The sequence below is a fragment of the Ectobacillus sp. OTK genome, assembly GCF_059698935.1.
This window is the reverse complement of the sequence record NZ_AP048547.1, coordinates 5,198,186-5,255,856: the sequence shown is the minus strand read 5'-3', so window position 1 is coordinate 5,255,856 and position 57,671 is coordinate 5,198,186. Positions and strand designations below refer to the sequence as shown.

51 protein-coding genes (2 of these 51 running past the window's edge) are annotated in these 57,671 nt (G+C 38.2%); 42 read left to right on the top strand and 9 right to left on the bottom strand.

Annotation, left to right across the window (positions count from 1 at the left end; all coding sequences use genetic code 11):
• Positions 1-504: the 5' portion of an SIR2 family NAD-dependent protein deacylase gene (locus AC6HZ4_RS26015; RefSeq protein WP_497492781.1), read on the bottom strand. Its footprint begins 216 nt before the window's first position; only the first 504 of its 720 coding nucleotides appear in the window; its start codon is at positions 502-504; its stop codon lies beyond the left edge, outside the window.
• 335 nt (positions 505-839) lie between these two features.
• Here AC6HZ4_RS26015 and spoIIQ point away from each other — a divergent pair, with 335 nt between their 5' ends.
• Positions 840-1,754, top strand: coding sequence for a stage II sporulation protein SpoIIQ (gene spoIIQ / locus AC6HZ4_RS26010; RefSeq protein WP_497492780.1), 915 nt, complete (start codon positions 840-842; stop codon positions 1,752-1,754).
• Between the two features lie 94 nt (positions 1,755-1,848).
• On the opposite strand, the gene AC6HZ4_RS26005 is transcribed toward spoIIQ, so the two are convergent.
• Positions 1,849-2,451, bottom strand: coding sequence for a CBO0543 family protein (locus AC6HZ4_RS26005; protein WP_497492779.1), 603 nt, complete (start codon positions 2,449-2,451; stop codon positions 1,849-1,851).
• A gap of 175 nt (positions 2,452-2,626) precedes the next feature.
• Here AC6HZ4_RS26005 and AC6HZ4_RS26000 point away from each other — a divergent pair, with 175 nt between their 5' ends.
• From AC6HZ4_RS26000 to AC6HZ4_RS25935, 14 genes are all read left to right on the top strand, one after another.
• A complete protein-coding gene (locus AC6HZ4_RS26000; RefSeq protein ID WP_497492778.1) occupies positions 2,627-2,785 on the top strand; it encodes a hypothetical protein in 159 nt (52 codons plus the stop codon).
• 217 nt (positions 2,786-3,002) lie between these two features.
• The gene (locus tag AC6HZ4_RS25995) at positions 3,003-3,482 is read left to right on the top strand and encodes a hypothetical protein (protein WP_497492777.1); all 480 of its coding nucleotides are present in this window, start codon (positions 3,003-3,005) and stop codon (positions 3,480-3,482) included.
• A 515-nt stretch (positions 3,483-3,997) separates the two neighbouring features.
• Positions 3,998-4,270, top strand: coding sequence for a sporulation transcriptional regulator SpoIIID (gene spoIIID, locus AC6HZ4_RS25990; RefSeq protein WP_129727545.1), 273 nt, complete (start codon positions 3,998-4,000; stop codon positions 4,268-4,270).
• Positions 4,271-4,432: 162 nt separating this feature from the next.
• On the top strand, positions 4,433-5,434 hold the full coding sequence (locus AC6HZ4_RS25985; RefSeq protein ID WP_497492776.1) for a rod shape-determining protein: 1,002 nt from the start codon (positions 4,433-4,435) through the stop codon (positions 5,432-5,434).
• A gap of 458 nt (positions 5,435-5,892) precedes the next feature.
• Positions 5,893-6,699 (top strand): ABC transporter permease, encoded by an 807-nt coding sequence (locus AC6HZ4_RS25980; RefSeq protein ID WP_497492775.1) that lies wholly within the window; start codon positions 5,893-5,895, stop codon positions 6,697-6,699.
• A 13-nt stretch (positions 6,700-6,712) separates the two neighbouring features.
• Positions 6,713-8,305: a teichoic acids export ABC transporter ATP-binding subunit TagH gene (gene tagH, locus AC6HZ4_RS25975; protein ID WP_497492774.1), complete on the top strand. Its 1,593-nt coding sequence runs from the start codon at positions 6,713-6,715 to the stop codon at positions 8,303-8,305.
• An 859-nt stretch (positions 8,306-9,164) separates the two neighbouring features.
• Positions 9,165-10,193: a capsular polysaccharide export protein, LipB/KpsS family gene (locus AC6HZ4_RS25970; RefSeq protein WP_497492773.1), complete on the top strand. Its 1,029-nt coding sequence runs from the start codon at positions 9,165-9,167 to the stop codon at positions 10,191-10,193.
• A 57-nt stretch (positions 10,194-10,250) separates the two neighbouring features.
• Positions 10,251-10,982 (top strand): 3-deoxy-manno-octulosonate cytidylyltransferase, encoded by a 732-nt coding sequence (gene kdsB / locus AC6HZ4_RS25965; protein ID WP_497492772.1) that lies wholly within the window; start codon positions 10,251-10,253, stop codon positions 10,980-10,982.
• 1 nt (position 10,983) lies between these two features.
• Positions 10,984-11,820 carry a 3-deoxy-8-phosphooctulonate synthase gene (gene kdsA / locus AC6HZ4_RS25960; RefSeq protein ID WP_497492771.1) on the top strand — a complete coding sequence of 279 codons (837 nt, stop codon included), beginning with the start codon at positions 10,984-10,986 and terminating at the stop codon, positions 11,818-11,820.
• A gap of 54 nt (positions 11,821-11,874) precedes the next feature.
• Entirely contained in the window at positions 11,875-12,858 is a 984-nt protein-coding gene (locus AC6HZ4_RS25955; protein ID WP_497492770.1) for a KpsF/GutQ family sugar-phosphate isomerase, read from the top strand.
• Positions 12,859-12,862: 4 nt separating this feature from the next.
• Positions 12,863-13,387 (top strand): KdsC family phosphatase, encoded by a 525-nt coding sequence (locus AC6HZ4_RS25950; protein WP_497492769.1) that lies wholly within the window; start codon positions 12,863-12,865, stop codon positions 13,385-13,387.
• Positions 13,388-13,405: 18 nt separating this feature from the next.
• Positions 13,406-13,828, top strand: a complete 423-nt coding sequence (locus AC6HZ4_RS25945; protein WP_497492768.1) for an HIT family protein — start codon at positions 13,406-13,408, stop codon at positions 13,826-13,828.
• Between the two features lie 180 nt (positions 13,829-14,008).
• Positions 14,009-16,411 carry a capsular polysaccharide export protein, LipB/KpsS family gene (locus AC6HZ4_RS25940; protein WP_497492767.1) on the top strand — a complete coding sequence of 801 codons (2,403 nt, stop codon included), beginning with the start codon at positions 14,009-14,011 and terminating at the stop codon, positions 16,409-16,411.
• 208 nt (positions 16,412-16,619) lie between these two features.
• Complete coding sequence (locus AC6HZ4_RS25935) at positions 16,620-17,648, top strand: capsular polysaccharide export protein, LipB/KpsS family (RefSeq protein WP_497492766.1); 1,029 nt, start codon at positions 16,620-16,622, stop codon at positions 17,646-17,648.
• Between the two features lie 56 nt (positions 17,649-17,704).
• On the opposite strand, the gene AC6HZ4_RS25930 is transcribed toward AC6HZ4_RS25935, so the two are convergent.
• Positions 17,705-20,452 (bottom strand): FG-GAP-like repeat-containing protein, encoded by a 2,748-nt coding sequence (locus tag AC6HZ4_RS25930; protein ID WP_497492765.1) that lies wholly within the window; start codon positions 20,450-20,452, stop codon positions 17,705-17,707.
• A 631-nt stretch (positions 20,453-21,083) separates the two neighbouring features.
• On the opposite strand from AC6HZ4_RS25930, the gene AC6HZ4_RS25925 reads away from it, so the two are divergent.
• The 20 genes from AC6HZ4_RS25925 (at position 21,084) to AC6HZ4_RS25830 (ending at position 41,969) form a co-directional block, all read left to right on the top strand.
• Positions 21,084-21,926 carry a CatB-related O-acetyltransferase gene (locus tag AC6HZ4_RS25925; RefSeq protein WP_497492764.1) on the top strand — a complete coding sequence of 281 codons (843 nt, stop codon included), beginning with the start codon at positions 21,084-21,086 and terminating at the stop codon, positions 21,924-21,926.
• 171 nt (positions 21,927-22,097) lie between these two features.
• Entirely contained in the window at positions 22,098-23,207 is a 1,110-nt protein-coding gene (locus tag AC6HZ4_RS25920) for an SGNH/GDSL hydrolase family protein (RefSeq protein WP_497492763.1), read from the top strand.
• A 395-nt stretch (positions 23,208-23,602) separates the two neighbouring features.
• Positions 23,603-24,028, top strand: a complete 426-nt coding sequence (fabZ, locus tag AC6HZ4_RS25915) for a 3-hydroxyacyl-ACP dehydratase FabZ (RefSeq protein WP_497495840.1) — start codon at positions 23,603-23,605, stop codon at positions 24,026-24,028.
• A 470-nt stretch (positions 24,029-24,498) separates the two neighbouring features.
• On the top strand, positions 24,499-25,233 hold the full coding sequence (locus tag AC6HZ4_RS25910) for a YveK family protein (RefSeq protein ID WP_497492762.1): 735 nt from the start codon (positions 24,499-24,501) through the stop codon (positions 25,231-25,233).
• Positions 25,223-25,924: a CpsD/CapB family tyrosine-protein kinase gene (locus AC6HZ4_RS25905; protein ID WP_497492761.1), complete on the top strand. Its 702-nt coding sequence runs from the start codon at positions 25,223-25,225 to the stop codon at positions 25,922-25,924. The genes AC6HZ4_RS25910 and AC6HZ4_RS25905 overlap by 11 nt, the downstream gene beginning before the upstream one ends.
• A 27-nt stretch (positions 25,925-25,951) precedes the next feature.
• Positions 25,952-26,719, top strand: coding sequence for a tyrosine-protein phosphatase (locus AC6HZ4_RS25900; RefSeq protein WP_497492760.1), 768 nt, complete (start codon positions 25,952-25,954; stop codon positions 26,717-26,719).
• A gap of 112 nt (positions 26,720-26,831) precedes the next feature.
• Positions 26,832-28,250: an IS66 family transposase gene (gene tnpC, locus AC6HZ4_RS25895; RefSeq protein ID WP_497492759.1), complete on the top strand. Its 1,419-nt coding sequence runs from the start codon at positions 26,832-26,834 to the stop codon at positions 28,248-28,250.
• Positions 28,251-28,728: 478 nt separating this feature from the next.
• A complete protein-coding gene (gene galU, locus AC6HZ4_RS25890) occupies positions 28,729-29,610 on the top strand; it encodes a UTP--glucose-1-phosphate uridylyltransferase GalU (RefSeq protein ID WP_497492758.1) in 882 nt (293 codons plus the stop codon).
• 14 nt (positions 29,611-29,624) lie between these two features.
• Positions 29,625-30,314, top strand: a complete 690-nt coding sequence (locus AC6HZ4_RS25885; RefSeq protein WP_497492757.1) for a sugar transferase — start codon at positions 29,625-29,627, stop codon at positions 30,312-30,314.
• 19 nt (positions 30,315-30,333) lie between these two features.
• On the top strand, positions 30,334-31,278 hold the full coding sequence (gene fcl, locus AC6HZ4_RS25880; RefSeq protein WP_497492756.1) for a GDP-L-fucose synthase: 945 nt from the start codon (positions 30,334-30,336) through the stop codon (positions 31,276-31,278).
• Positions 31,279-31,304: 26 nt separating this feature from the next.
• Positions 31,305-32,384: a GDP-mannose 4,6-dehydratase gene (gene gmd, locus AC6HZ4_RS25875; RefSeq protein WP_497492755.1), complete on the top strand. Its 1,080-nt coding sequence runs from the start codon at positions 31,305-31,307 to the stop codon at positions 32,382-32,384.
• Between the two features lie 413 nt (positions 32,385-32,797).
• A complete protein-coding gene (locus tag AC6HZ4_RS25870; RefSeq protein ID WP_497492754.1) occupies positions 32,798-34,063 on the top strand; it encodes a glycosyltransferase family 4 protein in 1,266 nt (421 codons plus the stop codon).
• A gap of 230 nt (positions 34,064-34,293) precedes the next feature.
• Entirely contained in the window at positions 34,294-34,764 is a 471-nt protein-coding gene (gene pssD, locus AC6HZ4_RS25865; RefSeq protein WP_497492753.1) for a PssD/Cps14F family polysaccharide biosynthesis glycosyltransferase, read from the top strand.
• Complete coding sequence (pssE, locus tag AC6HZ4_RS25860; RefSeq protein WP_497492752.1) at positions 34,761-35,249, top strand: PssE/Cps14G family polysaccharide biosynthesis glycosyltransferase; 489 nt, start codon at positions 34,761-34,763, stop codon at positions 35,247-35,249. Before pssD ends, pssE begins: the two co-directional genes overlap by 4 nt.
• Before the next feature lie 16 nt (positions 35,250-35,265).
• Entirely contained in the window at positions 35,266-36,132 is an 867-nt protein-coding gene (locus tag AC6HZ4_RS25855) for a glycosyltransferase family 2 protein (protein ID WP_497492751.1), read from the top strand.
• A gap of 16 nt (positions 36,133-36,148) precedes the next feature.
• Positions 36,149-36,730: a serine acetyltransferase gene (locus AC6HZ4_RS25850; RefSeq protein ID WP_497492750.1), complete on the top strand. Its 582-nt coding sequence runs from the start codon at positions 36,149-36,151 to the stop codon at positions 36,728-36,730.
• Between the two features lie 17 nt (positions 36,731-36,747).
• Positions 36,748-37,755, top strand: a complete 1,008-nt coding sequence (locus tag AC6HZ4_RS25845; RefSeq protein WP_497492749.1) for a glycosyltransferase family 2 protein — start codon at positions 36,748-36,750, stop codon at positions 37,753-37,755.
• Positions 37,756-37,999: 244 nt separating this feature from the next.
• Positions 38,000-39,229, top strand: coding sequence for a hypothetical protein (locus AC6HZ4_RS25840; protein WP_497492748.1), 1,230 nt, complete (start codon positions 38,000-38,002; stop codon positions 39,227-39,229).
• Positions 39,230-39,673: 444 nt separating this feature from the next.
• A complete protein-coding gene (locus AC6HZ4_RS25835) occupies positions 39,674-41,164 on the top strand; it encodes a lipopolysaccharide biosynthesis protein (RefSeq protein ID WP_497492747.1) in 1,491 nt (496 codons plus the stop codon).
• A complete protein-coding gene (locus tag AC6HZ4_RS25830; RefSeq protein ID WP_497492746.1) occupies positions 41,103-41,969 on the top strand; it encodes a glycosyltransferase family A protein in 867 nt (288 codons plus the stop codon). Before AC6HZ4_RS25835 ends, AC6HZ4_RS25830 begins: the two co-directional genes overlap by 62 nt.
• 164 nt (positions 41,970-42,133) lie before the next feature.
• Here AC6HZ4_RS25830 and AC6HZ4_RS25825 read toward each other — a convergent pair whose 3' ends face one another.
• Positions 42,134-42,439, bottom strand: a complete 306-nt coding sequence (locus AC6HZ4_RS25825; RefSeq protein WP_497492745.1) for a hypothetical protein — start codon at positions 42,437-42,439, stop codon at positions 42,134-42,136.
• A 234-nt stretch (positions 42,440-42,673) separates the two neighbouring features.
• Between AC6HZ4_RS25825 and AC6HZ4_RS25820 the strand changes: the two genes are divergently transcribed.
• The 6 genes from AC6HZ4_RS25820 (at position 42,674) to AC6HZ4_RS25795 (ending at position 51,497) form a co-directional block, all read left to right on the top strand.
• Positions 42,674-43,993: a UDP-glucose dehydrogenase family protein gene (locus AC6HZ4_RS25820; protein ID WP_497492744.1), complete on the top strand. Its 1,320-nt coding sequence runs from the start codon at positions 42,674-42,676 to the stop codon at positions 43,991-43,993.
• A 197-nt stretch (positions 43,994-44,190) separates the two neighbouring features.
• The gene (locus tag AC6HZ4_RS25815; RefSeq protein WP_497492743.1) at positions 44,191-45,576 is read left to right on the top strand and encodes a sugar phosphate nucleotidyltransferase; all 1,386 of its coding nucleotides are present in this window, start codon (positions 44,191-44,193) and stop codon (positions 45,574-45,576) included.
• 19 nt (positions 45,577-45,595) lie between these two features.
• Positions 45,596-46,657 (top strand): glycosyltransferase, encoded by a 1,062-nt coding sequence (locus AC6HZ4_RS25810; RefSeq protein WP_497492741.1) that lies wholly within the window; start codon positions 45,596-45,598, stop codon positions 46,655-46,657.
• A gap of 34 nt (positions 46,658-46,691) precedes the next feature.
• On the top strand, positions 46,692-47,687 hold the full coding sequence (gene manA / locus AC6HZ4_RS25805) for a mannose-6-phosphate isomerase, class I (RefSeq protein WP_497492740.1): 996 nt from the start codon (positions 46,692-46,694) through the stop codon (positions 47,685-47,687).
• Positions 47,688-48,516: 829 nt separating this feature from the next.
• Positions 48,517-50,511: a DUF4962 domain-containing protein gene (locus tag AC6HZ4_RS25800; RefSeq protein WP_497492739.1), complete on the top strand. Its 1,995-nt coding sequence runs from the start codon at positions 48,517-48,519 to the stop codon at positions 50,509-50,511.
• Between the two features lie 497 nt (positions 50,512-51,008).
• Complete coding sequence (locus AC6HZ4_RS25795; protein ID WP_497492738.1) at positions 51,009-51,497, top strand: acyltransferase; 489 nt, start codon at positions 51,009-51,011, stop codon at positions 51,495-51,497.
• A 374-nt stretch (positions 51,498-51,871) separates the two neighbouring features.
• Here AC6HZ4_RS25795 and AC6HZ4_RS25790 read toward each other — a convergent pair whose 3' ends face one another.
• From AC6HZ4_RS25790 to AC6HZ4_RS25770, 5 genes are all read right to left on the bottom strand, one after another.
• Positions 51,872-52,318, bottom strand: a complete 447-nt coding sequence (locus tag AC6HZ4_RS25790; protein WP_497492737.1) for a hypothetical protein — start codon at positions 52,316-52,318, stop codon at positions 51,872-51,874.
• Complete coding sequence (locus AC6HZ4_RS25785; RefSeq protein ID WP_497492736.1) at positions 52,300-52,446, bottom strand: hypothetical protein; 147 nt, start codon at positions 52,444-52,446, stop codon at positions 52,300-52,302. Before AC6HZ4_RS25785 ends, AC6HZ4_RS25790 begins: the two co-directional genes overlap by 19 nt.
• An 829-nt stretch (positions 52,447-53,275) precedes the next feature.
• On the bottom strand, positions 53,276-54,040 hold the full coding sequence (gene istB, locus AC6HZ4_RS25780) for an IS21-like element helper ATPase IstB (protein WP_497492735.1): 765 nt from the start codon (positions 54,038-54,040) through the stop codon (positions 53,276-53,278).
• Positions 54,037-55,284 carry an IS21 family transposase gene (istA, locus tag AC6HZ4_RS25775; RefSeq protein WP_497492734.1) on the bottom strand — a complete coding sequence of 416 codons (1,248 nt, stop codon included), beginning with the start codon at positions 55,282-55,284 and terminating at the stop codon, positions 54,037-54,039. Before istA ends, istB begins: the two co-directional genes overlap by 4 nt.
• A gap of 303 nt (positions 55,285-55,587) precedes the next feature.
• The gene (locus AC6HZ4_RS25770; RefSeq protein ID WP_497492733.1) at positions 55,588-56,568 is read right to left on the bottom strand and encodes an LCP family protein; all 981 of its coding nucleotides are present in this window, start codon (positions 56,566-56,568) and stop codon (positions 55,588-55,590) included.
• A gap of 530 nt (positions 56,569-57,098) precedes the next feature.
• On the opposite strand from AC6HZ4_RS25770, the gene AC6HZ4_RS25765 reads away from it, so the two are divergent.
• Positions 57,099-57,671 carry the 5' portion of a TIM barrel protein gene (locus tag AC6HZ4_RS25765; protein WP_497492732.1) on the top strand. Its footprint extends 207 nt past the window's final position, so 573 of the gene's 780 nt are visible here — the first part of the coding sequence; the start codon lies at positions 57,099-57,101; the stop codon falls past the right edge of the window.

The window sequence follows — 57,671 nt, the reverse complement described above, 5'->3', positions numbered from 1 at the left end:
CCATACGTCCTGAGGCAGCATTTCCCCAAATAGGACGATATCCGGCCGAAGCCTTCCGCCGCATGATGAGCATGGCTTCTTCTCTAAGAATGCCTCAAGCGTCGATGGTGTCCCGCAATGATGGCAGTAAATATGATCCAGGCTGCCATGCAGCTGGGCAACATTCTTGCTTCCCGCCCTTTGGTGTAAATTCTCTACATTTTGCGTTGCGAGAAACTTTAATGTACCTGCTGCCTCCCAGCGTGCCAATACCTTATGCCCTTCATTTGGCGAAATGCTCTGGAGCTGCTGTGCAATACGCTGCCCATAAAAGCTATGAAAGGCGTCGTAATCGTTATCGATTGTATCAACATGCGAGACGGTAAACGGATCGTACTTTTTCCATAAGCCTTCAGATGAACGAAAATCGGGAATGCCGCTCTCTGTGCTCATGCCTGCCCCGGTTAACACAACCATGTGCTTTGCGCCTTGCATTAGCGCCGCTAGTTGCTCTGCCTGATTCAACGAACAGGCCCCCTTTCAAATCTAATCAAAATCACTGCTAGTATTCATTAGTCTGTCTGGTTTCTGTGACATGTCCAACGGGTCTTGTCTAACTCTATTGTAACAGAATTCCTCTTTAAGAAAAAAAGAGAGAAGTTATACAAAAACAAAGGATTTTCGCGCTATTTTACGGATAAATTCACTTAAAATCTACACTCCGCAGCAGCTTTCATCTATTTCCTCGGAAATTCTACAGCTTTTCATGCATATTTATCTGAAAAAGTCGAAAAATACTTAGTTAGGCGTGTATAGTTTGTTGGAAAATTGTTCAAAATGATTGCTGAGGTGATGATAGAATGAGAGATGGAGAAAAGAAACAATCTTCTCGAAAGGTAGTGCGCTTATTTCAAAAGCGCTGGGTATTTCCAACCCTTTATATCGCTTGTGCAGCAATTATTTTGACGGCAGCCCTTTGGTATCAAGCATCGAAGGATCCGAAGCAGCTTAGCCAAAAGCCATCTGCCCCATACAGCCAGCAGGACAATCCGACTATCTCGGTAGCGAATCCGTCGGAAATCGTGAAAATGCCGGCAGCTGATGCAGATCAGGTTGTAGTGAAAACGAAATTCTATGACGACAAAGCAAATGCAAAAGAACAGGAAGAAGCACTCGTATTCTATAACAACACATACTCTGCTAACACAGGTATTGACCTTGCAGCGAAGGACGGTTCAGCATTTGATGTAACAGCTGCGGTAAGCGGTACAGTAACAAAAGCAGAGAAGGATGCATTGCTCGGCTATGTTGTCACAGTTGAAAGCGGAAATGGTATTACAACATTCTACCAAAGCTTGTCTAAGCTGGAGGTAGAGCAAGGCGATACAGTATCGCAAGGCGATGTGCTTGGTCAAGCAGGTATGAACGAATTGAACAAAGAAGCGGGCAACCACGTTCACTTCGAAATTCGCAAGGACAATGTTGCGGTAAATCCGGAAAGCTACTTTGAAAAATCAGTTGCTGATATTAAAGTTGAGCAAGTGAGCACAGAGGCGAAGGAAAACAGCAATCAGCCTGCTGAAGAAAAGCAGCCTGCTAAGGACGAAAAGAAGCAAACTGAAGAGGATAGCACATCCTCTGATAGCAGCAAGAAGCAAACAACTGAAGAGGATAGCACATCCTCTGACAGCAGCGAGAAGAAAACAACTGAAGAAGGTACATCTTCTCAAAGCGACACATCTTCTTCTGAAGCTGGAGAAAGTACAACACCATAAAAAATATCCCCTGAGGGCTGACCTCAGGGGATATTTTTTGGCTCTGTTTCTTGCTGCAATATGACCAATTATATCTCATTTTACTGCGGCATTATTACTTTTTTGAATCAGTTCCTTCCAGCTTCATGAAATACTTGAGAATAGACCAGCAAATTAAACCTAGTATCCAGTAAATGGGAAAAGAATAAAAATGCTTCCATGTTATTGCCTTATATACATGTAGCCACTCCATAAATACTTCTGCTACAAAAGCCAGAAATGCTGACAGCAGACCCGTAAAGAAAAAGAACCTTTTAAAATCACTTCCCCATCTTTGATACACGAGCATAAAAGGAATGATGACAACACCAATATCGTAAGGATATAATTGCGGGTACAAATAAGGGGTAAGACGAACAGGATATGTCCATACCAAAGCATTGCTTCCTATCGAGTCAAGAATAGTCGCAGCAATACCATAGAACAAACCGAATGATGTTATTTCTATTATTCGCTTTTTATTAACCAGCTTCCACCAAATAAGCGGCGGCAAAAAACTTAGGATGACTAAGAACCACCATTTTGGAGTTAAGTAATTGTGAGCACGCCAATAGGCTTGAAGCGTTTCATAAAATTTTCTCTCTACTTCTAGCACTTCGTTTAAGGAAATGGAGCTTAGAACATATAGATTTAAAAAATCAAAAATAAAATAAGTCATGAGCAACACCGCATTCTAATATTTTGCTACTTATTCTAACCAAACAATCACGAAATAAAAGGTGCTTATTATGCCAAATGGTCCAATTCCGCTTTTCGCAGCCTGCTTATACATTTTTTCTGTAATCTGGGCTCTATGCCTACATATACATAGTAAGAAAAGGAGGAATATAGGGATGTCTCTTATTTTTGCTATTGCGGTAGGTATCGTATTTTGGTTTATTATGTTTGCGCTCTACTGGCTCGTTACAGGCGACTCTAAGATGGATGCAAAGCATTCACCGCAGTATTTGGTCGAGGAACCATACGATGAAGCCGTGGAACGAAGCCGCTGATGGCACTCTGGCAGTGCCTTTTTTTAGGAAAGGATACTTTTTGGAGAATCAGCGCCTAGCTCCGCGCAGTCAAATAACCTTCCCCGTAAAAGTCAAAAAGCGCCTCATCGTTTGAGAATTGTCCCCTGCCGCGAGTGAAAGGCCGATTTTGCTTTTTGATTTATGTACAGAAACACGTATGGTTTCCCTGTATAATAGAGGCAAAGGGGGGAGCGAGATGACGGATTTGCTGGACGGGGAAGAACGATATTATCCAAAACCAAATCATCCAGGCTCAGGGATTGAGATTACGAATGTTCGTATTACAGCAAAGGGCAGTGTGTATTCCACAAACTATATTGCAAGCATCAGAAAAGACCAAAGTAAGAAACGAAAGCGCTGGGAGATCCTGTGGAGTATCGTAGCTGTCATGTTTGCGCTGCTGTTTGGCAGGGATCTGATTGAACAGGAGGTGAACCTTCTGTGGGCTATTCTCGGCATTCTTTTTGGCATCTATGCTTATTTTCTATATAAAACCGATGTACAAACCTATTTCATCCAAGTAAAGATGACAATGGGAGACGAGATTTCCCTTTCGTTCAAGGAGGATAAGGATCGTGACGAAGCCTTCCAAGCCCTCAGCAAAGCACTTGCCTTTTGGCGCATTCATCAAACACCAATAGAAACCGAAACAAGAATGGAACGATTTCATTCTTAATCAAACGTTTGATTAAGAATGAAATATAAACAAGCTCACTTTTTAACGCTTCCGCTTTTTTTGTATCATTTTGCGAAATCCATGCGAAGTAGAAGATAGCTTGTACAAGGGCGTGTAAACCTCGGTTTAGCAGGCTCTTTTTGTTTACCTAGAGACTGTCCTTCTCAACATTCCTCTAAATTTTCAAGAAAAATTCACCTTTTCTCATAAAAACTTGTAATTTTTGTCATCTTAGTCCGCAAAAATGCACTCATTGTAGCATATAACTCGAACACGCACAATACAATGTTATAAAGTGAGACGGCTATCCAATGGCTGTCGAGCCAACCGGGCTGCAGACAATGAGCGCGGAATAAACTCAACAAAGAGAGTGTTTGAGGTGAGAAATCGTGGAACATTTCATGATAAACAGCAAGGATTCGAAGACTTATGACCCACACTCGAACTTACTTCCATGTACAGTGCAGCGAGTCTCATTTCACACTTCTCACATCCATTTCAGGGAGGCGAGTGGTGTGCACGATTACATCAAAGAGAGAACTATCAAGATTGGAAAGTATATCGTGGAGACAAGAAAAACGGTTCGCGTGATTGCGAAGGAATTTGGCGTATCAAAGAGTACCGTTCATAAGGATTTAACGGAACGGCTGCCTGAAATCAATCCTGAGCTCGCAAATGAAGTGAAGGAGATTTTAGATTACCATAAATCGATTCGCCACCTTCGCGGCGGGGAAGCAACAAAGCAGAAATACCGCAAGGAAGAAACGGAAAAAACGGTACGGCAATAAGGAGATTCCCGCAAACTCTCCAGTCCACCTTGAAAAGCATTAATCGAAAAATCTTAATACACTTGTTACGTTTACGTAAAACTTATGATAAAATCTTAAATTAGGTGTGAAAAGAATTCGGTGCTCGATATGAGTGAAATAACCAAGGAGGATTTGGCAGGAATGTTTGCGAGAGATATTGGAATCGACCTTGGCACGGCCAATGTATTGATTCACGTGAAAGGTAAAGGAATTGTATTGAATGAGCCGTCTGTTGTCGCAATTGACCGCAATACGGGAAGAGTATTGGCAGTAGGTGAAGAAGCAAGACGCATGGTAGGACGTACACCTGGCAATATTGTGGCGATTCGTCCGCTGAAAGACGGAGTAATTGCAGACTTTGAGGTTACAGAAGCAATGCTGAAGCATTTCATTGATAAATTAAATGTGAAAGGCTTCTTATCTAAACCTCGTATCTTAATCTGTTGCCCAACGAATATTACATCGGTTGAACAAAAAGCCATTCGTGAAGCAGCTGAGAAATCAGGCGGAAAAAAGGTGTACTTGGAAGAAGAGCCAAAGGTGGCTGCGATTGGAGCCGGAATGGATATTTTTCAGCCAAGCGGGAACATGGTTGTGGACATCGGAGGGGGTACAACAGATATCGCGGTGCTTTCGATGGGCGATATCGTAACCTCCTCCTCCATAAAAATGGCGGGCGATAAGTTTGATTCAGAAATTCTAAGCTATATTAAGCGTAAATACAAGCTTTTAATTGGAGAACGGACTGCGGAGGAAATTAAGATTAAGGTCGGCACAGTATTCCCAGGTGCACGTAAGGAAGAGATTGATATTCGCGGACGTGACATGGTATCAGGCTTGCCGCGCACGATTACAGTTGGTTCAGAAGAAATCCAACAGGCGCTCAAGGAAAATGCGGCTGTCATTGTACAAGCTGCCAAAGGTGTTCTAGAACGTACGCCTCCTGAGTTATCTGCTGATATTATTGACCGCGGTGTCATCCTGACGGGCGGCGGTGCACTGCTGCACGGCATTGATATGTTGCTTGCGGAAGAATTAAAGGTACCGGTGTTAATTGCAGAGGATCCGATGCAATGCGTTGCAATCGGAACGGGCATTATGCTTGATAATATCGATAAGCTGCCAAAGCGCAGTTTGATCTAAGGGAACAGAGATTGACCTGACAGGTGCGTTATGTGCTTGTTAGGTCAATTTTTTTATTAGACTCTCTTATATATTACGAATGATGCTGCGTTGAAATAAACAGGAAAATCAAACCAAATACATATGGAATGCGCACCATGACTTCCTGTTACTTTTTTGTAAAGCTATGACAGAAATGGTTTTTATGTTAATCTATTTGGTGTGACAGCAGAGCCTGTGTAGAATCAGCATGAGGGTAAAGCTAGGAAGAGCAGGATTGTGTGATATGGATGAACAAGGGTGCTGTGAGAAAAGTCTCTTAGCATAGGTATAGAAAATGAAAAATTTTCTGTATTCAGAAGAAAGTATTTCTATTGCATAATAAAAAGGAATTTCGATGAGGTAATAAAGGGTATGAAGATGAAGGTAAAACAGGATAATATAATACATCAAGCATTACAAAGAAAAGTGGTTACAGTATGATTGCGTTGAGAACAGTATTTCAGGAACAATTACAAAACTTATATTTAATCTGGCGTCTTTCTCTGTATGAAGCAAAAAAAATATATGCGGCAAATGTGCTTGGCAACGTTTGGGTGTTTCTTGCTCCGGCTTTGCAAGTAGCTGTATATTGGATTGTATTTGGCCTGGGCATTCGCCAAGGGGCTGCCGTAAACGGTGTACCCTTTTTAATATGGATGCTTTGCGGCTTAATTCCATGGTTTTTTATTAACAATGGCATTGGGAGAGGGACGAATTCAGTTCATTCCCGTCTAAGTGCGGTATCGAAGATGAATTTTCCTCTTAGCGTTATTCCGACCTATGTGATATTAGCACAGCTTTACTCTCATTTGATTTTGCTTAGTATTTTGTTTGTAGCTATTATCGCTAGTCAAGGATTGCCGACGTGGCATTGGTTTGGAGTTGTATATGGGGTAGCGGCAACGTTTAGCTTCTTAATAGCGGTTGCATTCGTTACTTCTACTTTGGCGACAGTTGTAAGGGATATTGCGCTGCTTGTCCAATCCTCGACACGTATGCTGTTTTTTTTGACTCCGATTTTATGGGAGCCGAAGGAAACCATGCCAGAGAAATTTCTATTGCTTATTCAAATTAATCCGATTTACTACCTGATTGAAGTATATAGGGGAGCTTTAGTATACCAGGATGTATCTATTATTGCTTCTAGCTATACTTTATACTTTTGGGGTATTGTATTGCTTCTTTTTATGCTGGGGGCAATGCTTCATATTAAATTTCGAAAACAATTTATTGATTACTTATAAAAGGTGAAAGCCCATGTATAAAGTGCAGTTTAAAAATGTTACAAAAAAATATAAGATGTACAACAAGCCTTCTGAAAAGCTGAAGGATTTATTTTCCCGCAAAGAAACGGGAGAATACCATTATGCTTTGAGCAACATTTCGTTTGAGGTAAACGAAGGTGAAATTGTTGGGATTATTGGATTGAACGGATCTGGAAAAAGTACGCTTTCCAATCTCATTGCAGGTGTTACAATGCCGAATAAGGGTCAGATCGATATTAAGGGAACAGCGGCGTTAATCGCGATTTCATCGGGCTTGAATCCGCAATTAACAGGGCTCGAAAATATTGAGCTGAAGGGCTTGATGATGGGGCTGACGAAAGCGCATATAAAAAAAATCACTCCTAAAATCATCGAATTTGCTGAAATCGGGAAATTTATTAACCAGCCTGTGAAAACATATTCAAGCGGAATGAAGGCGCGTCTCGGTTTTGCTATTTCCGTTAATATTGACCCGGATATTCTCGTGATTGATGAAGCATTGTCTGTTGGAGATCAATCCTTTACGGATAAATGCCTGGAGAAAATGCAGGAATTTAAAGAAAGAGGAAAAACCATTTTCTTTATCAGCCATTCCCTGTCTCAGATTAGAAAGTTTTGTACGAAGGCGTTATGGCTTCATTACGGTCAATTGAGAGAATTTGGAGACTTGAATGAAGTGGCTGCCCATTACAAAGCTTTTGTAGATGAATACCGCAAGCTAACAACGCAGGAAAAAGAGCGCATGAGAGAAGAGTATCAAAGGCAAGCGCTGGAACAGGATCATTTGGGTGTGTCACCGACTCTTGGAAGCAGAAAAAAGAGAGCAGCTGTCAAGGGCTTCAGTGTATTAGCAGCGGCTGCAGGAGTTACCGCCATGCTGCAATATAAGGACGGCGTGGAGCAGCAGAAAAAAGCTGAGGCGATACAAACATCCATGCAGCAACAAGAAGCTGTGAAGGAAGCAGCAAAGGAGTCATCAGAGCCATCACGCTTTGCTGTAAATGGAAGCGAAGTGCTAATCCGGAAAGAGCCGGGCTCTGAAGCAGCAAAGCTTGACGTTGCAAACTTTGGGGAGGTATTCCTCGTCAAGGGACAGGAGAAGGATCCCGTAAAGGATGGTACATGGTCACAAATCACAACCGCATCGGGACAGACGGGGTGGATTAGCTCGCAATTTTTAACACAGCTTTCACTGCCGCCTCTTCCTGATGAAAAGCTAAGCGTCTTAGACAGTACATTCAGCAATCAATTTGGTGCAGCTCCGCTTCGATTTGCCGCCTATTTAGGAGAAACATGGGACGAAATGAAGGAACGATACAAAGGAGAGCTTTCTGAGTTAAGGCCAGCAGCTAAAGGCCAGCAGATTGCCGATTCGGACAATGTTCGATTTGTGATTTCCGGACAAGCTGTAAAGGAGGTACGGTTCATGGATGCCTCTATGGACTTGACTGATTTGAAGCAGCAGCTTGGAGAGCCTTCCTTAGTAAGCGGGGATGCGTACTTTTATGAAACAGCCAGCTATTATGTAACGGCCAAATCCGGTGAGAAGTCAGATAGTCTCCAATTCACTATAATAAAAAAATAATAATTACCGCAGAATACACCTTTATTTCGAATAGAAATCTTCGGAAGGAGGTGTATCTGCACATATCGTTCGAGCATATGGAAGCTTCAAGTATCTTTTCCGTTACATAGTTGTAAATTGCATAGGGATTGTGTATGATGTTCGTATAAATTTGTAATATTTATATAATGCAGATACAAATTGCTGCTGCCTTTTATAGCTAGAGCGTACACGATTGGTTGAAATGTTTTTGAAATGGAATTATTTTGAAATATTTTATTCACTCTTATAGATAAGATACCTTTGTGTTGTTTGAGCAAGCAAATCTTGTTGTTTCGGCCTTTTCCCTTTCTCGTTGGAAATGAAGCATAATTCGTACGAACTCACCGTAGAGTTTAGTGTTATTTGTATGCTGTATTTCCAAAGAGAAAGTAATAAGATGCACTTTATAATTGAAAGCTTTTTCATGGTTTATTACAAAAATTAACACGCGTGATTGTGTTTACAGATTGATTGAATTTCGATATGATTGCTTTCGAGCCCAGTTGAAAGAAACAACGAGCTTGTAAGTGAAGTTGGAGGTATAAATGGCAAATTATTTATTTCTGAGAGGAAATCGAAATAAGAAATTTTTTCTCGATATTGCAAATGAATTGCAAAAAAATGGCCATACATGCTATCAAATTAAATTTGAGCTGGGCGAATTGTTATTCAAAAGCAACATATTATCTGCATTTGCTCCGTTTAAGGTGTCTCAACAGGTCTATCCAATTACAGATGAGACACTTCTTTCTATGCCAATTTATAATATCACCTACAGACAAAGAATCTTAAAGAAACAAGTGTCTCATAAAGAGCTTTATATATATATAAGAAGTATATGTACTTTATTGATCGGTTTATTGAACAGTATAATATTGAAGTCATTTGTTTGTTTAATGGTTTTCATTGGATTGATCAAGTGACAAAATATATTGCAGAGAAAAGAAATATCAAAATTTATTACTTTGAAGACGGGTTATTTCGCCCTTATACGGTAACATGCGATCCGTCAGGCATTAATGCCAAGGCATCAGTGCCAAGGTCTGCCGCATTTTATGATGCGTTACAGATCGATAAGAAAAGGCTGGAGCATTTTTTGTTCAAGCCGGAAAATCCAATTTTTCTAAATCGGCATAAGGAAAGCCTTTGGAAGGTTGCGGCAGTTAAGGCAGTCAGTATGTTTGGCAGTCTGATAGGACTGCATCCGAGCTTTTATGTGCATATTACGCTATGGCAGGCCATGAAGTATTTTATATATAAACAAATCTTTCGCTATCGAAAGCCGGATTCCGTTGATTTGCCTGAAAAATACGTTTTTCTTCCTTTTCAGGTTTCAAGGGATACCCAAATTTTCTATAATTCACCTTATGTAAAAGATATGGAAGAATTATTGGATTACGTGTATAATGCTATAAGTGTGTACAACAAAGCACACAATAGCAATTTAAAAATTATTGTAAAAGAACATCCTGAGGATTTACCTCGAAATAATTATAAGCAATTAAAGAAAAGATATGCGGACAAGCCGGAAGTTATATTTGTCCAAAAGTATGATGTGAAAAAACTGATTAAAAATGCCGTAGCAGTTATTACGATTAATTCTACGGTTGGAATAGAAGCACTAGCGCAGTATAAGCGTGTTATCACGCTTGGCGATGCGTTTTATAATATTGAAGGGATTGTAGAGCACTGCTCTTCTCCTAACGAGCTATACGCTGCATTAAAGAAGGTTTTCAGCAAGAACGTGAACAAGGAAAGAATCGCTAAGTTTCTATACTACCTAAGGTTTCACTATCAGGTAGAAGGAACGATTAACTCTTCGAGTGAGGCTACAGCGAAAAATGTCGTGCAACGTCTTACTTTGTAGTCTATGCTATATATGTGAACCAACTATATTGTTGTGAAATAAATCATATAAAGGGGAGTGTCTCATTTGAAGGCTATCGGAGTGATTCCTGCAAGATACGGATCAACGAGATTTCCTGGCAAACCGCTTGCGATGATTGCAGGAAAGCCAATGATCCAGCATGTGTATGAAAATGTAAAGAAAAGCAGCGGCTTAGATGATGTAGTTGTAGCAACTGATCATGAAGACATTAAGCAAGCTGTAGAAGCATTCGGCGGCAAGGCTGTTATGACGAAAAAGGATCATGAAACAGGCTCTGACCGTATTGCAGAGGTTACTTCGCAAATCGAAGGAGACTTCTTCGTCAATATTCAAGGGGATGAACCGCTTATCCATCATAATCTGATCGATGCACTTGTGGCGACAGCGCGTGAAGCTGAAAACGCGGTTGTAACTGCCAAGACAAAGATCAAGGACGAGAAGGATGTAGCGAATCCTAACGTCGTGAAGGTTGTAACAGATAATAATGATAATGCGTTATACTTCTCACGTTCTCCAATTCCGTACAATCGGGCGCAAAAGGAAGTAACGTACTATAAGCACTTAGGAATTTACGCGTATCCAAAGGCTGTTTTGAATGAGTTTGTAAAGCTTCCTCAGTCGAAGCTTGAGGAATTAGAAATGCTTGAGCAGCTCAGATTACTTGAAAATGGCTATACGATTAAAGTAGTGGAAACTACCTATGATGCAGTAGGTGTTGATACACCAGAAGATATTGAAAAAGTAGAAAAAATCCTAGGAGGCAAATAACATGACTAATCAAACTGAAGTAGTATTAAACGAAAACATTAAATTTGGCGGAAATAACCCATTCGTATTAATCGCTGGTCCTTGCGTAATTGAGAGCGAAGAGCTTGTAATGCAGGTAGCTGAGCAAGTAAAAGAAATCACAACAAAGCTAGGCATCCCGTACGTATTCAAAGCTTCTTTTGACAAAGCAAACCGTTCTTCCATCTACTCAAACCGCGGACCTGGTTTAGAAAAAGGTCTTGAAATTTTAGCGAAAGTAAAAGAACGCTACGGATTGCCTGTTACATCTGATATTCATGAATCCTACCAAGCAGAAGCAGCAGGAGAAGTATTGGATATCCTTCAAATCCCAGCTTTCCTTTGCCGTCAAACAGATCTTCTTGTAGCGGCTGCAAAAACAGGAAAGATCGTAAACGTGAAAAAAGGACAATTCCTTGCTCCATGGGATATGAAAAACGTTGTAACAAAGCTTCAAGAGTCTGGCGCAAAAGGCATCCTATTAACAGAGCGCGGTTCAACATTCGGATACAACAACCTTGTTGTAGATATGCGTTCTCTTGTAACAATGCGTGAGCTTGGTGCTCCAGTTGTATTTGATGCAACACACAGTGTTCAAATTCCTGGCGGAAACGGTACTTCTACAGGCGGAAAGCGTGAATTCGTACCATATTTATCTCAAGCTGCTGCAGCTGTCGGCATTGACTCTATCTTCATGGAAGTGCATCCAAACCCAGACGAAGCATGGTCTGACGGTCCAAACATGGTAAGACTTCATGAATTAGAAGAAGTATTAAAGCCAATTAAAGCAATTGATGAAATCATTAAAAACAATCGCTAAAATCCTTTATCGAAATAATATTAAATAAAAATAAATTCAGGAGGGAAACACGGAATGTTAGAGATGAATGCACCTGTACGTGACTTTACAGCTGACGTTGTTGAGGTTTTGGAAAAGGAAGCACAAGCGATTTTAAATCTAAAGGAAGTAATCGGTGAGTCCATTAACGACGCGATTCAAATGATTTTAGATTGCAAGGGCAGAGTGGTAGTTACAGGTATGGGTAAGTCTGGAATTATCGGCCGCAAAATCAATGCGACATTAGCTAGTACAGGTACACCATCTCTGTTCCTTCACCCTTCTGAAGGCTTGCACGGAGATTTAGGGATGGTTACGGCTGACGATGTTGTCATTGCCATTTCAAACAGCGGAGAAACGGAAGAAGTATTGAACTTATTCCCATCCATTGAGCGTATCGGGGCTAAGATCATTGCGATTGTGAAAAACCCTGACTCTACCCTAGGAAATAAAGCCGATGTTGTACTAAGCATTGGCAATGTGCAGGAAGCATGCCCGCTTGGCTTGGCGCCGACGACGAGCACAACTGTAACGTTGGCGCTTGGCGATGCGATTGCAGTTGCGCTTTTGAAGGCGAGAGGCTTCCGTCCTGAAGACTTTGCTTTATATCACCCAAGCGGTTCGTTAGGAAGAAAGCTTCTTCTAACAGTACGCGACGTTATTCAAGCAACAGGCAAGAATCCGGTTGTATATGCAACGGATTCTATTAAAGAAGCATTATTCCTTATGACAGCACAAGGAATGGGAGCTACAAGCGTTGTAGACGAAGATAATAGACTTGTAGGTATCGTAACAGATGGAGACATCCGAAGAGCGCTGGCTTCATCGATGGATATTCTAAATCGCAAAGCTGTTGAGCTGTGCAACCCGAATCCGTATGTGGTACAAGCGGATATCTTAGTAGCACGTGCGCTTGAATTAATGGATCAAATCAAAGTTAACGTTCTTCCTGTTTTAGATGAAAATAACCGTCCAATCGGCATGATTCACCTTCATGACCTTATGAACCTAGGACTGTAAAACTATGAAACAGATTAAATTAATTGTTTTAGATGTAGATGGCGTATTGACGGATGGAAAGCTTTATATCGGTTCGGACGGCAATGAGACAAAAGCATTCCATACGCAAGACGGCATGGGGCTTAGCTTAGCCCGCTACGCTGGGATTAAACTGGCTATTATTTCAGGCAGAGCGTCTGAGGCGGTAACAAAGCGTGCAAAAGAACTGAAATTTGATTATGTTTACCAAGGTATTCATGATAAAGTGGACGTACTGCATGAGATCGTAAGCAGCGAGGGAATCAGCCTTGAAGAGGTATGTTATGTTGGTGACGACATTAATGATTTGCCAATTCTTCAGATTGTCGGCTTCCCTGCAGCACCGAATAATGCAGTTGAGCTTGTAAAGCAGCACGTGGATTTCGTTTCAAAGGCGAACGGCGGCGAAGGTGCTGTTCGTGAAATCGTTGAATATATGTTGCGCGAAACATATGACTTTAATGCAATTTTATTCGAATATTTAAACGGAAAAGTGAAAATTACACAATAATTAAGAGGAGTGGTTTCTGTGATTACATGTCCAATTTGTGAAAAGCATTCTCGCCTGCAGGAGGCAATTTATGAGGATGAGGATTGGTTTGTGACTCATGGGCCACTTTCTTCACAAGTTTTAGGTTATATGTACATTGAACCGAAGCGCCATGTTGAGCATTGGGCAGACTTTACGGATAAGGAATTGTCTAAGCTTGGATTGTTGGTGAAGCGCCTGGAAATAGCACTAAAGCAGGAGCTGCCTGTTGAACGTGTGTACACTGTTACAATTAGTGAAGCAGTTCGGCATTTGCACGTTCATGTTATTCCAAGGGAGAAGGAGAATGATGTGAAAGGTCTCCCGCTCATCCAGCAGGCGACGCAACAGTCTGGCAGCGGAGAAATTACGCAGGATGAAATAGATCGCTTAGTCAATAAATTAAAGGAATATATGTCATAATATATGCCAAGCGGTAAGTTAAATATTGTCATGTACGTATGATGTACAATCCTCCACCTTCAGCAATATGTATAGCCTTTATGCTGTATACTATTTCTTGAGGGTGGATTTTGTTCGTTTTCTAAATTGGGGGGCAGAAAACAACAATGGAATGAAAATGAACTAGGGGGTACAAAAGTCTTGAAGAAATTATTGAAACGGGTAAAAAGAAAAGTAGTACGAATTATAAATCAAACGGACGCAAATAAAAATCCAAATCAAAAGGCAGATGCAGTGAAAAAGCCAAATCCAAATCAAAAAGCAGATGCAGCGAAAACGCCGTCTGTGAAGAAGCCTAAGAAGGTTGTTAAAAAGCCATATGAAGAAATAGGTGCAAACTGGAAAACTAATGATAAGCCTGTTGCTTTCATGTTCGGCTTCAACCCATGGAAACGTGAGCATATGAGCAAGTTCTTCTCTGAGTACCGTACTGCATATGTATTCGGGAAGGCGAATATGGAGAGCTTGCTAAAAGCTTTTGATTCTGAGCCGGAAAAGGTTTTTATTGTTTGGGGATTTAAAGAACCCGAGGAGGTTCTGGAATATGCGAACGAGCATAATGTAACGCTGTACCGGGTTGAGGATGGCTTTGTTCGTTCCGTAGGTCTTGGAGCGGCGCATACATTACCGCTTTCTATCGCGGCGGATTCTCGAACGCTTTACTTCAATTCGCGAGAGGCTTCAGATTTAGAGGTGTTGCTGGAAACACATGATTTCTCTCAGGATGAAGAGTTATTGGAACAAGCAAAGCGCTGCATGGACATGTTAATCAACATGGGAGTGAGTAAGTATAACCATGCTTCCAGAAAGAACATAGAAGAGATTTATGGCGAAAAGACGAAACGACGCATTCTTGTTATCGGGCAGGTGGAGGATGATGCATCCATCCGCTACGGCTGCGCAAAGCCAATGACAAATAATGATCTTGTTTGGGCTGCGTATAACGAGAACCCTGATGCAGAAATCATCTATAAGCCGCATCCAGATGTTCTAGGAGGCTACCGTAAAGCTTATTCAGATCCGATGGCAGTTTCTCATATCGCGAAGGTTATTACAGAGCCGTTAAGCCTTGTAGATGCCTTCGAAACAATTGACCACGTCTATACGATCACTTCCCTTGCTGGATTTGAAGCGTTGATCAGGGGAATTTCAGTTACATGCTTTGGTGCTCCATTCTACTCTGGCTGGGGACTGACAGACGATAGACAGCCTTGTGAAAGAAGAACGCGCAAGCGCACAGTTGAAGAATTGTTCGCAGCTGCTTATATGCTATATCCAAGATACTTGCATCCGGAAACAGACGAGTTAATCGACCTGGAAGAAGCGATTCAACTTCTGTACGATATGATCGCTCAAAGTACGTTTGCAAGCGGCGTAGAGAAAAAAGAGAAGAAGCAATTTGAGGCTGCTGAAGCTCTTCTTCGCCAGGCTGTGAAGCAGTGCAAGGATAGAAATCTGGCGATAGAATGGAATTTAGAGCTGATTCAAGTTCTTCATGAATTAGAAAACTATAAAGAGATGCTTAAGACTAGCGAAAAGGTATTGAAGAAGTGCTACACTGGTTCCCGCCAAGCTATGCTTCATCATCAAATTGCGCTGGCATATAAAGGCTTGGGGAGATATGACCTCGTAGAAGAGCACTTACAGACTGCTCTAAACTTAGATCGCTCCTTCGAGTATCTAAATACAATGATCGATTTTATTTGGGAAACACAGGGTCCTTCGAAGGCTTTGTTCGGCTATGTAGAAGAAGCATTAGCCAGCAGCGAGGACATTTCCAAGGAGCTTTTGCTGAAGTATGCGGCTATTTACCATAACGGCGGCCATTATACAAAAGCAATGGACCTGTGCCGTGATGCCAAGGTTAAGAATGCAAACATTCCTTATTTGGCGCTTTCCGCTTCAGAAGGCTACAAAAAGAAAGTATTACAACAAGACTTATCCTTCGAAGAGCAAGTATACGACAAGCTTATGTCCATGGAAGGAACCTTTGAGAAGCTTGTGAAAAACGCAGCGGGCAGCATTTGCATTGTTGGAAATCACGGATCTCAGGAGACTGAAAAAGGAAACTTCATAGACCAGCATCAGTTAGTCATCCGCCTGAAGGATTTCACAACAGATTATCCAGCTGCTCTGCATACGGGAACAAAGACAAATGTCTGGTTCAAAAAAGGCCTTGATCCATATGCAGTGAGCCAGGAAAAAGAAATCGCTCATTTAGATCTGGTGCTTCTAAGCGATGTCAATGCGATTCATAGACAGCAAAATAGTACAGACATGTTTATCAGCTACTTGAAGCAAGGAAAATCTGTTCAAACATACCCTCAGAACTACTACAGCGAATTGGTTTCTCTCCTTGGACAGCGTCCAAGTGAAGAAATGATGATTTTATATTGGGTATACAAAATTCAAGGCCCTCTTTCAAAGGATGCTGTTATCGGCTTCCCGCATGAAAGTGCAAAAGCATCTGAAAAAGATGCAATTGGAAGAGAAAAGAAGCTATACGAGAGCTTGCTGCAAAAGCAGGCTTCACATATTGTGTAATACAAGATCAGATTTGATTGTATCTTGATCACAAAAGGGGCAATATAAGGTTGCCCCTTTGTTTCATTTTTTAGATCGAATAAAGAATATACGAGGGCTTTTGGAAGGTGCTTGCATGACATACATAAAAAAACTGAAAAAACTAATAAAAAAAATCATTAAATTTTGCCTATCGATTCTAATTATCCTTGGCTGGAAATTCAGGCCTATGAGGCAATCAAGCAAAACGATGGCTTTTGTATTCCGCACATCCCGCTGGAAGCATCCTTATATCCCTGCTTTTTTAAAGGAGTATGACATTCGGTTCGTCCCGTTTGACCAAAAGCTGAAGTTCTTACGGTACGAATTAGAAAAGTATCCTAATAAAGTGTTTGTGATTTGGGGATTTGATGAGGATCCAGAAATATGCGAGTATGCAAACAAGCACGGCATTCCTGTTTACAGAATGGAGGATGGCTTTGTCCGCTCCGTCGGCCTAGGCTCGATGCATACCCCGCCCTTTTCTATTTGCTTGGATAAAACAGGCATGTACTTTGATTCTACAAAGCCTAGCGATTTAGAGAACATCTTAAACCATTATGATTTTCAAAAGCATCCGGACCTGCTAGCTCAAGCAAGACGCTGCATGGATCAGCTGATCCAGATGGGCGTGAGCAAGTATAATCACGTGCCGCAAAGGGGAGTAGAAGAAATCTATGGCCCCAAAACAAAAAAGAGAATCTTAGTCATCGGGCAGGTAGAGGACGATGCATCGATTCGAAAGGGCAGCGACAAACAGTGGACGAATTATGATTTGGTTCGATTTGCCTATGATGAGAATCCGGAAGCAGAAATTATCTATAAGCCGCATCCTGATGTATTAACAGGGCGGAGACCGAGCCGATCAAGCATGGATGATGTAAGAAAGCTTGCAAAGGTAGTTGAGGAGCCTCTAGGATTAGTGGATTCCTTTCAAACGATTGATCACGTCTATACGATCACATCCTTATCAGGCTTTGAAGCACTCATTCGGGGATTGCCTGTCACAACCATCGGCGCGCCGTTCTATTCAGGGTGGGGACTTACAAATGACCGCCAAATTGTAACCCGCCGCAAGAGAAAATTAACGATCGAGGAGCTGTTTGCAGGAGCTTACATTCTCTATCCAAGGTATATCAATCCTGAGACAAAGGAAACCATTACCCTGGAAGAAACCATTCAGCAATTGATAGAACAAAGACAAAAACAGCAAGCGTGACAAACAAGCCGAGTTCTTCGCGTGAAGAACTCGGCTTGTTGTGCTCTATATCCAAATCAACCATTCAGCTTCCAAAACTCCCACCAATGTTTTTTCCGCGCCAGGCTTTCAATGGATTTTTGCGTTAAAGCTGTTCTGAATATGCTCATTTCATCAAGCTGACCATTAAAGTAGTCAGATAAGGCCGGGCTTCTGCCAATCACATCCTCTTCTGCAGGCTTGCCCCGTTGATACGTTGTACTGCCAAACCGTACAGGAGAGCTATCCCTGGCTGTTTGCTTCACTCCATCTATATAAAGCTTGATATCATCATTTTTAAAATCTAAAACTCCTGCAATATGGTGCCACTCTCCAAGCCCAATGCCTCTTATCGGAAACTCCTTCTTGTAAAACTCATCAGATGCTTGGCTGCGTCCTGATACTTGAATGGATCGTGATTTTCCATTGAACATCAGCTCAACACCAGCAGTGTTTGCATCGATTCTGGAGCCAAAAAGGTACATTGTCTTAGGTTCAAGCGTTGCAATGTTGACCCAGCCTGCTATCGTGACGCCTGTTGCTCCATTCAGATAGGAGCCGACTGTATAATCCAGGTCAACTGAATCATCGAAGCCGTCAAAGCTAAGGCCCTTTCCTTTATAGCCTGAAGCCCAGCTTGCACCGTGCAGGACGCCAAAGTTGTTATATTTCGATGAATCATCCGCCGCATTGCCTTTCCCCTCATTAAAGCTCCACTGTCCAACCAATTCGTCTAGCTCTCCCTCCGGAGAAGGCTCACGAGGCGTCTCTTTCTGTTTAAAATTATTTTTCAAATAATATAAATGTCCATCCTCTGCACCAATTAACAGGTCGGGAACGTCGTTTTTATCCCAATCCACGATGGTAGGGAAGGTTTCATGCCCAGCCAGGATGCCCTCGGCCACATCGCCCATATTTCTAAACAAGAACGGCTCGTCCTTTGTTCCGACATTCAGAAGCAATTTAATATTCGGACGGCCATTTACAAGCAAATCAAGCTTTCCATCCCCGTTCCAATCCACCATTGTAAATTTTCGCCGGCCGCTGCCGCCTGCAGTCTCGACATTCATTTGGAGAGGGCCCTTCGGCGCATCAATGGCATTTCCGTGACGGTCAAATTTAGATGAACCCTTTTCCCCGATAAAAATTCGTTTGCCGGGAAGCAGCTTTAATTTACCTGACACCTTTTTACGTTCAAAAAAGGAAAGATAGCCTTCATGGTCAAGCATAACTAAATCATTCAGCCCATCCTTATTCAAATCAATTACATACGGATTGGTTCGCCACTGGGTTACGAGATTATTTTCCTCCGGATCCCACCAATTCCATTCTGGCTTTGGGGCTTTGCCTTTCCACTCAACCTCAATAGGCTGTGCTGCAGCTAACCTAGGCTTTGTACGGGTTCCTATATTTTCGTACCACAGAACCTTCCCCCATATACTATTGACTAAAATATCGGGCAGGCCATCCTGATTCCAATCCGCTACCGCAGGAGCTGTATAGCCCCATTTCGCCTCTGCCGGTCCCTGAATGGAGCCCTTAGGCCCTGCTATTATCCGAATCTCTTTTCCATCAGCCTTTAAATAGACAGGTGCCGCCCACTTTGGCGGATTCCCGCCATCAAGATTTTCGATAAAGCTAATCCTGCCTGCTGCATCCCCGACAATTAAATCGTCCTTACCATCCCCATTCCAGTCGAAATTGACAGGATTGGCGAGTGCGCTAATCTTAACGTTATCCGCCGCTTGCCGGAAGAAATAAGGATCCTTAAATATCGGTTTTCCATTCACCGACTTGCCTGTATTCTCAATTAATGCGACTCGTCCGCCCTCTTCTCCGACAATCAAATCTGTAAAGCCATCCTTCGTCCAATCAATCGCTGTAACAATCAGCACCTGCAAATCCATCTTAATAATCCCTGTTTTATTTTTCACATACTGTCCTGCAGCATATTTAGGCTTTGTACGAGTCCCTATATTTTCAAAAAAGGTAAGCTTATCAAGAAACTCTCCTGTAATAATATCCAGCTTGTGATCGCCATTAAAATCGGCAACAACCGGAGAAGGATTTCCATATACATCAATCGGCTTGCCGCCCGCCTCAACGAGAACGGGCTGCTTATAATCCGGCTTTTTATTTGTACCAGCGTTTTCGATGTAATAGATATAACCGTGTAACGGGCCGTTCGTCCACTTTCCATTTTTATCGAACGCATCCTCCCAGCCATAATCAATCCAATCGCCAATTCCGACAATTAAATCCAAAACACCGTCTCCGTTATAGTCCACATAATTCCATTCATTTCCGCGGATCCTTCCGTCCTGATTATGAACTTCCCCTTCAAACGGTATTGGCTCGCTCGGATACAGCCCCGTTTTCTTAATATCAGGGTACACCCTCCCAGGGGTGGTCACGATCGGCTTATCGCCATCATATGAGATTGTCACATTACTCGCGCCATGACTAATACGAACAGCCGGCTTAAATAAAGGGTGCTTCACATCCCCGCTTATATTTTCAAAATAGTACAGTCCGTTATAAGGATCATCATTGGACACAACAAGCAAATCATAATCCCCGTCATCATCATAATCCATAGGCAATGGCTGAGCCCAAGCCCCTACAGCTAAATCAACAACAAGATCTGATTGATTGTATTTCACCCGTTCTAACGAGGGGCTGCTCACAGCCTGCTGCTTCTCTGCCGAGTCATCTTGATTACAAGAGAATAATATACCTGTCAATATAACGATCATTACGAACAAAATAGTGAGCTTCTTACCCATTTTGACTTTCTCCTTGACTTAATGATAGATTCAAATGCTAATGCACAAAGGATTAGAGAGCTAATCCCCGGCTATATGTAAAAGCAGCTAGTATTGTAAAATCACTTATCGTAAGAATAGAAAAGCAAAGCATATGAATATCCCTCATTCCTATTCAGCACGGCATATAAAGCAGTGCAGCAGAATGATTGCTAAGGGCATAATGGTAAAAACAATCCTTCGTTATTTTACCATATTATCTAAAAAAGGTAGCTTATTTCGAGCATTGGATTTACAGAAAAAAACCAATGCTCTATATTGCTTTCTACAGCAGATGCATCCAGAAAATGTAAGTATAACAGCTGAGGCAGGAAAAGTATAGAACTGTATGCTCTTTATATACAAATGAATTTCGTATATTTCTTTTTACACCAGTAAAAGATAGAAAAAAAGGAGTAGATTCCCTTAATATTGTTTCATTAAAATCTTCTAAGAATATCCTATTTGGCGATATCATATGGTAAAATGCTGTCTTAGGTACAAACTAATTTCACTACGATCCAAGTTGAATCTAATCTTCTATTGGTTTCTAACATTACATATCAGAAAGGAGAACTGGTTGATTTATTAAATTAACCAGACACATTTCATCATGACCGTAACGAAAGAGGAACTTTTAAAACAAGGTATTTGGATTAATGATATAGAAAATCTTGCGAAAAAATCTAAAGTTGTATTTGAACCGCCTGTTAGGATTTTAAATACTGTAATTTCTAACTCTGGGGTAATAGGGGCCTATACAAATATTCGAGGAGGAGTCATTCGAAATCTGAAAAGCATCGGAAGGTTTTGCAATATTGCTCCTGGTGTGACGATAGGCATGGGAGAACACCCCCTTACTTACTTAAGTACACATAACTTCCAATACGAGAAAGGCTTCGGCTTTGGCTTTTGGGAAGAGGCTGCGAACTTTAAACCAGGAGCAGCTCCTATGCCAAGTAAAGAGAATCCCATCATTGGGAATGATGTATGGCTTGGCGCAAATGTTACGATTTTGAAAGGAGTAACAATAGGCGATGGGGCAGTAGTCGGAGCCGGGTCTGTTGTTACGAAAGATGTCGCCCCTTATGAAATTGTCGGCGGTATCCCCGCAAAGCATATTCGATTCCGATTTGATCCTGAGATCATAGAAAGGCTCCTGGCCATTCAATGGTGGGACTATACATTAGAATCATTAGAGGGAATTAACTTTGCCGATATTCATGAGGCTTTGAAGCAGCTTGAAGAACGAAAAGCGCAAGGGCTATTGATTCAAAGAAAACGGCCGAGAGTCAAGGTTGTGAACCGTGAGATTGTTACAACTAGACAAGCCCAAGTCAAGAGCACTCTAACAGAAACAGCTCCTCAAAGTGCAGAGGAGAACGAAATTGTAAAAGCAAAAGAGAACGAAATTGTAAAAGCAGAGGAGAATGAAACGGTAAAAACTGAACAGTAATATAGGGAACTTCCTTCTCATGTATGCGGGAGGGAGTTCTCGCTGTTACATTACAGATGGATAAATGCGTAAATAGTTTAAATTAGATTGATAGTAATGTGTTATGAGTAGCTTTTATTCCTCCATATAGTCCTTTTTATGGGGATATTCGAATGTTCTAGGAGTGTGCATATGAAGAAGACGAAAATTTTGGTGGTTATCTCAGTCGTACTGGCATTTCTTTTGGGAGGGGGCTCCTTTTGGCTGTTTAATAAGAGCTCAGAAGCTAAGGCCAAGCCCGCTGCCAGCAAAATGGTTTATGAAAAATTACAAGAAGGCAAAGACCTGAAATACTTAGTAGTTGGAGACAGCATTGGAGAGGGCGTTGGCGCATCGAGTGAAGCAACTCGCTGGCATCCCTTGCTAAATCTATACCTAATTGACAAATATAAAGCAAAGCCAGATGTAACGTTACTTACTAAGGGCGGATCCGACGTCTTCGATGGGTTAGTAGAATTAAATAATTTCAAAACAGGTACGAAATACGATTTGATTTTTGTCAGCTTTGGCCAGAATGATCAAGGATCTTTACCGATCGATAAATTTAGAGAAAACTATAGTACCCTCTTAGAAACCTTAATCAAAAGATTTCCTGACGCACAAATTGTTACCTTCGTTGAAAATGCTCTGAAAAAGACGGAATACAAAGATGAAATCAAGAGCCTTTCTGCAAAATATGGAGCAATTTCGATTGACATGCAGGAGGCATTTAAACAATCAGAAATCAATGTAAAAGACCTAACGACAGACGGTATCCATCCAAACGATAAAGGCTATAAAATTTATGCAAACACAATTAGTAAAGTGTTAACTGAGAGTGAACAAAATCAGGATAAGCTAAACAAACCGACTGTACAAGTAACGGGCCCTGTTCAAAAAATGAATATTACAGCAGAACCAAGCAAAACGAAGGGATTTCAAGAGAAAAGCATTCAAGAAGATACGAAGCTAGCTAACTACGTAGTTAGTGACACCAGCAAGTCATATGTAGAATATAAAGTACAAACAGACAAGCTGCTAGGTGTTTCAATCGTAAGCAACATAGACGGCGGAGAATTTGATGTGTATGTTGATGGAAAGAAGGTTAAAACCCTAAGCACTTTCTCCAAAAGACGTGCAATACGCCACCTGCTCATTGACGAACCTCTGGAAGAGGGAAAACATACAGTAAAATTTGTTGTTAAGGATCAGAAGGATTCTGAAAAACATGATGTTAGAATTGCAGGTATTATTACAAGATAACAAGGGAATCCATTGATAGAAGAGTGGAAAATAAACAGGGGAGCAGCTCCATAAGAGGCTTGCTCCCTCCTTTTCCTTTCTGTTCTTTTTCACCTTATGAAAGCGATTTTAGAAAGCGTTTTTATAAACACCTATATAATGGAAGAAACTCGGAATTTTTTTTAATTTATAAAGATTTATTTTATTTATATTCCTGCTGTATGGAACAAAAAATGTAATTCTTGGTAGTGTGTTTTTATTTCTTCTATTATATATATGTATGTTTGTATACATGAATGATGCGAGTAAAATCTCTTGCCGTTATACATTCACAAAACGGGGCAACAATGGGATAATAGATGATGTACATTACCGCGGCATCAGCATCTGACATGCCGCATAAAGGAGAGAAACAAATGCTAGACATCCAGCAAATTAAAGAAATCATCCCGCACCGCTATCCGTTCTTGCTCGTTGACCAAATTCTAGAGGTAGAAGAAGGACAGCGCGCTGTCGGCATCAAAAACGTAACGGCAAACGAAGAATTCTTCAACGGCCACTTCCCTGACTTCCCAGTAATGCCAGGCGTTTTAATCGTAGAAGCATTGGCACAGGTTGGCGCAGTCGCGATGCTGAAAAAGGAAGAAAACCGAGGCAAGCTTGCTTTCTTTGCAGGAATCGATAACTGCCGCTTCAAACGCCAAGTGCGCCCTGGCGACCAGCTTCGTCTTGAGGTTGAAATGACGCGCGTACGCGGTGCGATCGGCAAAGGAAAAGGTGTCGCAACCGTAAATGGCGAGGTTGCGTGTGAACTGGAAATGACATTTGCACTTGGAAAATAAGGACCGTCCACGGACGGTCCTTATTTATTTATAAATTCAGAATTTGGTAAATTTTACACTGTAAAATTTGGATATTTTAAGTTGTGAAAATATTGGATAGCTTGTATTATTCTTCATATGAGCCTACAATGTGGTTATTCTTCTTTGTTTTAACACCTTGAAGTTGCTATATAAAGGCATTCATTGAAACTTTGTGGATACCTTTAAACTTAATTTTTATTAAGAATGTAAGAATTAATAACACAATGCAACACAAAAGTATGAAAACTTACAAAAACCTTAAAAATTTTACATATTTATCCTTGTAAGGGGAAGGTAATGTATGTATTATATTCTATGTAAGTAAATCCGATACATATTTATCATGATATTACAATATGAAAAATACGATATTTCATAGTAAATGTTACTTAATTCACAAAATGTTCATAAGTTTTGACAATATCTTACAAGGAAATGGGAGGACATCCATGGAAGAAACTATTAGTCTAAAAGAGTTATTTCAGGTTTTGCGAAAGCGGTTGTCAATGATTGTTGGCATTACTTTTGCAGCAGCGCTTGTGAGTGCCATCGTTAGTTATTATTTTCTGACTCCAATCTATCAATCTTCTACGCAAATCCTAGTAAATCAGAAGAAGGCAGATAACGCCGCATTTCAATACAATGAGGTTCAAACAAACCTTCAATTAATTAACACATATAGTATTATTATTAAAAGTCCAGCTGTTTTAGATGAGGTGAAAAGCAAACTAAATCTAGATATGTCTGTGCAGGAATTAACAAACAAAATTTCAGTTGCAAGCGAAAAGGATTCACAGGTTATTTCGGTGACAGTGCAGGACTCAAATCCTGAAAAGGCACGCGATATTGCAAATACAGTGGCTGCCGTATTTAAAGACAGAATTGTTCAAATCATGAGTATAGATAATGTTACAATCTTGTCCCAAGCAGAGATAGTAAAAGGACAGGCTCCTGTAAAGCCACGACCAGCATTGAATGTTATCATTGCTTTAGCAGTCGGCTTAATGGCATCTGTCGGATTAGCCATTTTACTAGAAGCTTTGGACAACACCATTAAGAGAGAACAGGATATTGAAACTCTTCTCGGACTACCTGTCCTAGGGGTTATAACAAAAATGGAAGAGAATAAGGAAGGTATATCAGCAGCAGTTGCGAAAGTGAGGGAACGTACAATTGGCTCTTAATTTTAAACGAAAACAAAAAAAACAAACACAGCGTCAGCTAATTGCTCATAAGCAGCCGAAATCACCGGTTTCAGAGCAATATCGCAACGTACGAACAAATATTCAATTCGCAGCTGTTGATACAGATTTGCGCTCTTTCCTTGTAACATCAGCAAACCCGGCTGAAGGAAAAACAACCACAACGGCTAACATTGCAGTTGTCTTTGCCCAGCAAGGAAGAAAGGTGCTATTAATTGATGCTGATATGCGCAAGCCGGCTATGCATACGCTGTTCCGTGCAGACAACATCTTAGGCTTAACAAGTGTTCTCTCTAGACAAGGAACCTTGCGAGGCTGCGTACGTCAAACCGAAGTAGAGAACCTTGACTTTCTGCCAAGCGGCGCTGTTCCGCCGAACCCAGCTGAGCTGCTTAGTTCAACAGCGATGAGAGACCTGCTTACAGAAGCAAAGGGCGAATATGATCTTGTCATTCTTGATACACCGCCAATCCTTGCAGTAACGGATGCACAGGTTCTTGCCAATCAAGTGGATGGCAGTGTGCTCGTTGTACGCAGCGGACAAACGGATAAAGACACAGCAATAAAAGCAAAAGGTCTATTGGAAAACAGCAAATGCAAATTGCTAGGTGTTGTATTAAATGATAAGGAACAAAGAGAACATCAATATTACTATTATTACGGCAACAAATAACATTATATAAAAGGGAGCGATGTTGCGATGATAGATTTACATTGCCATATCTTATACGGCGTAGACGATGGTCCGAAAACCATCGAGGAAAGTGTTGAACTTGCGAAAGTAGCTGCAGACCAAGGGATTCATACAATTGTCGCAACTCCTCACCATCAAAATGGCAGATACTTAAATGAAAAGGAAGCAATTCTCCACCAAGTAGCTGAACTAAATAATGTGTTGCGTGATAAGGAGATTAATATAACAATCTTACCTGGTCAAGAAATTCGTCTGTACGGCGAGGTGCTAGAAGATTATGAAGCAGGCCGTATTGTAACAATCAATGAAACGAATAAATATATTCTTATCGAGTTTCCAACGAATCACGTACCACGCTATGCAGAATCATTATTCTATGATCTACAGCTAAAGGGATTCATTCCTATCATTGCCCATCCAGAACGGAATGCGGAAATGATAGAACGTCCATCTATCCTCTATGACCTAATCAACAAAGGAGCCCTTGCGCAGCTCACAGCTGCCAGCGTAACAGGGGATTTCGGCAAAAAAATTAAAAAGTTTTCCATGCAACTTATTGAGCATAATCTTGTACATATGATTGTATCTGATGCTCATAACACGACAAACCGAATGTTTAAATTACGGGAAGCATATACGGAAATCCAAAACTTGTTCGGTGATGAGGTACTGTATCAATTTCAAGATGCGGCGTACGAAATCATTAGTGGAAGAACAATAGATAAATATGAACCAGAGCGGATTCGCAAAAAGAAATTCTTAGGAATTTTGTAACTACTCAGGCTACCCACCTTCACGGTGGTTTCATATTTTCTAGTTTTTCAAGGTTTAGTCCCTCCCATCCCCGTTTACACTAAAGATAGACGATAAAATGGAGGTGAAGGGTATGATAAACCGAGAACAAATTTTAGAAGCGTATCATCAAGGTCCAGAAGCTGTTGTTTCCTTGTTTACGGAAACATTCACAGCCTTAGAAGCACGTGTTCAAGAATTGGAAGCTCGCACTAAAAAAAACTCCAAAAACAGTCATAAGCCCCCGTCATCAGACGGGCTACAAAAGCCGAAGACAAAGAGTTTGCGCGGGAAAACAGGACGGCTCACGGGTGGACAGCCAAAGCATGTGGGCTATACCCTTCATCAAGTTGAGACACCTGACCATACGGTGCGCCATTCTGTTACTTCCTGTTCGCAGTGCCAGACTTCCTTACAAGGAGAGCCTGTTATCGGTGTAAAGAAACGACAAGTGTTTGATCTTCCGCTCATCATTTTGGAAGTGACAGAGCATCAGGCAGAGAGAAAAATCTGTCCACACTGTCTTCATACAGAAGAAGCTACTTTTCCAACAGAAGTGAAAAATGTTGTACAATATGGACCGCATGTGGAACTCATGGCGGTGTATTTGGCATGCCATCAGCACTTGTCTCTCTCACGGACAGCTGAGTTTTTTCGAGATGTCTGCCACCAATCCATTAGTGAAGGAACTCTTAACACGATGATTCAACGTTGGAGTACGCGCCTTCAGCCAGTTGAAGAAGAGCTGCGTGAACTCGCTCTGATATCTCCTGTCGTACACTGCGATGAAACTGGAATCCGTAACGAAGGAAAGATAGAGTGGGTGCACACATTCAGCACAGAACGGGTAACGCTCCAATATCATCATGTCAAGCGCGGCAAGGAAGCGATGGATGAAATTGGGCTTCTTCCTTCTTACGAAGGAATCACTGTGCATGATGGCTGGTCTTCTTATTTCAAGTATGACAAGTGCCAGCATGTGTTGTGCAATGTCCATCATTTACGAGAACTGCAAGGCATCTATGACCATCGCAAAGAGGAGTGGGCCAAGGACATGATGGACTTCTTCCAGTCCGCCAAGAAAGCAAAAGAAGAAGCAAACGGAACATTAACACCCCATCAACTCCTAGACTTGGAACGAAAATACGAAGCCATTCTTACCGAAGGTGAGAAGATTCATCCACCCGCCAAGAAGGAAACGAATACGAAAGGTCGCGTCAAACAGAGTAAGGCATATAACCTTCTCCGTCGTCTAAGACTTCACAAAGATGCGGTGCTGGCATTCCTCATTCATCGGGACCTTCCGTTTGACAATAACTTAGCGGAGCGAGACATTCGCTCTATCAAAATTCGCCATAAAATCAGCGGCTCGTTCCGAAGCAAGTACGGTGCCAAGAACTATCTGCGTATCCGCAGTGTAATCGGTACTCTACGGAAACAAGGAAGATCTGTTTTTCAAACACTCAAAACGTACAACGAAACAGGAGTGATGACTCTGACTCCTATGCGATAAGCATAGGGGCTGCCGCTTGGTAGCCTCTATTTGTCTTGCATATCTTTAGGGAGCCTGAGTAGTTACGGAATTTTTTAACTAATAAATGATGCTAGCCAGTAAGAGTATAGTAAACCTACAGAACGGCAATGCTGCGTAAAAGGTACTGAAACTGGATTAAGATTAAAATATGTATGTATTTATATAGCAGGAGTTATTTGGATATTTATATTTCGATATTGAAGTCAGAAAAATTAAAATATTATAGTGATAGGTGATGTCTTCTTACCATTATCAATGAAGACACTCGGTCATGCTGTGGGTTAGGGAAACCTAACCTTAGACGCTAGTCGTCAGAAGTATGATGTGAGGGCGGGTTAGATGCCCAATTCTATTATACATATATAGAAGATCTAGGTATGTGGTTAAATGTTAATTGACCTTATATCTAGGTTTTTTAATTATTTTAAATTACTAAAAGTTAAGAGGGGGAAGGACTTTGAAAAAAGTAAGAAAGGCTATTATTCCAGCAGCAGGATTAGGAACACGATTTTTACCAGCAACAAAGGCAATGCCAAAGGAAATGCTTCCAATCGTGGACAAGCCAACGATTCAATACATAGTAGAGGAAGCGATTGAATCTGGAATTGAAGATATTATTATTGTAACAGGAAAAGGAAAGCGTGCGATTGAGGATCATTTTGATCATGCGTTTGAACTGGAGCAAAACCTGTTAGAGAAAGGAAAATATGAGCTTCTAGAAAAGGTACAAGAATCATCAAAAGTAAATCTTCACTATATTCGTCAAAAAGATCCTAAAGGACTCGGACATGCAGTTTGGTGTGCGAAGAAGTTTATTGGAAATGAGCCATTTGCGGTACTTCTAGGTGATGATATTGTACAGGCTGAAACACCAGGATTACGACAATTAATCGAGCAGTATGAAGAAACAAAAGCATCTGTTATTGGTGTACAAACTGTTGCAGATAATGAAACACATCGTTATGGAATTATTGATCCATTAGGACAAACGGGTCGTCGTTATCAAGTAAATAAATTTGTGGAAAAGCCATCTCCTGGAACAGCACCTTCTAATTTAGCTATTATGGGAAGATATATTCTAACACCTGAAATTTTTATGTTCTTAGAGGAACAGCAAGTAGGAGCTGGCGGGGAGATCCAATTAACAGATGCGATTCAACGTTTGAATGAGATTCAGCGTGTATTCGCGTATGACTTTGAAGGTAAACGCTATGATGTAGGTGAGAAGTTAGGATTTATTACGACTACGATTGAGTTTGCATTGCAGCATGAAGATTTAAAGGATCAATTAAAAGAATTTATGCGTGCTGTATTAGAAGAAGAAAATTCATTAGTATAAAGCGAGGGATGAGAGTGGATTTAGTAAAGGTATCATCAACAGGAGGTACAGTTACAAACAAATCCCCTATGCTTGCACAAGCGGACGTAAATAATCGTAAATTGTACTTACTAATAAAACGCCTTATTGACATAGTAGGGGTAATGTGTGGACTTTTATTATTGTCACCTTTATTTTTCATTGTTGCTTTATGTATTAAGTTAGAGGACCCAAAAGGTCCTGTGTTCTTCAAGCAAATTCGGATTGGTAAAGATGGTAAAGAGTTTTACATGTACAAATTTCGATCCATGGTTACAGATGCCGAGAAACGCTTAGAAGAATTATTAAAGCATAATGAAATTCAAGGTGCTATGTTCAAAATGAAGGACGACCCTCGCATTACAAAGATTGGAAAGTTTATTCGAAGAACAAGTATTGATGAACTGCCTCAACTATTGAATGTTTTGAAGGGTGACATGAGTTTAGTAGGACCAAGGCCTCCCCTGCCTCGTGAGGTAAAAGAATATACAGAATATGACATGCAACGCCTACTTGTAACACCAGGATGTACAGGACTATGGCAGGTGAGCGGCCGGAACAGCTTAAGCTTTCATCAAATGGTAGAACTAGATGTGCAATATATACAAAAAAGAAATGTATTGTTTGATATGAAGATTATATTTAAAACAGTCAAAGTATTATTTGGCTCTAGTGATGCTTATTAAAAAAGAAGGTGTGAAAAAGGTGAATCAAGATTCCAAAATTTATGTAGCAGGTCACCGAGGTTTAGTTGGCTCTGCAATTTTACGAAAACTACAGGAAAAAGGATATACAAATCTAGTGTACAAGACTAGTAAAGAACTAGATTTACGTGATCCAAAGCAGGTAGATGAATTCTTCCAAGCAGAAGGTATTGAATATGTATTCCTAGCTGCGGCAAAAGTAGGAGGAATCGTTGCGAACAACGAATATCCAGCTGACTTTATCCGTGATAACTTAATGATTCAAACAAATGTGATTGATTGCGCATACCGCTATGGTGTGAAAAAGCTTTTATTCTTAGGAAGCACATGCATTTATCCAAAGCTTGCACCGCAGCCATTAAAAGAAGAGTACTTATTGACTGGTGAATTAGAGCCAACAAATGAACCATACGCAATCGCAAAAATTGCTGGTATTAAAATGTGTGAATCTTATAACCGCCAGTATGGCACAACATATATATCCGCAATGCCGACAAATCTATATGGAGAGAATGATAATTTTGACTTACATACTTCCCATGTACTTCCGGCATTAATTCGTAAATTCCACGAAGCGAAGCAAAGCAATGCGCCATTTGTAGAGGTATGGGGAACAGGTACACCAAAGCGTGAATTCTTATATTCTGACGACTTAGCTGATGCTTGTGTATTCTTAATGAATACATATGAAGGCAATGAAATTGTAAATATCGGTGTTGGTGAAGATATTGCAATTGGGGAATTAGCAGCGAAGGTAAAAGCAACGGTTGGCTACGAAGGAGAAATCAAGTTCGATACAACAAAACCGGACGGAACACCTCGTAAGTTGGTTGATGTAACAAAAATTAACTCCCTTGGCTGGAAAGCATCCGTTTCTTTAGATGAGGGCTTGCAAAAAGCATATCAATGGTTCTTAGAAAATCAAAAAGAAGCAGTGACAAATTAATGCAACTGTGATTATTGGAGGATAAAATGAAAAAAGCATTGATTACTGGCGTAACAGGACAGGATGGGTCTTACTTAGCAGAGTTCCTACTAGAAAAAGGATACGAGGTACACGGTATGATCCGCCGCAGCTCTTCCTACAACCAAGAGCGCTTAGAGGATATTATGTCTGCGGAAGAAGCAGATGCATTATTAAACAATCAGAATTTCCATTTACACTATGGTGATGTTACCGATGCATTAAATGTTACTCGTGTAATTGGTGAAATTCGACCGGATGAAATATATAACCTAGCAGCACAATCGCACGTACGTGTTTCTTTTGACATGCCTGGTTACACTTTAGATGTTGATGCAAAAGGTACATTAAATATTCTTGAAGCTGTACGTATTTTAGGATTAACAGAAAAAACTCGTGTATATCAAGCTTCTACATCCGAACTATACGGTAAAGTGCAAGAGGTTCCACAAAAGGAAACAACGCCATTTTATCCACGTTCTCCGTACGGCGTAGCAAAAATCTACGGCTTCTGGATTACAAAGAACTACCGTGAATCCTATGACATGTTCGCAGTAAACGGAATTTTATTCAACCACGAATCCGAGCGCCGTGGTGAAACGTTTGTAACACGTAAAATTACACTTGCAACTGCACGTATTGCACAAGGTAAGCAAAAGAAATTAACGCTTGGTAACCTTGATTCTCTTCGTGACTGGGGCTACGCAAAAGATTATGTTGAGTGCATGTGGTTAATTCTTCAGCATGACAAGCCAGAGGATTTTGTAATTGCAACTGGTGAAATGCACACTGTACGTGAATTTGTAGAACTTTCCTTCAAGCATGTAGGTATTGAGATTGAGTGGACAGGTTCTGGTGTAGAGGAGAAAGGTATTAACAAGGCAACTGGTGATGTCATTGTTGAAGTTGATCCGAAGTTCTTCCGTCCTGCAGAGGTAGACCAGTTATTAGGAGATCCTACAAAGGCAAAAACATTATTAGGTTGGAATCCAACGAAGACGTCCTTTGAAGAACTTGTTCGTATCATGGTTGAGGCGGATATGAAGAAGGTTGAGAAGGAAGACAGAGTTAAGAAGATGTTTGATTAAGTTTTAGTGTAAATTAGAATTTATTTTTGTAATTAAATATTAATTGTTTGTCATATAAAATCATGCATTAAATTTATATGAATATATAATAGGCATTGGGGTCAACCTCTTTCTATTCTTTTTTTGTTCATTTCGTAACTTACATTATACAAGAATTGAGGAGGTACCCCTTTTTTCATGACTTGGAACACTTAAGAAAATACTCCATATGGTGAGGGGAATTAAGTGCTCTTTATTTCATTTGATGGGGGTAATAGATACAGCGATGAGCTGGAAGATGTTCTGAATAAGGTCTACACACATGACCTTTATATAAGAGATTAATTCAAAGACAAGTATATAGAGGCTGATGCAGTCAGTCTTTGCACTGATGCATATGCGTGTAGCCTCAACAGATAGGGAAGAGATACTACATGGCTGAAAAGATAAAAACTGAAAAGAAAAAGCTTTTAATATATGCACATTACTATATTCCAGATGTTGCTTCAACAGGTCAGATTCTAAAAGAACTGGCAGAAGGAATGCTTCATGCATTTGATATAACAATAATTTGTGTTGTTCCTTCCTATACAGGAAAGGTAGCTGCCGAGTATAAGACAAAGATGTTTTATAAGGAAGAAATCAACGGTGTAAAGATTATCCGGATCCGTGTTCCGGAGTTTACCAAAAGTAACAAAATCAGCAGAATTAAAAACATCCTAGCATACTTCTTTGGAGCTATGATTGCCACGTTTAAGGTCGGGGATATGGATTATGTGTATTCCATTTCTCAACCACCTATCCTCGGAGGTTTGCTCGGTGTTTGGGGTAAATGGATGAAGCATGCCAAATATATCTATAATATTCAGGATTTCAATCCGGAGCAGACCATGGCTGTTGGATATAGCAAGAATAAGCCGATTCTGAATACGATGATGTGGTTCGATAAATTTAGCTGTAAATGTGCTGACAAGGTAATTGTTGTTGGTCGTGATATGGTTGAAACCCTAAAAGGCAGATTCAAAGGTAAGAAGGTACCGAATCATGTGTTCATCAATAACTGGATTGATGAGAAGGAAATCTATCCCCTGCCAGCCGATAATGAAAAAGTGGCAGCTTTCAAAAAGAAATATGGGTTGGAAAATAAGTTCATCATTATGTACTCCGGTAATCTAGGTCTCTATTATGATCTTGAGAACTTGATGCATGTTATCAAGAAGTTTAAGGATAGGGACGATGTGGCTTTCGCATTTGTAGGAGAGGGTTCTATCCGAGATAAACTAGTACTCTATAAAGAAAAACACAATCTTAATAATGTAACTTTTATTCCTTATCAGGATAAATCGGATCTGGTATACAGCCTGAATGCCGGTGATGTTCACTGGTGCCTAAATGCCAAAGGTATCAAGGGGGTATCCGTTCCAAGTAAGCTCTATGGAATCATTGCGGCAGGAAAACCGATACTGGGTGCACTGGAGGAAGGTTCCGAAGCACGCTTGATTATTGAAGAAACAAAGTGCGGCTATGTCACTGAACCGGGCAATTACGATGAGGTTGAAGCCATGATTGAAAGATTTTTGAACGAGAAGGGAACCTCTACACTTACTGAAATGAGCAAGCGTGGAAGAGTCCATTTGGTTAAGAATCTGACTAAGGATGTTTCTATAAAAAAGTATATTGAAGAGATTAAGTCATGTTAATTAGAAGATCCTTTTAAAATAGTCTCCTCAATTTAAAAAGTACGATTATAGTGGTACTTTTAATGATTTTATTAAGTTGTTTCTTGAATAATCAATTGATATTAATGGGCCAAGTATTCAATTATTAAGAGTTACTTTCTTAACGTACATTAATAGTTTTATATCAGTCTGGTTTTGGTATATAGCATATTGAATCAAAAATATTGGGAAGAATTAGGAAGGTAATGAGAGTGGAACAGAGGAGAAAGAAAGTATGTTTGATATCGTCTTCCGGCGGCCATTTAGAGCAAATTAAACAGCTTAAGGAAGTAACTAATCGATATGAGTGCTTTTATGTAGTCACTCGTACAAAAGCCACCGAAGCGATGAAACAGAAAAAATATATAGTTAGTGATTTGGTACGCACTAATAAATTTGTCTCGATAATGAGAATGGCGAAAATGATGATTGAACAACTGGGTATTTTCCTGAAAGAAAAGCCAGATGTTATTATCACAACTGGAGCCGCAGTAGCTATTCCAATGTGTGTGATTGGTAAAGTTTTCAGAAGAAAAGTAATTTACATAGAAAGCTTTGCACGAATCAATACACCGAATAAGACAGGAATGCTCATCTATAAATTTGCTGATATGTTTATTATTCAATGGGAAGAGCTGGAAAAACATTATCCTAAAGCTGTTTATGGGGGATGGATATATTGAAAGTACTGGTTACTATAGGCTCTATGGTCGAAAAAAAGTTTACGAGATTATTTAATATTATAGAAGAACTTTGCGAAGAAAATGTCCTTGATGGCAACCAGGTTATTGCCCAAATTGGATTCGATGCCTATAAGCCTAAAAATTTTAAAGCCTTCGATATGATTGCAGATGAAGAGTTTAAAAGGCTTATTGATGAGTCTGATTTGATAATTGCTCATGCAGGAACTGGCACAGTTACTTCATGTTTAAAGAAAGGTAAAAAAGTTATTATCTTCCCAAGGATGGCTCAATATGATGAACACTATGATGATCATCAGTTAGAGTTGGCCGAAGTTTTTACTCGGAACAATAATGTGTTATGTGCAAAAAACAAGAAAGAATTAATTAAGTGCATAAAAGAGTTAGATTCATTTGTACCAAGTAAATTTGTTTCCAATAATAGCAAGATGAATAAATTAGTGATTGATTTTATTGAACAAGTTTAAAAAAAGAGGTATTTATATGAGAGGATTATCGTTAATTATTATTACGTATAATAGAAAAGATGAATTAATTTATACATTAGAAACCCTGAAAAAGCAAGATTATTCGGGCATATTAGAAATTATCATAATCGATCAAAATTCTAATGATGGAACTGAAGAGGCTATTTCCCATTTAAATGATAATAACATAGTATATATTAAATTAGAAAAGAACCTTGGAGTTGCTGGTGGTAGAAATGTGGGAGTAAGTTATGCATCTTTTGAAAATATGATATTTTTAGATGATGATGCCCACTTTGTTTCATTAAGTGCATTGTCTGAGATAGAGAATATCATGGATACAAATCCTCATAAAATATTTGCATTTCAAATTAAGGATTTGGAAGGTGGATTATTTCATTGGCCATACGGTAATAAACTTTTGAAAAAACGGGAGGAAACCTTCGTATGTAATAAATATATTGGTTGTGGACATGCAATTAAGAAGAGTTTCTTTAAAAGTGTAAATGGCTACTCTAATGATATGTTCTTTGGATTTGAAGAAACTGAATTAGTAATGAAAATGTTTGGAAATAATGAACTTCCAGTATTATATACCGGTTCTGTGGAAATTGTACATCGAGTAACGCCAATTACAAGGATCGTTGATAATAAAAGATTTTACTATAAAGTAAGGAATAGATTATTTGTAATCCGTGAAATGCATCCTGTGGGTGGAGGGACATACCTTCTTTACTATTTAGCGGCATATTTGTATAGAGCTATAACATTGAAGACTTTTAAAGAATATAAAGCCGGTATTCGTGATGCCTTTAAGGCTCCTGTAGATAAACGATATAGAATGTCCTATAAAAACTTCTTTAGATATTTGTCAAATAACTAGAATAGGTGTATACAATATGATTTATAGTAAAAAAGACTTAGAAGAGTATATTGAAAGAGACTTAAGTTACTATTTTGCAAAAAAAGATAGTAGAGTTAAAAGAATATATTCTTGGGTAATTAAAGATAATGTTCAATTAATAAAACAGTTTGTTGTACAATTACGAAAATGTGAATACTATCTGAATAATTCATATAGAACATCAGGAAAGAAAGTAAATATAGGATTCGATATAAAATATCTTATAGCAAAAAGAAAGTTAAATAAGTTACAGATTGCACTCGGTCTGGAAATTTATGAAAATTCATTTGGTTCTGGGTTGACCATTTATCATACAGGAGGAACGGTAGTAAATCCACAATCAAAGATAGGAAAAAATTGCAAGTTACATGGGAATAATTGTATAGGTAACAATGGAGAAAGTGGAAGTCTATGCCCAGAAATTGGGGATAATGTACAACTTGGTGTTGGAGCAAAGGTTATAGGCAATATTAAAATTGCTGACAATATTAAAATTGCAGCAGGTGCAGTTGTTGTAGATTCTTTTCTTGAACCGGGAATTGTACTTGCTGGAGTACCTGCTAGAAAAATTAGATAGCAGGATAAGGAGATAATATGTTTAATAGTGAAAAGGTTAGCATAATTATTACTACGTATAAAGGTTCAAGTTGTATTAGAAGAGCAATAGGAAGTCTATTGGATCAAACATATAGAAATATAGAAATTATAGTCGTGGATGATAATCCTCCAGAGTCCGTAGAGAGAAGTAAAACTGAAAAAATAATGGAGGAGTATAAGGATAAAAGAATTAAGTATATTAAACATGAAACAAATTTAAACGGTGCTGCTGCTAGAAATAGTGGAATCAAGGTAGCAACAGGGCAATTTATTGGGTTTTTAGATGATGATGACTATTATCTTCCAACAAAAATAGAAATGTGCGTAACAGCCTTAAATGAAAATAAAGATTGTGATGCGGTATTTTGTGGGGTAGTTATTACTGATAACGTGCATATATTAAAAGTTATAGAACCTAAAATTGATGACTCTAATACACAAAAAAAATTACTTTTTAATGTAAATATGTTTGGAACTGGTAGTAATTTGTTTTTTAGAAAATCATCTGTAGATGAGGTTGGCAGCTTTGATGTTTCATATTATAGGTTGCAGGATCTTGAATTTATGGTTAGATTTTTTGAACATCATAAAGCTTGTTGTGTAGATGAACTTTTAATTGTAAAGGCACGTAGTAATTCTAATAACTTACCAGAATATGATAGATTGTTCAATATTAAGCAAAAGTTTTATGAAGATTTCGCATTAACTTTAGCAAAACTGAGTGATGATGAATTGAACAGTTTTTATACAAATGAATATGCAAGGTTATTACAGAGTTGTTTCGGGAAAGAATCATTGAAAACTCTACTAAAGGCTAAACAGGACTTGGGGAAATATAGAAATTTAACAATTAAAGAAATGGGATTTATACTGTTAAGTATATTAGGTAAACCAAATAATAATGCATACACACTAACTAGATCTTTATTATCTATTATGGCGAAACCTGTAAAAAGTATTAATTTAAAACATAAATATAAAATTCAAGATGGAATTATTAAATAACTTATATTCACACTGATGTTAGCATGGTTTCATGACACAATTTAGTACGTCGTATTCGCTACTTAAATCTTTAGCTAGGCTATTAGAGTTATAAAGATTATGGACTATCTTTTTAAATCATCGTTAAATTTTTTGTACTTTCGTTTCCCATATGGACAAACCTTTCTAAGTAATACTTAAAGAAAGTTAGATTTAGTTCATATGGGGAAAATTTGAGTTGATTGTTGAGAATGTGAGGAATTTTATGAATTTAGGAAATAAACTTGTTCCTGTATCTTGGATTATCGTGTATTTTTGTATGATAATGTTACCTGTTGGCTCAGAAAATTTTTGGTTTTCAGACATAATAAAAATTAAGAATAATATTACTGTATTTGATTTGTTAATTGTAATAATAGTTACAGCCATTTTTATTAATAAAATGAGTCTTAGGTTTAGTGATTTAAAAGTTGGTAAATTTACGCTTGTTTCGGTTTTATATATAGTATTTTTGTTGTTAGCATTCTTCATAGGATATTCTGTTTACATGCAGTCGGCTTTTAACGATGGTATTCTTTATTTGAGATGTTTTTTGATATTATATGTTGCTAAAAATATTTCCAAATCAATTTTGAATTTAGATGTTCTTTTAAAAATCACAACATATGCCTTAATTTGCAGTTCCATACTCATAATAATTATGTATTTAGTAAATTTTATGGGAACTTCTACTCGACTAGGAAGCGGAAATTTGAGTTTGTATATCGTTGTATTAAGTTATTTGCTTTATAAGTCTACAAGTGAAAGAAATGTAAAATTCAGAAGACTATTAATAATATCAGTTGTTTTGTTTGCTATTACAGCGTTAATATCTCAAATTAGAACAAATATTATCTTAACAGTTTTCGGAGTTTTTATTGCATCTATATATATCGTTTTTCCGAAGGTGAAAAAAGGTGTTATTGCTGTTAATATCCGTAAGTTTTATATTCTGTTTTTTGTTATTATATTAGTTACTTTAGGTATTCTAGTGTTATATTTCACAAATACAGGATTAAGCAATAGGTTTTTAGAAAATGAGGGAAATACTGGTTTAGCAAGAATATATACATTTCAATATTATTGGTCGCAATTTATGAATAACCCTATGGGGTATGGGTTTGGATATATAATGCATTTTGTAACGGAGAATAACTATCTTCTAATTCAAAAAGGTACATTTCAGATTGATAATTCAATTATCGTTTATGCAATAAAAGGAGGTATAGGATTTTTAATTGTTAATATGTATATGCTTTTGAGACCGATTAGAATAATGAAAAAAAAGGATTCAAAGTATTATAGTATAATGGGATGGTTGTACTTTTTGTTGTTAATTTCAGCAACCTGGATTACTAGTCAATCTATTCATAGCATCGCTGTCTCAGCATTTGTTTGGTCAATCGTCGGGATATCATTTAGAAATTATAAAAATGTAATGGAGGAAGAATATTAACAAATAGGAACGAAAATATATATTGAATTTTTCAAAAGAAAAAATTTATTTCAGATTTATAATTATACTAATTGTTTAACCTGCATGTTAACATTTTGAAAAAGTTACGTAGGTATGTATAGGAATTAAAATTATCGTTCCCTTGTTATTTGATGAAGATAGAAGATAAATGTACGATGTAAAAAGAGAGCTGGCATTAAACCTTGACCTTGGTATTCCCTTACAACAAAATGGAAATATAGTACATTGCCATTAATAAAAGATATAGATAACTGGTAGAAAATGCATGTGGTAATTTTGAAAAAAACTTAGCACATAATACAGTTAGATGGAAGAAAGATTAATAATGTTCTCATAGATTTTTTAGTAATGAAAGTCTATTTGAAGTTTAATGGATATACATTAAGAAAAGATTTAATATTGGTATACTAACGAGGTGTAAAATTGGCTAATATAAGTATAAAAAAAGCTGCGTTAATAAATGCAACTGCAAAATATTCCACAACAATCATGAATCTACTTCTTAACGCTGTTTTAGCAAGAATATTATCTCCAGAAGATTATGGTGTCGTAGTGGTCTCATTCGTTTTTATTGCATTTTTTTCAATTATAGCCGATTTAGGATTGGGTAGCGCGGTGATCCAAAATAAAGAGTTAACCGAAGATGATATAAATAATCTATTTTCTTTTACTTTCCGATTAGCAGTTGTTTTGTCGATAGGATTTACCTTATTTTCTATTCCAATGGCCCTATTTTATAAAAACACAGCTTATATTCCAATTGGGTTATTGTTGTCAATAGCATTGATTTTTAACACATTAAATATGATTCCTAATGCAATGTTGATGAAAGAAAAACGATTTGTATTGATTGGAGTAAGGACATTTTTAATTGCTGTCTCTGGTAGCATTTTTGCGATAGTTCTTGCACTTTTTGGATTAAAGTATTATGCGTTAGTATTGCAGGCTGTGTTTGTAGGAATAATTACATTTGTGTGGAACTATGCATCTACAAGACCAAAATTTAAAAGAAAATATGATAAAAGTAGTATTGAAAAAGTACGTAAATTTTCATCATATCAATTTAAATTTAATGTTATAAATTATTTTGCAAGAAATACGGATAATTTACTTATAAGCAAGGTTATGGGAGTAGCTGCTTTGGGGTATTATGATAAAGCTTATAAGATGATGTTATACCCTGTACAAAACTTGACCCTGGTAATATCACCAGTGTTACACCCTATACTATCTGACTATCAGAATGACCGCTTATATATTTATGAAAAATACATGAAAATAGTAAAGATCTTATCATTGCTTGGAATATTAATAAGTGCTATTTGCTTTCTTGCTGCTGATGAAATAATCTTAATAATGTTTGGAGAACAATGGAGAGAGTCAATACCTGCTTTTAGATTATTAAGCCTTTCAGTTTGGGCTCAGATAGTTACATCAAGTACAGGAGCAATTTTTCTAAGCTTAGGTAATACAAAGATAATGTTTCAAGCGGGCTCAATATCTGCAATAATAACTGTAAGTTGTACCATTTTTGGATTAGTAATTGGTGATTTAGTTTATCTTGCAATGTTCGTGGCAATAGGATTTAATTGCAGTTTTATAATAAATTTTCTATTTCTCATCCTTAAGGGTTTCAAACTTAGTTTTAGGGATTTTTTAATGAGGTTTATTCCTGATGTGATGATAGTCGGTGCTATGGTTTTAACCATAATATTCTATTCGCTTAATTTTAGTAATGTGTTTATAGCGCTCGCTATGAAAGTGATTATTGTTACTTGTGTTTTCGTTATATCTTTGTTTTTAACAAAACAACATAAAATATTTTTAGCTCTAATTGCAAAGGGGAGATATAATGGGAAAATTGTTAGAAATCCCAAAAAAAATAATTCGAAAAGTCAAACGAATGTATTATAGTGTTGCTTATTACATTATTAAGCCAAGATATGGTCTTAATAAAAAGGAAAAAAGAGAGAAAAAAGTTATTGTTTCACTGACAAGTTACCCTGCAAGATTTTCTACAATACACTATTGTATTACAAGTCTATTGCATCAGACATATAAACCAGATAAAATAATTCTCTATTTAGGTGCAGATACAGCAGAAGTTGATATAACTAAAAGAATGAAAGAACTTGAAAAATATGGTCTTGAAATAAAGATGGGATATGAAAATTTACGCCCGCATAAAAAATATTATTATGCTATGCAGGAGTATCCTAACGACATCGTCATTACTGTTGATGACGATGTAATTTATGATAGAAATTTAATAAAATCATTAATGGAATCTTATAATAAATATCCAAATGCTGTTTCAGCCAGACGGGTTCACAAGATGACGAAATCTTGCGGCAAGCTTCAATCCTATAACAATTGGGATTTTCAATGTACATCTATTAGAGAGCCATCTATGGAATTGGTGGCTATTGGTGTTGGAGGCGTTTTGTATCCTCCTACTTGTATGGGGAAGGAATTATTTAACCTTAATTGTATAAAGAGAATATGCTTAAATGCAGATGATATTTGGCTGAAATTTATGCAAGTGTTGAATAATACACCTGTTGTATGGGTAGAATCGGCCTTTTTACATCCAGTAGGAATTAGTAAAACACAAGAAACAGCACTTAATCATTCTAACTGGGTCGAAAGTAAAAATGATATATATATACAAGAAATGGAAAAAGAGTATGAGATAAAGTTAGTAGAATATATCAAATAAGTAAAATCATAGTTGGAGTAATAGGACAGAGGACAGGGCCCGTGATTCAAAATGTGTGGAATCAATAGAAATTACATCATCCGTAATAAATTCTTCCTGAATAGCTTGAAGAAGCAACTCTTTCTGCACCTGTTCGAGTGCATTAGACTCACTTAACTTCTTTATCAGCCGAGAGAAGGAATACGGTCTGAAAATAAAAATCCATACTCTGGATAAAACATAAAATCATGACGTAGTCGCTTCACCAAATCTTTAATAGTAGGGATACATTCTAGAATTCGAGCGACAAGCACATAAATCATTGTCAGGTAGTTAAGTTTAGTCGGTGCGCCATATACATTCTTTTTAGAAATGGCAAACAACGGCGATTCAGTGTGAAGTGTTGAAAAAACAGCTTCAAATCGCTTAGAAGACTCTAAATTGTATAACTCTTGCATGTCAAATAGACTTTCTTGTTGTATAATAGACATAGGGAGTCAACCTCGTTTCTTGGATAAAGTGTGTGTGGTAATCACTATTATACAAGAACTTGGGGAGGTACTCCTTTTTTTATGTTTGAAAACCCTTGGCACGCGCAGGCTGGGGGTTATGAAATTGATTCAATTATCAAGGGTTAATTAATAGAATTAAAGAAATAAATTCAAATCTTTAAATACCATAATAGATTAAATTAAGATTATAAATATATTGAAGGAGTGACAAAAATGAAAATTGCAGTAGCTGGAACGGGTTATGTCGGGTTGGTAACTGGTGTCTGTCTTGCAGAACACGGTCATTCTGTTACTTGTGTAGATATTGATGATAATAAGGTTGCTTTAATGAGAACTGGTATTTCCCCAATATATGAGCCAGGTTTAGAAGAATTAATGGTTAAAAATATGGATCGATTGAATTTTACAACTGATTACAAAGAAGCCTATAAAGATGCAGATGTTATTTTTATAGGTGTTGGAACTCCAGAAAAGCAGGATGGTTCAGCTAATTTAAGTTATGTTTATGGAGTAGCTGAGCAAATTGCTGAAAGTATTGAGAAAGATTGTGTAGTAGTTGTTAAATCAACAGTGCCAATAGGTACAAATGATAAAATTGAAGATTTGATTAAGTCTAGTTTAGCAAATGATGTAAATGTATATGTTGCTTCTAATCCGGAATTTTTGGCACAAGGTACTGCTGTAAGAGATACATTACATACATCAAGGATTGTTATTGGAGTGGAAGATGAATTTGCTAGTGAGGTATTAAAAGAAGTTTATAAGAATTTTGATGCTCCAATTGTGGTGACAAATAGAAAAAGTGCTGAGATGATCAAATATGCCTCCAATGATTTTTTAGCTTTGAAAATATCATTTATAAATGAAATTGCTAATCTTTGTGAAATTATCGGGGCTAATATAGAAGATGTTGCACACGGAATGGGATACGATGGCCGCATAGGAAATAGATTCTTAAATGCAGGTATAGGATATGGAGGGTCTTGTTTCCCTAAAGATACAAAAGCATTACATTGGCTGGCAAACTTCCATGATTATGAGTTAAAGACTGTGAAGGCAGCTATTGATGTAAACGAAAATCAGAAGCTCAAATTAATCAAAAAATCTCGAAAATATTTTGATAGTTTAAAAGGATTGAATGTAGCGGTGCTAGGATTAACCTTCAAACCAGGAACGGATGATTTAAGAGAAGCACCTACTCTTGTGAATATTCCATTTATGATTGAAGATGGAGCGAATGTTAAAGCGTGGGATCCTGTGGGAATAGATAACTTTAAAAGATTATATCCACATGGAATCACTTACTGCTACTCCATAGAGGATACCCTTAAGGACGCAGACATTTGTTTTATTTTTACTGAATGGGACGAAGTGAAAAACTTTGACCTAGAGAATTACAGTAAATTGATGAAAAATCCGATCGTACTTGATGGTAGAAACTGCTATGATTTGATGAGTGCTAAAAATGCAAAGATCATATATGATTCAATCGGGAGAGAAACAGTAAATAGTTTAGAAATTTCTCTAGTATAATATTTGTTTTGTAGTTAAGTAAGGTCTAGAGAAGATCTTGTTTCTAACATATTGTCTATTTAGTTTTGAAGATACTGTTTTTATGTGGAGATATCATTCAATGGGCTGTAAACAATAAATATTATGCGAGTGGCACTAGCGTTTATTTAAAATTAAGTCAGGTCCAAGCGGCCTGATTTTTTTGATGGAGGGATTCTATGAAACTTGTATTACTTTCTGGTGGTTCTGGCAAACGCCTTTGGCCGTTATCCAACGATACACGTTCTAAGCAATTTTTAAAGGTGCTCGAAAACGAAGAGGGCCTTCGCCAATCAATGGTACAGCGTGTTTGGAGTCAGCTTGAAGCGGTGGGTTTGGCTGAATCAGCAGTAATCGCTACTTCGAAAACACAAACTGAAATTATGTATAGTCAATTAGGAACGGATGTTCCGTTAATTATAGAACCGGAGAGAAGAGATACGTTTCCAGCGATTGCTCTTGCCGGTTCTTTTTTATTTTCTGAACAGAATGCTAATCTTGATGAAACAGTCATTGTATTACCTGTTGATCCATATGTAGAGGATCGTTTTTTTGATAGAGTTAAGGATTTAGAGAAGGTGTTAACGGAGTCTGGTGCAGATTTAGCTCTTATGGGTGTAAAGCCGACATATCCTTCTTCTAAGTATGGATATATTGTTCCAAACCTGCAGGAAAGCAATAATGAATATGTCCCTGTTGCAAGATTTACGGAAAAGCCAAGTGAGGAGCAAGCAGTTGGTTTAATTGAGCAGCATGCTCTTTGGAACTGCGGTGTGTTTGCCTTTAAATTAGGTTATCTAATTAAAATCCTAGAGGAACAAAATGCTCCAATCACATATGACGCACTATCTAAGCAATATCAAATACTTCCAAAAATCAGCTTTGACTACGAAGTTGTTGAGAAGGCAGAGCATATTGTGGCACTTCCATATGAGGGCTATTGGAAGGACCTAGGTACGTGGAACACATTGACGGAAGAAATGGCAACCGAGCAAATCGGTAAGGGTATCATTTGTGAGAAGTCTGAGAATACCCATCTTGTGAATGAATTGGAAATTCCAGTTACAGTAATTGGTCTTTCTAATGTTGTAGTTGCTGCAAGTCCTGATGGTATTCTAGTAGCTGATAAGGCAGCAAGCCCGAAGGTGAAGGATTTAATTGGGGGCTTTGATCAGCCACCGATGTATCAAGAACGTATTTGGGGCTGGTCAAAGGTTCTTGATTATGCCAAGTACCAAAATGAAGAGATGGTTACAAGACGAATTTGTATTCAAAAGGGTAAAAACTCGACCTATCATTATCATAATATGCGTAATGAGGTATGGACAATTGTACGCGGAGAGGGCGAGTTAATTCTTGATGATAATATTCGCCGTGTGAAAGCTGGGGATATTATTCATATTCCTGCTGGAAGAAAGCATGCGATTCGCGGTATTACAGAGCTTGAGTTTATCGAGGTACAAACAGGCCGAGAAGTAATTGAGACGGACTTTGTTCGTTTGTATTGGAACTGGGAAGAGATTCTACAACATTATTACAACTCGCAGGCACAAGTTATTTTGTGATGAATAGGCTTCCTATAATATGAAGACAATCGCTTTTTATGTTTCTGAGTACGGCTATGGACATGCGGCACGGTCCATCGCTCTTATTAGGGAGATGCTACGAATGACAGATGATGTGCAAATCATTGTTTGTCATTCGTTTGCTTTGCCTTTTATGGAGGCTTCTCTTAAGTCTTATGAGGAAAGAGTACTTTTTCATGAGGTAGAGACGGATATTGGCTATGTACTAAATCAGCACTCCTTGTTGCTGGATGAACGGGCTTTAAAGAAACAGTGTGAGTACTATATAAGGGGTTTATCAAGTGTAGTGGAATTGGAAATTGCATTTTTGAAGGGTTTTCAGGTTGCTTGTATTATATCTGATATTTCCCCGATTGCTTTTGAGGTGGGAGAGAAGTTAGCTGTTCCATCTATAGGTATTTCTAATTTTACATGGTATACAGCTTATCAAGATGTATTACCTGAAGATTTACTTAATTATTTCTTTTACCTATATGAAAAGATGGACTGTTTTTATTCGTTAGCTGGAAGCAAAGAGCAATGGGGTAAAGGGAAGAGTAAGGAGTTTGGATTTTATAGCAGGCAAGCTGATCCTCTAGAGGTTGAAAGAATTCGCAATGAGTTGAATCCTAATAGAGATAAACAAATTGTTTTTGTACCAATTGGGATGCGAATTGATGTTGGAGATATTAGCAACTGGGAGTTATGGAACAACGAGGCATGCTGCTTTGTTGTTTCTAGTAATATGGATGTAAACCATCCCAATGTTACTAGGATTCCGAGGGAGTATACAGAGTCACAAAATTATGTTGCTGCTTCTGATATTGTTATTTCAAAGGCTGGATGGGGAACTGTAAGTGAAGCTGTTGTGCATGGCAAGAAGCTATTTGTAATTGATCGGCAAGGAATGAGAGAGGATCAAAATACGATTGAATTTTTGCAAAAGCATAACCTATGTGAGTTGATTACATGGGAACAACTGCAGAGTCTTCCTGTTCCTATACATCATAGTAATGAAGCAAGGTCATTATATGTGAATGAGGTAACAAATATTACCTCGCAAATCCTTACGTCTGTTTAGGCAAGGAACATCGAATGGAAAGAAGGAGAAATGGATGCAATCACCAATCTTTTTGCAACCTGTACTGCAGGAGCGCATTTGGGGCGGAAAGGAACTTGAAGCTTTCGGATATGAATTGCCATCACAGTCCACAGGGGAATGTTGGGGCATTTCTGCTCATCCCAACGGGCAGAGTATCATTCGAAGCGGAAAGTATAAAGGAAAAACGTTAGAGGATCTTTGGCGAAACAACAGAGAATTGTTCGGTAACTATCAATCTGATAAATTCCCACTTCTTATAAAGATTCTAGATGCCAATCAAGATTTATCTGTTCAAGTTCATCCAAATGATGCATATGCAAATGAATATGAGAATGGTGAACTTGGGAAGACGGAGTGTTGGTATATTATTGACTGTAAAGAAGGGGCGGAAATGATTTACGGTCATCATGCCAAGACTAAGGAAGAGTTTGTAGAGATGGTACAAATGGGAAAATGGGACGAATTATTGCGTCGCGTGGCAATTAAGCCAGGCGACTTTTTTTATGTCCCGAGCGGTACAATTCACGCTCTTTGTGAGGGAACCCTCGTTCTTGAGACGCAGCAAAGCTCTGATACAACGTATCGCGTCTATGATTATGATCGTATTGATGCAAATGGTGAGAAGCGGGAGTTGCATTTGGATAAGGCAATTGAAGTATCTACTGTGCCGCATGAAGATGTAAAGTTGCAATTTGAACAGACAGCTTTAAATGGTGCTGTAATTACAAAGTTTGTAGAAGACACATATTTCTCAGTGTATAAGTGGGAAATTGAGAAAGAGTCTTCCTTTTATCAAGACAAATGTTTTCAGCTTATCAGCGTAATCTATGGTGAAGGAACCGTTACGACTGCAGAGGGAGTAGTATCCATTCAAAAGGGTGACCACTTTATTTTACCTAGTGGAATGGGTGCTTTCACCATAAAAGGCAAGGTGACATGTATTATTTCGCACCCGCAGTTATGTGCTGTGCAACCAAAAGCTAACGATGAACTTGTAGAAACTGCATAAGTATTAGTACTAATATGCGAACTACATGAGTGGAGGAGCAAACAATCAAGCAGTACCTAGAGGACACAAAGGCTGCCGGGGAAACATCATCCTTGGTGGGTAGCCAAGATTACTTTCAGGAGCAGTACGAGGAAGACTTGAGGTATAATAACAAACAGGAAGCGCGCCTAAACTAATATGTCTAGGCGTTTTCGGGGTAATGAGAAACTCTTGTGACTTCTTGATTTTTTATCATCGTGACCAAGAAAAAATAAAGATATATAAACATGGTATTATAAGAGAAACTGCCCTTCATCTGCCCTTTTTTGGCCAGATGAAGGTAATTTTTTTTATGTTTTGACACAATTCGATGAGGTATGTGCTTGTTCATACAGACTGCAATCTTCAAAATTATTAACAACGGTTTAATTTTGGTTTTTCCATAATTTTGGTGAAGAAATTAAGGGTAGAGTCATATGATCAGGGATATCTTTTGAGAAAAACATCAAGTGAGATGATAGAAGGCTTTTTGCTTAGTGAATCTAGGTTAGCTTATCTATACATTTGATGCTTGATAGCCTTTAGTCAAAGTCTCACCAGACATGCCTTTCAATGCTAGCTGTAGTAATATATTATCAACTGGACAAGCAACTTTCCAACTAAAAGGGGCACAAATTTCTTTGGCTAATATATGAAGCGTATTTATTATGAGTAATGATGAGTATATGGTTAAATTATTCAAAGTAACGGAGTTTTATTCTTATCTTGTACAATATCTGTACGTTTTCTGATATCTGTGAAAAATGAGAGCTACGTATACAAACTTTCGATATCAGGGAGGTGGGTCTTAGTGCGATTTAAATCTAGGATATTAAAAGGGAACATATATATAATTATTTCTTTATGTTTATTTCTTAGTGGATGTTCCTCCTCTCTGGGTATATCTGAAAGCTCAGAGGAGGTAACATCACATGTTAAAATAGCAGATGCTCAAGAAATAATTAAGAACTTAAAAGAAAAATCAACTAATAAGCAACATCCACGTTTAATGGCGACGGATGAAGACTTTAACCGGATTAAGAAGCAGTTAAAAACAGATGAGAACTTACAGAGGTGGTATAAGAGTTTACAAGCAGAAACGGAAAAAATACTTCATACACCCACTGTAAAGTATGAGGTTCCAGATGGTATACGCTTATCAGGTAGTGGGACAGTTCTAAAAAGAACTATTAATCTAGCGTTAATGTATAGGTTAACAAAGGATAGGAGGTATGCCGATAGGGCATGGAAAGAGCTAAGTACAGTTGCGGACAATAGGAAATTTCCAAATTGGAATCCAAGCCATTTCTTAGATACAGCAGAGATGACTAATGCTGTAGCAATCGGGTATGATTGGCTTTATGATTACTTATCTGTGAATCAAAGAGCAGTACTACGTAGGGCATTGATTGAGAAAGGGCTCAATCCCGCACTTCAGGTATATAGAGGAACTGCAAGGGCCCCTCAAGTTTCAGCTTTTTGGAGAGATGTAACAAATAATTGGAATACAGTTTGTAATGCAGGTATAGGCATGGGAGCTTTAGCCATTGGTGATGAATCCCCTGAGGTGGAAGTAATGTCAGGAGAAGTACTGCAATATGCAATAGAATCTATTAAGAAATCCTTAGCAGCATATGCTCCGGATGGAGGCATGCCAGAAGGTCCTGCATACTGGGATTATGCAACTATCCATATGACTTATTTTCTCTCTGCATTGGATTCTGCACTGGGTACTGATTATGGTTTATCTAAAATGGAGGGGATTTCAGAAACAGGGTATTATCCCATTTATACTGAAGGGACAAAAGGAACCTTTAATCTAGGGGATGCAGGGCCTAATATTATTTCAAAGTTACCTCAGATGTTTTGGTTTTCTAATAAATTTAAAAACCCAGATTTTTTTAATTTCGCATTAAAGGGAAATGATCCAATGAATTTAATTTGGTATAGGAAACCAAAGGAAAAAAGTTCATCTATGAATAGGGTCCCTTTAGATAAACTTTTTATGAATTCTGAGACCGGTATCGCTACTATGCGTAGTACTTGGAATCAGGATGCGGTTTTTGTTGGGATACATGCCGGCTACAATCAAGGTAGTCATGGTGATCTTGATATCGGGAGTTTTGTGTTAGATGCATTAGGAGTGCGATGGGCATATGATCTCGGTAGGGATAATTATAATTTAAACGGTTATTCTGATATGAAGTCTCAGCGATGGATGTACTATCGTAAGAGGGCCGAGGGGCAGAATACAATCGTTATAAACCCTAGAAGTGAACCAGATCAAAATCTTACTGCAAAGGCAAGAATTACAAACTTTATCTCTACTCATCAGCAAGGATTTGCGATTGTGGATATGACCAGTGCTTACAGGGATGCTCTATCTGCTAGAAGGGGAATAGCTTTGACAGGGAGACGTGAAACGGTAATACTTCAAGATGAGCTGAAGCTTAAGAGGCCATCTGAAATTTATTGGTTTATGCATACACAGGCACAAATAGAGTTAACAAAAGATAGAAAAACAGCTATACTGACTCATTCAGGAAAGAAGATTTATGCCTACATTGTTTCTCCTGGAGCAGGTAGTTTTACAGTTATGGAGGCGAAACCGTTACCAACTTCCCCTAATCCGATAGGACAGGCATCTAATAAAGGGTTTAGAAAATTAACGATTCGTTTAAATAACATACAAAATGTAACATTATCAGTTCTATTTAAGATAGATAATGGGGATGAGACAGAAATTGACTATTGGCCCAAACCGCTGTCTTTAAAGAATTGGAGTGCATCCAACGTTTTAGACTGACAATAAGATATTTTTTAAAATACTAACTATTTCACGTTTTTATCATAAACATTGAGGGAAAGGGCAAGGTGATGAACGACCTTTGAGATTCTATGATTTCTGATCAAAACCGTGTAACAGCCAAACTAAAGTGGTTCTTATGAACTTTTGAAGGCGCCTTTTTTGTCAATTATTTTAATAAAATAACTGACAAAACGGGTAACCATTATGTTGATAGGATTTCCGTCATCAGGCATAGGATTAATGTATGTAATTGAAAAAGAAAGTTATCTCATGATTGTAAAGGTCATATGTTTTTCTCGTGCTTGTCCTTCTCATGGGAGACGTTCTAATTGTGTACATAATTACTATAAGCATTTAATTTAAGGCATTTCAGTTAACGAAAAATGTGTGTATCTTTAAGTGTAAGTTCACAAATTCTTTTGTACTGTCACCAACGAGTTTAGTATTGATCTTACATTTTTTATAGTAAATTATAGATTGAGGTGTAAAATAGAATGAAGGCAAAAATAAAATTTTTAATCCAGCTCATTTTTTATAAGTATATCTTAAAGAGAGACAACATGGCATTAAAGGTTCAATATTATAGAGATTTAGGTGCAAAAATTGGAAAAAATATGCGAACATTCTCTCCCTTAACATCTGCAGAACCATATCTGTTGGAATTTGGAAACGATATAACTGTGAGCTCCGGCGTAAACTTCATCACACATGATAATTCGATTTCAAAAGTAATACCGGAAGCTACTGATTTATTTGGAAGGATAAAAGTAGGAAACAATTGTTTTATTGGTTTGAATAGTATAATTATGCCTGGAGTAGAACTTGCTGATAATACTATAGTTGGTGCTGGAAGTGTTGTAACAAAAAGCTTTTTACAAGGAAATGTTGTTGTTGCAGGAAACCCGGCTAAAGTAATAACAAGTATTGAAAATTATAAAAATAACTCTCATGATTATGCATTCAACACATTAGGGTTAGATTAGCAATCTAAGAAACAATTAATTCTTCGTAATGAGGATAAGCTATTAAAAAAATAACTATCTAATTGTGATTTGAGGTTCTTTCGTAAGTCCTTTTTCCTCTAAAGAAGATATGAAGACAGCATGATAGATAACAATGCTAACCTACTAAATTCTGCTGATTGGTTAATCAAGACGTTATTGCTGCTATAATCATCGATTCGTTAGGAATTTTATTAGATTATTATTTTTTGAAGGTGTCTAGTCCGTTTAAAAGCAGTATAGAGAGAGCTATAAGGTAGATATATGAGAAATAATAAGCGCCTAGACGAATTGTTTAGGCGCTGTTTTTATACGAATTTACTAATCAAACGTTTGTTTAAAAATAGTCATAAGGTTTATCCTCTTTCATGCTTTGGGCTACGCAAAACAGTGACTGGCCCTCCAGCTGATTTCATCTGATCCAACCCTAAGAATTTTTTTGTCCGCTCTACCTCTGATTCATTTGTTGATGTAATGCGGGAAGCAGGATGCTGGCTGTGATCCTTACGATTAATGTACATAAGGGCGCGGCTCGGACCCATGTCGGCTAAATATTGCACAAACCATTCCTTATCCTGAAAATTAGAGAACATAAAGATCTCAAGCAGCTCACCAAATTCGTATTGCTCATCTGCTACACGGCTCATAATGTAGAGAGCGACTGTGTAGGAGTCGTTGTGCTCACAAGATATTGCAAGAATACCCTTACGTTTGTCCTCTAGTAAGATGGCTCTATTTTCGATTGTTGGAAAGATGGTATACAGATGTTTGGGTATAACAACAGCTAATGGCGATGTATCCATTTATATTTTCTCTCCTTTTCCTTGTACATTTTATCATCAAGAATATGTAAGCCCTTTAATGATTCACCTTTCTCCTCTGGCTTGCGCAACACAATAACCCGTTTTCCTTCTGTTTTTGTCTGATCCAATCGTAGGAATTTTCTCGTCCATTCTACCTCTGATTCAATTGTTAATGTAGTATGGGAAGAGAATACGGCTGGGACACATGTAAGCTAAATATTACGAAAATCGTTCCTTATCCTGAGGATAACAGAACATAAAGAGATCAATTTACAGAAGCCATTTGTATTGATTTTGTAGTACCTCGATAAAGGTGGCTATGAAAAAGCCGTTGGGTCCGTAGCATAGTACATAAGTTTCCTTACGATTGCCCTCAAGTTCTTTTTCAGCCATGAAGGGGAGGGCACAAATGTCCTTCGATGTAAGAAAAGCTAATGGCAGTTTATTCATTATTATGTTTTCTCTCCTTTTCTTTTATATGTGGATATACGTAAATGCTTCTAAACCTGTTGTATAGCTTAAGCGATGTTGCCCAGTGTGACAGCGGTGGTTAGATCTGTGTTGAGTTGTTTCGGAAGCTTTTTGTAGCTGCACCTCCTTGTTTTTTAATGGGAAGTTAACCGTTTGATTGGAATGTTCCGTTTAACTGGTTTTATTATAGCGAGACTAGATTTAATTGGAAAATCAGGAAAATGGTGAAATTTTGGTAGGGATTCCTCTGTTTGTATGGGGGATTTTTCCAAAATGGGGCTAGAAAAACTAATTTTATAGGATTTTTAATGATTTTTATTAAAGACTATCATTTTTTTATTTGTAATATTTTCTCAAGGAGAAATAGGAGAATTACCAGGGGAGCTGTGTATAAAATATTCTAAATGATTGTGCTCCGATGATAACAAATGCATGTCAACAACGGTTTGAATTATCTCATTTTCAACGGTCTAAAGTTCCCCATTTTTAGCGTTCAATCGGTATCGGTTGAACGCCCGCTTTTTGTTTTTCTCTTAAACGATATGAGTTGCCTTTAATGTTAAAAGGAGTAGAATGATGTAATAGACGATCCAGTACAGCTGTTGCGAGAATGTCATCTCCAAATACATTTCCCCAATCCACATACGACTTATTAGATGTGAGAATGATGGATCCTTTTTCATAACGTTGAGAGACAACTTGAAAAAAGATAGTGGCACTCTGCTCGTCAAATGGAAAGTAGCCTATTTCATCCATAACTAGGATGTCACGTCTACACAGTTTACTAATCAATCGACTTGTAGTTCCATTTTGCTCTGCTTTTTTACAAGCTGAGATAAAATCATCACAACGAGTATAGTAAGCTGAATAGCCTCGTTGGAGCGCCTCTACTGTAAATCCAATTGCTAGATGTGTTTTTCCAACTCCTGGCGGACCCAAGAGTAGGACGTTTTCTCCATTCTCAATAAACCGACAGGTTAATGCTTCCTTAACCCTTCTTTCGTTGATACTTTGTTGAAAGGTAAAGTCAAAGTCTTCTATCCTCTTGATATAAGGGAGCTTGGCTCCTTTCATTCGTTGTTGAAAGGCTTTTTCTTCTTGAAATTCAATCTCCCGCAATAAAAGGGTGTCTAGAAACTCAGAGTATGATACATTATGTTTAGAGGCATCTTCTAGAATGCCTTCTATTTGGTCAGCTGTAAGCTGAAAACCAACTTTCTTAAGACGTTCAGTTAGAAGAGACAGACTCATCGAAGTTCACCTTCTTCCAACTGTTCTTCATACACCTGAAGGGAACGTTGTTCCACTTGAGGTCCAGAGATGGGAATGTGACGGGTCGCCAAACCTTTTGTTGTCACATTCTCTTCTTTTTTCTCCTGATAATGCTCAAGACTAGTTAAGGATGTTGTTTCTCCTGATAGAATAGGATGTGTTGCGATACATTCTAATTCATAATAAATTTCAATGTGATGATGCAATGTTTCTTTTATTCGTACCTCTAAACCTTTGTATCGGTAAGGAACAGAATATTTACAACTCTCATATGTAACGCAACTATTAGAATCAACTGTTACTGTCATCCACCTATGAATAGGGAATAAAGGTCGTATATTCCACTTCATCAATTTCTCCTGTTCCGCTTCAAAACGCTGAAATGGGGATTCCAATGTTGTTTGATTACACTTTTTATTTGCGACTTGATCTAGCCAGTTCTGTAAGTGTTCATTCATTTCATTGAGCGAAGCTGGGAGTTTACGCTGCATAAAGTTCTTCTTTAAATATCCCACTGCGCTTTCCACTTTTCCTTTTGTCTGAGGTCTTCTTGGTTTACACGCTTTAGGTACGATTCCATAGTAAGCTAGAAATTCTTCGAATTTCTGATTAAATCGGATATCAGCCGGAGTATGCTTGGTTACTACAGTTTTCATATTGTCATATAGAATTTGTTCTGGAACACCGTTAAAGTAAGAGAATGCATTCATATGGCATTTCATTAATTGTTCCATGTTCATGGTAGTAGTAATCTCCATGTACTTCATTCGTGAATACCCAAGCACCATGACAAAAGCATATAACTTTTGTTTTTTCCCATCCATTGTGTACTCTCCGAGTTCTCCCCAATCCATTTGAGCCTGTTTACCTGGAGGAGTCTCAAAACGAATACTTGTCTGTTTCTTTGGTTTTTGACGGTACGGACGTATAAAGTCTCTTAGAATTGTCATTTTCCCATCGTACCCCATACCCTGTATTTCCTCGAAGAGGACAACACAATTCGTCGTTCCTTCTCTTAATCGCTTCAGAAGATATTCCTTATAATCATCTAGTTTGCCTTTTTTGTTAGTTTGTTGGTTATTTTTTCTCCTTGGTAGTTCATCTTGTTTTAAATATTTCCGTATGGTTTTTCGATCAAATCCAGTTTCGGCTGCGATGGCAACCTGTGTCCACCCTTTTTGATGTAACTCTCTAATCATAAAAAATTCCCCGCTTTTGACCACTGTCTCTCCACCTTGTAATCTTCTTAGTTTTGAGACAATTATCCGTTATTTATGGGAACTTTTAAACCGTTCATATTGGAGAGTTTACCACCGTTGTTTGCAGCAAATTACTTCAGCAGTATGAAAGAGAAAAATGGAATGCTAGGAGGAAGAGATAAATGACTTCTTCATTCGTCTGGTTGGGATTACAATAGAATCTATAAAGAGATTAAAGGTAGAAAACTAATACAAACAAAAAAATCCCGAGCCTGGGATTTCTCTGTGCTTGTATACTAATCAAACGTTTGTTTAAAATTAGAATGATTATTGAAAATGCTCTGCAACTATTTTTTTCATTTCATCCTCATTAACCACTAGCTGATAATTGGTATTTTTTAAAATATCATCATACAGCCTCTGTCCTTCACCACTCAGCTGATAATATTGAAGATTTTGAGCTGGGTTGGAATCCCTTACAGCCAGTCCTAGACTCAGCATATCCGCTGTTGTCATGTTTGAGGCAGTTAAAAACTGCGGAATAGTTTGAACAAGCTTCGGTAAGTTCTTAATATTTGCAGGATCTAGCGCTGCATTTGCAATACCTACAAGTGCTTCCTTCTGTAGCTGCTGACGGCCAAATTCCCCATTTTGTAGCGAGTAACGCTGACGAACAATCTCTGTAACCATTTTTCCATCTAAAAACTGGGTTCCTTTTGGAATCACTTTATTGCGATTTTCAGGATACCATGCCTGCAAGATCTTTACATCAAACGGTACATTCATATAAATACCGCCAACAGCATTGGTTAGTGCTTGCAGACCTTCATAATTTGTTTCTACATAGTAATTAATTGGTAAGCCGGTTAACTCACTAACAGCCGTGGCTGCCGCTTCAACTCCTTTTTGGGTTCCCTCTGTTGCTTGTTTAATGTACTGGACGCTTGTTAGCTTTGTGTAGCCATAGCCGTCTAAGTGTACACGGGTATCACGTGGAATACTCATTGCACTATACTCTTTTTTATTTATGTCAACATGAACAACAATCATAGAGTCAGAATGTCCAATGTTTTCTCCTTTTCGCTGGTCTGAACCAATTAATAGAATATTAAATGCACTATTTTGAACCTTGGATTCCTGTTCGTTTGTTTGGGCTTCCTTTGTGTTATTGGAACTTACAACAGGAACTGTTTTGAAATGATTTTGCGGCTGCAGCTGTTTGTAGGCATAGGCAATAGCACCAGCGGCAATAATGACCAAGGCTAGTAGGCTATACCCTAGTATTTTTAGCTTTTTTCGTTTCAACATAGAGACCCCCCAATGCTTTTAGATATAAGAGATTTATAATTTCTATAAATAACCATGGTACGATGATACCATTAATAGGTTATATTTCCAATGATGAAAATCTTATATATTGTTAACAAATGATAATAAGAAAAGTTAGTTCAAATAGTTTTTATTTTTATACACAGACCTTAGGGATGCGTTGGTGCATCAAATTATTTAGTTAATGATAAGGATTTGTAAAACGTTATAGCAACACAACCAAAAAAGTCCTCTAAAATATATAGAATACCCGTTATCTCTACAACTAAATGGTAAAGTTTTCTTACAAGGATTCTTATTTAAAGTACTGTAGTCTTAAAATAACTTGGTGGAGGATATCGTGAAACCTTTTGATGAATTACCGATTAAAAAATGATTGCTACAAACAAATGAGTTAAATTTGGCTAATTAAACTAATAGCATCCGTAACTTTAACGTGATGTTAATACAATATGTTCTAAGGATTCACAAAAAGGAGATAAAATGTTTAGAAGGGGAGAGGTGGAAGGATGAATTACGTTCGTTTGAAAACGGGGCTGCATGCTGACCAGGTTGAGGATAGAATGCAATACAATCCTGAAATTATTGAACTGCATTTGGTTGAGGACGACTTATACCGGCCCGAAAGGATTATGCAATGTATACGGCTGTTAAAGTCTAAAGGTGTTCGTGTGTATATGCATCATCCCATGACCCACAAGGAACAATTCTTAGATATTATTAGTTCAAGTCAGGATATGCGTGATCATTATGACTGGTCCTGCAGCGTTTTAGCGTCGATTTGCAAACAGGAAGATATTAAGTGTGTAATTCATTGTCAATATGAGTCCTCAGAATATAGCGATTATCGAAGCCCGGTTATGCGAAAGGAAATGAGAAAACGAATTGAAAAGGTATTACAGATTTGTAGTGAATCTTTTCTTTGGGAGGATACAACACGGGGAATATTCTCAGCTGAAAATCCATTTCTGCTTTCGGAAATTGTAGAACCATTGAATTTGTCTTTGACTATTGATGTAAGCCATTCTTTTATAGCATTAAGAGGAGACAATAAAAGATTACAGGAGCATTTAGAAAGCTTT

Excerpts from the sequence above, each read along its gene's own strand:
- AC6HZ4_RS25950 (WP_497492769.1), top strand. The coding sequence starts at position 12,863 with ATGAAACAGATTAAATTAATTGTTTTAGATGTAGATGGCGTATTGACG.
- AC6HZ4_RS25840 (WP_497492748.1), top strand. The coding sequence starts at position 38,000 with ATGAATTTAGGAAATAAACTTGTTCCTGTATCTTGGATTATCGTGTAT.
- AC6HZ4_RS25770 (WP_497492733.1), bottom strand. The coding sequence starts at position 56,568 with ATGTTGAAACGAAAAAAGCTAAAAATACTAGGGTATAGCCTACTAGCC.
- AC6HZ4_RS25870 (WP_497492754.1), top strand. The coding sequence starts at position 32,798 with ATGGCTGAAAAGATAAAAACTGAAAAGAAAAAGCTTTTAATATATGCA.
- AC6HZ4_RS25970 (WP_497492773.1), top strand. The coding sequence starts at position 9,165 with ATGTACTTTATTGATCGGTTTATTGAACAGTATAATATTGAAGTCATT.
- kdsA (WP_497492771.1), top strand. The coding sequence starts at position 10,984 with ATGACTAATCAAACTGAAGTAGTATTAAACGAAAACATTAAATTTGGC.
- AC6HZ4_RS25795 (WP_497492738.1), top strand. The coding sequence starts at position 51,009 with ATGAAGGCAAAAATAAAATTTTTAATCCAGCTCATTTTTTATAAGTAT.
- AC6HZ4_RS25995 (WP_497492777.1), top strand. The coding sequence starts at position 3,003 with ATGACGGATTTGCTGGACGGGGAAGAACGATATTATCCAAAACCAAAT.
- tnpC (WP_497492759.1), top strand. The coding sequence starts at position 26,832 with ATGATAAACCGAGAACAAATTTTAGAAGCGTATCATCAAGGTCCAGAA.
- AC6HZ4_RS25955 (WP_497492770.1), top strand. The coding sequence starts at position 11,875 with ATGTTAGAGATGAATGCACCTGTACGTGACTTTACAGCTGACGTTGTT.
- spoIIQ (WP_497492780.1), top strand. The coding sequence starts at position 840 with ATGAGAGATGGAGAAAAGAAACAATCTTCTCGAAAGGTAGTGCGCTTA.
- AC6HZ4_RS25900 (WP_497492760.1), top strand. The coding sequence starts at position 25,952 with ATGATAGATTTACATTGCCATATCTTATACGGCGTAGACGATGGTCCG.
- AC6HZ4_RS25985 (WP_497492776.1), top strand. The coding sequence starts at position 4,433 with ATGTTTGCGAGAGATATTGGAATCGACCTTGGCACGGCCAATGTATTG.
- AC6HZ4_RS25850 (WP_497492750.1), top strand. The coding sequence starts at position 36,149 with ATGATTTATAGTAAAAAAGACTTAGAAGAGTATATTGAAAGAGACTTA.
- gmd (WP_497492755.1), top strand. The coding sequence starts at position 31,305 with ATGAAAAAAGCATTGATTACTGGCGTAACAGGACAGGATGGGTCTTAC.
- AC6HZ4_RS25935 (WP_497492766.1), top strand. The coding sequence starts at position 16,620 with ATGAGGCAATCAAGCAAAACGATGGCTTTTGTATTCCGCACATCCCGC.
- AC6HZ4_RS25925 (WP_497492764.1), top strand. The coding sequence starts at position 21,084 with ATGACCGTAACGAAAGAGGAACTTTTAAAACAAGGTATTTGGATTAAT.
- AC6HZ4_RS25855 (WP_497492751.1), top strand. The coding sequence starts at position 35,266 with ATGAGAGGATTATCGTTAATTATTATTACGTATAATAGAAAAGATGAA.
- AC6HZ4_RS25910 (WP_497492762.1), top strand. The coding sequence starts at position 24,499 with ATGGAAGAAACTATTAGTCTAAAAGAGTTATTTCAGGTTTTGCGAAAG.
- AC6HZ4_RS26005 (WP_497492779.1), bottom strand. The coding sequence starts at position 2,451 with ATGACTTATTTTATTTTTGATTTTTTAAATCTATATGTTCTAAGCTCC.
- tagH (WP_497492774.1), top strand. The coding sequence starts at position 6,713 with ATGTATAAAGTGCAGTTTAAAAATGTTACAAAAAAATATAAGATGTAC.
- AC6HZ4_RS25920 (WP_497492763.1), top strand. The coding sequence starts at position 22,098 with ATGAAGAAGACGAAAATTTTGGTGGTTATCTCAGTCGTACTGGCATTT.
- AC6HZ4_RS25830 (WP_497492746.1), top strand. The coding sequence starts at position 41,103 with ATGGGAAAATTGTTAGAAATCCCAAAAAAAATAATTCGAAAAGTCAAA.
- istB (WP_497492735.1), bottom strand. The coding sequence starts at position 54,040 with ATGAGTCTGTCTCTTCTAACTGAACGTCTTAAGAAAGTTGGTTTTCAG.
- AC6HZ4_RS26000 (WP_497492778.1), top strand. The coding sequence starts at position 2,627 with ATGTCTCTTATTTTTGCTATTGCGGTAGGTATCGTATTTTGGTTTATT.
- AC6HZ4_RS25980 (WP_497492775.1), top strand. The coding sequence starts at position 5,893 with ATGATTGCGTTGAGAACAGTATTTCAGGAACAATTACAAAACTTATAT.
- AC6HZ4_RS25810 (WP_497492741.1), top strand. The coding sequence starts at position 45,596 with ATGAAGACAATCGCTTTTTATGTTTCTGAGTACGGCTATGGACATGCG.
- fabZ (WP_497495840.1), top strand. The coding sequence starts at position 23,603 with ATGCTAGACATCCAGCAAATTAAAGAAATCATCCCGCACCGCTATCCG.
- AC6HZ4_RS25790 (WP_497492737.1), bottom strand. The coding sequence starts at position 52,318 with ATGGATACATCGCCATTAGCTGTTGTTATACCCAAACATCTGTATACC.
- manA (WP_497492740.1), top strand. The coding sequence starts at position 46,692 with ATGCAATCACCAATCTTTTTGCAACCTGTACTGCAGGAGCGCATTTGG.
- AC6HZ4_RS25815 (WP_497492743.1), top strand. The coding sequence starts at position 44,191 with ATGAAACTTGTATTACTTTCTGGTGGTTCTGGCAAACGCCTTTGGCCG.
- AC6HZ4_RS25825 (WP_497492745.1), bottom strand. The coding sequence starts at position 42,439 with ATGTCTATTATACAACAAGAAAGTCTATTTGACATGCAAGAGTTATAC.
- AC6HZ4_RS25820 (WP_497492744.1), top strand. The coding sequence starts at position 42,674 with ATGAAAATTGCAGTAGCTGGAACGGGTTATGTCGGGTTGGTAACTGGT.
- AC6HZ4_RS25930 (WP_497492765.1), bottom strand. The coding sequence starts at position 20,452 with ATGGGTAAGAAGCTCACTATTTTGTTCGTAATGATCGTTATATTGACA.
- AC6HZ4_RS25845 (WP_497492749.1), top strand. The coding sequence starts at position 36,748 with ATGTTTAATAGTGAAAAGGTTAGCATAATTATTACTACGTATAAAGGT.